Origin of the sequence: Mesorhizobium shonense, from assembly GCF_040545255.1 — a bacterium.
Taxonomy (GTDB): domain Bacteria; phylum Pseudomonadota; class Alphaproteobacteria; order Rhizobiales; family Rhizobiaceae; genus Mesorhizobium; species Mesorhizobium shonense.
Genome location: NZ_JBEPLM010000004.1, coordinates 458,400 through 515,498, shown reverse-complemented (window position 1 = coordinate 515,498; position 57,099 = coordinate 458,400). Strand labels below are relative to the sequence as shown.

The following is a 57,099-nucleotide window of genomic DNA, read 5'->3' as shown; positions in this document are numbered from 1 at the left end:
CCGCGCCAGGAAAGATCGAGCCGGAGCGACCACGCCATCAGAGCCACGGCGGCGAGGAAGATGATGATCGGCGGCGCGTAGGGCATCGCGGCTTCCACCTTGATGCTGTGCACGTCGACCGAGCTGATGATCTGCAGCGCGCCGCCGGCGAGGAAAAGGGCTGAGAAGCCGAGGCGCTGGATGGTCACCGCCTTGAATCGCATCAGCCAGATGAGCACGCCGACGGCGAAGAAAGCGCCGTGATGCACGAGCGTCAGCTGCAGCCAGCGCGTCTCCGCGAGATCGGTCCAGCCGAAGGGGAAATAGAAGCACCAAAATAGCGTACTGACGAGGCCGATGACGACGGCGACGGCCTCCATCAGATCGAAGCGTCCAAGCCTGAGCAGGATCCAGACGATGGCGTAGAAGGCGATCTCGATGCCGAGCGTCCAGTAGACGCTGTCCACCCACGGCTCGAAGGGCACGAACAGCGCGGTGCGGGCAAGCCGCACCACGGCATCCGTCGGCCAGGACAGGCCCACCAGCAACAGCACAATCGCGGAGATCGGCGCGCAGACCCAGACCGCCGGCGCCAGCCGCCTGACGCGGGCCTCGAAGAATTTCAGCGGCGTCGAATTTTCCGCGCTGAAGGCGATGACGAAGCCGCTGATGACGAAGAACACCTGCACGCCGACCCAGCCGGAGCCGACAAAACCCATCTCGGGATGGGCCGCGATGCCGCCGGTGGCGCGTGCCGAGACGCCATTGGGAAACGCCCATACCCAGAAGCCATAGTGATAGAACATCACCATGACGGCGGCCAGGAAACGCAATATGTCGACGCCGCCGAAAGTCGTCTTGTGCTGAGCCATGCCTTGCCTTGGGAATGGCCCCCCAAGACGAACTTTAGGGTCTGTTGCTGCATTGCACAACAGGCGATTGCAGTGCGGGACGAATTCGTGAAAGCGCCTGACGTCCCAATCGTAGGCGCTTGCGAAGTGGTTTAAAGCCCGATGCCTCGGTTCTCCAGCGCCGCCGTGATCTCGTCGAGGATGGCAGGATCGTCGATGGTCGCCGGCATAGTCCATTCCTCCTTGTCGGCGATCTTCTGCATCGTGCCGCGCAGGATCTTGCCGGAGCGCGTCTTCGGCAGCCGCTTGATCGTCACCACCGTCTTGAAGGCGGCGACCGGGCCGATCCGTTCGCGCACCAGGCCCACCACCTCGCTTTCGATGGCACCGGTGTCGCGCGACACACCTGCGTTGAGCACGACGAAGCCGAGCGGCACCTGGCCCTTCATCGCGTCGGCGATGCCGATCACCGCACATTCGGCGACATCGGGATGCGCGGCCAGCACCTCCTCCATCGCGCCGGTCGAAAGCCGGTGGCCGGCCACATTGATGATGTCGTCGGTGCGGGCCATGACATAGAGATAGCCGTCCTCGTCCATCATGCCGGCGTCGGCCGTCTTGTAGAAACCGGGGAACTCCTCGAGGTAAGCCTGGCGGAAGCGGGCGTCGGCATTCCAGAGCGTCGGCAGGCAGCCCGCCGGCAGCGGCAGCTTGACCACGACATTGCCGAGCGTGCCGCGCGCCACCTCATGGCCGGCATCGTCGAGAATGCGGATGTCGTAGCCGGGCATCGGCACGCCGGGCGAGCCGTATTTCACCGGCAAAAGCCCGAGCCCGGCCGGGTTGATCGTCATCGGCGAGCCGGTCTCGGTCTGCCACCAATGGTCGATCACCGGACGGTCGAGCTTCTGCTCCGCCCATTTGATGGTTTCCGGATCGGCGCGCTCGCCGGCGAGGAACAGCGTGCGGAATTTCGACAAATCGTATTTCGGCACGAACTCGCCGCTCGGATCCTGCCCCTTGATGGCGCGGAAAGCCGTCGGCGCCGTGAACAGCGCCACCACGCCATGCTCCGAGATCACCCGCCAGTAGGTTCCGGCGTCCGGCGTGCCGATCGGTTTGCCTTCGAAGAGCACGCTGGTGCAACCGTGCAGCAGCGGCCCGTAGACGATATAGGAATGGCCGACCACCCAGCCGACGTCGGAAGCCGCCCAGAACACCTCGCCCGGCTTGACGCCGAACTCATTGTCCATAGTCCACTTCAGCGCGACCATATGGCCGCCATTGTCTCGCACGATGCCCTTCGGCTGCCCGGTCGTGCCGGAGGTGTAGATGATGTAGAGCGGGTCGGTGGCCAAGACCGACACGCAGTCGACATTGGCGCCCGCCGCCCGCTCGCGAGCAACCGCGTCGGCATAGTCGAAATCGTAATTGTCCCTCATCTCGCAGCGCAGCTGCTCGCGCTGCAGGATGAGGCAGGCGTCGGGCTTGTGCCTCGACATCTCGATCGCCTTGTCGAGCAGCGGCTTGTAGGCGACAACGCGTCCAGGCTCCAGGCCGCAGGACGCGGTAATGATCAGCTTCGGCTTGGCGTCGTCGATGCGGGTGGCGAGCTCGTGCGAGGCGAAGCCGCCGAACACCACCGAATGCACGGCGCCGATGCGGGCCGAGGCGAGCATGGCAATGGCCGCCTCCGCCACCATCGGCATGTAGATGATGACGCGGTCGCCCTTGCCGATGCCGCGATGCCTCAGCACCGAGGCCAACGCGACGACCTCGCGCTTCAACTCCGCATAGGTGAATTTGCGTACCGTGCCGGTGATCGCGCTGTCATGGATCAGCGCCAGCTGGTCGGCGCGGCCGCCCGCCACATGGCGGTCGATGGCGTTGAAGCATGTGTTGCAGGTGGCGCCGGTGAACCAGCGGCCATAGACGCCGGCCGTCGGATCGAAAACGCTTTCGGCCGGCGAATACCAGTCGATTGCCTTGGCCGCCTCGGCCCAGAACCCTACGGGGTCGCGTTTCCAGCCCTCATAGACCTCGTGGTAGCGTGACGCCATCAAGCTTCCTCCCCAGGAACGATTTGCCGTGTTGCAATAGACTAATGCATGGTCGCGCAAAAGTGTGCAGCGGTTTTGCGAAAACGACATGCATAAAACAAAGACTTAAAGCGCGTCGCCTGAATCCGCCTCAGTGCGACGCGCTTTAAGCCGCTTCTCGCGGCCATGTCTTCCTGCATTTTGGTCGACGCAACTTGGCGAATTTCTCCTGGCGGCGCTTCCACTTCGAGCGCCGTTCCGCCGGTGGCGGACTGAATGGGCTTAGAGCGGCAGTGCCGCTAGCATCAGCCCGACGCCGCCGGCGATCAAAATGGCGGCCGCCAATGCCTTCCGATGGCGCTCGAAAGCCGTAGGAGCCCGGTCCCAATTGTAACGCATACTGTGCACTCCCCCAAAAAGCCCCGGCGCACTCATAGCTTACTCGAGGGAAGGATGGCAACCCTGACGGGAACCCGCCGCCTTGACAGGAACCGCTCGGCATTCTTCTGCCGTGGATTGTTCTCGGGGATTTTTTGATGAAGAGAACCTACGAAAAGCCGGTGTTGATGAAGCGCCAGAAGCTGTCGAACGTTGTTGCCACCGCGACCGGTTCGATCGGCCCGGCCGGCTGACACCTGACGGTCTGCTTGGTCTGGATGCGGGTATTCTTCGCGACGCTCGTGAGAAGGTGCGGCCGACCGCGTTGCTGATTTGTCATCCGCCGATGGACAGCGCCTTTATGCCGCGCTAATTGCACTTCGGCAAAGGGAGCGGGCGCATGGTCGAAATCGCCTCTGAAACGGTTCTCCGAATGGCGGACGACGCCTCGGTGCAGCATGTCGGCGACGGCGCCGTCGTGTTGCTGGCGCGCAGCGGCCAGCTCTACACCTGCAACGGCACCACCGAGGCCTTCCTCGACAAGGTCGACGGCACCCGTAATCTCGATCAGATCGTCGATCTGCTGTCGGACGAATTCGAGGTCGACAAGGCGACGCTCGGCGACGACATGACGGCGCTGGCCGCCGAGCTCGTGGCCGAAGGCATCCTCGCCGACCCGGACGCGTGATGGCCGACGGACCGTTCCTGCGCGCCCTGTTCCGAGCCCATTTGTGGCTCAGCGCCCGGCTGATGCCGCTGCTGATCGGCCAGCGCGACTTCGAGACGGTGCTGAAATGGGCGCCGCTCGACGCGCCTACGCCCTATCAGGGCCTGACGTCGTCCTACATCGTTACCCGCGTCAACCGCACGGTCCGGCATCCCTGGCTGATGCGCGACCGCAGATGCCTGCGGGAAGGGCTGCTCGGCTTCCGCTTCCTGCGCATGGCCGGCTTCGACCCCGAACTGCGCTTCGGCGTCGATTCGAAATCGATGCACGCGCCGCGACTGTCGGCGCATTGCTGGGTCTGCCTCGACGGCAAGCCGGTGGTCAGCGACAGCCTTCCCGGCATGGTTGAGATCTATCGCCACCATGCGGATGCGGCGAAGGCGCGCGCTGCTTGACCGGTGCAGCAACCACCTTCTGCTATGACCTCAACGGTCAGGTCATCAAGGTATCGGCATCGCGACCCGAGCTTTGGCCGAGCTTCGACCTGATGCTAGGCACCATGCGTGTCAGCGAACCCGTCCAACCTGGCTTTCGCATCAATATCCTCGAAACGCCGGCGCTGTCCGAAAAGCCCGAAGGGAAGCTCGCCTTCGATGGCGAGGTGCCGCTGGATGGCCATTGCCGGGTAATTGACGGCGCAGACATCGTCCATCTGATCTTCCCCGGCCTGCAGATGGCCTCGGTCCATGCTGACGAAGGCTGGGCCGAAATCCGCGTTCACCCCGACAGCAAGGTCAAATGGACGCTGCTGATGATGGTGCTGGATGCCGCGCTAGATGCCGGCGGACAGCACATGCTCCATACCGCTGGCCTGACGCTTCCCGGCCGCGAGGCACTCGTGCTGATCCATGCGCCGAGCGGCACCGGTAAGTCGACGACGTCCATGGCGTTGGCATCGCAAGGCTTTGGCCTTTGCTCGGATGATGTGATGATCCTCAGCACGACGCCAGGCGGCACCGCAGCCTGGGGCATGCCGCGCAAGGTGAAGATCCATCGCAACACCGCGACGATGCTGCCATTTCTCTCTCCCTGCCTTGGCGACACCTGGGACGCCGAGGGCGAGCAGGCCGTCTCGCTGGACCGTCTCGGCGAGATCATCCGCATCGAAGATGTTCGTTCCAGACCGGTCGCGGCGCTTCTGCACCTCGCGCGCTCGGCCGACGGCCAGACCCGGCTCACCCCCATGGCCAGGACCGACGCCATGGTTGCGCTTGCCACCGACAACGTGAGGACCGGCATGACCGGCTTGCTGCCGATGCAGAAGCGGCGGATGGCGACGATTGCGGCGCTGGTGAAAGCGGTTCCGACATTCACCCTGGAAGTCGGCGCGAGGCCGGCAGATGCGGCGGCGCTGATCCGCGCCGTGCTGGATCGGGCTTAGTTCCGAATACCGCGGCGATTAGCGGAAACGCCTGTCATTGCCGTGATGTGCCGAAAAATCCGAAACGCTGGCGGGACAGCACCCCCTCTGAGGGGGGTGTGACGGAACGCGGCGCCACAGTACCTTTCCTGATCACCGAAAATCATTGCAGCCACTCACGCCGGGTAGGGTCTCGCCCGCGCCAGCCGCTGCACCCAACGAAAAGCGTCGCGGCTGAGGCGCGAGCGCATCTTGTCGCGGGAATTGACCCTAAGCAGCATGTTGCCGGTGATCAGCCATTTGGCGAGCCGTATCGACAGATCGGGCTTGATGCGGTTGGCAAGCTCGACCGCGTGCGGCTCGCCGAACAAGCGCCCAGTCACGTTGAGCACCGTCGCCAGTTCAAGCTCGATGCCGGTCATGCGCGCTGCCTCGAGCAGCCGCGCTTCCGCCTCTGGCGATTGCAGCGCACGCACCCCCTGCAGCACGTCGACACAGAGCTGCAGCCGGTGGAATTTGTGGCCGCCGGCGGCGTGAACGATGGCGATGGTGAGTAGAGACGCCGGCGTATCGGTCTCGCCGCCATCGATGACCTGCAACTCACGAAAGCCGAGAGACAGCCGCCTGCGCATGCCGGTATCGTGCACCAGATTGCCGTGCAGCTCGATCAGCAGGCTGGAGTTCTCCTTCTCCAGCCATTTGAATTCCTGCAACTCATGCGATTGGGCCTCACCGCTGGCCAGCTCGAAGCCGCATGCGGCGATCACGCCGTTGGCCGCGCCGATGCTGTTTGGATCGACCAGGATGTCGATGTCGGTGAACGGCCGGTCGGCGGCATGGCGGTAGAGTTTTCGCGCGAAGACCGGACCCTTGACGATGCGGGCCGCAACGCCCTTCGCCGCCAGCGCCTTCATGATGCGGTCGCCGTGATATTGCAGCAGCATCGATTGCCCGGTCGCGATCGTCGCCTGGTCGCGCAGCTCGGAGAGCCTCTGCCGCAAGGCCGTATCTTCCGGCAGGTTGGCGTCGCCGATTTCCCGAAGCTTGCGCAGCATGATCGGCAGCACGCCGTGGAACTCGGCATTGGCGAGCAGCGCCATAAGGGGCCCGGCTGACAGCGCCCCGGTTACCTGAGCCTGGGGGTCGGCAAAGGATAGCAACAGCTTTTCATCGGCAGGCGAAAGGGGTGGCAGCATGAACCCGGTCGAAGCGTAGGCACTAACAGACAATACTGCGAATATGTCTGCGGAAAAAGCATCGTGGAAAGCGGCGTAAGCCGGCGGAACCGGCCGCGAATTGACTTTGCGAGGGGTTTTCCTTCATTCTTGACTTGGATTCGGAGGGTGATGAAATGACCAGGAAGAAGTACGAGGCGCCTATCCTGCGCAAGGCTGGAAAGCTGTCCAGCGTCGTGGCCGGTGCGCCGTCAAAGGCGGTTTAACGTTACGCGGCTTCGGTCTGGCTGGAGCCGCTACATTCCCCAGCGCAGCGCCGCCGTGTGAACCGGCGCGTCCCACAGCACCGTCATTTCGTTGTCCAGCATGGTCAGCGTGATCGAGCAGCCGGCCATGTCGAGCGACGTCACATAGGAGCCGACCAGAGAGCGGATCACCCTCACGCCGCTCCTCTCGAAGATTTTGCGTGCGCTGTTGTACATCAAATAAAGCTCCATCGACGGCGTGCCGCCGAAGCCGTTGACGAACAACAGCGCTGGTCCTTTTGCGCGCTCGCCGAGGTCGCCGACGATCGCCGCGCAAACCTCCTCGGCGATGGCGTCGGCGCTCTTCAGCGCATCGCGCCGTCGGCCGGGCTCGCCATGGATGCCGACGCCGAACTCCATCTCGTTGTCGCCGATTTCGAAAGTCGGCCTGCCCGCCGCAGGCACCGTGCAGCTGGTCAGCGCCACGCCCATCGAGCGCGTCGCGCCGTTGACGCGATCGCCAAGCGCCTTGAGCTCGGGCAGGGCCATGCCTTGCTCGGCCGCGGCGCCGACGATCTTTTCCACCACCAGCGTGCCGGCAACCCCGCGCCGGCCGGTCGTGTAGGACGAATTCTCGACCGCGACGTCGTCATTGGTCACCACCTGCAGCACGCCTTCCGACATTTCGGCCGCCATGTCGAAATTCATCACATCGCCTTCGTAGTTCTTGACGATGAACAGGCAGCCGGCGCCGGTGTCTACTGCCTGCACCGCCGCCAGCATCTGATCCGGCGTCGGCGAGGTGAAGACCTGGCCGGGGCAGGCGGCATCCAGCATGCCGTGGCCGACCAGCCCGCCATGCAGCGGCTCGTGGCCGGAGCCGCCGCCGGAGATCAACGCCACCTTGCCCGGCTTGAGTGCCTTGCGGCGGACGAACTTGTGCTCGTCGCCGAGCGCGAGGATGTCGGAATGGGCGGCGACGAAGCCGTCGAGGCTTTCGGTTAGGACCGTGTCCACTGAATTCAGAAACTTCTTCATGGCCGTCCTCCCGAATGGTCCTTGATCTATGCAATTCCCAACGGAAAACCGCTGCACAGTGTTCCTGGAATTGCTGTAGTCAGCCGCTGCCCTTGCCGGCGATGCTGGTTATCTTCTGGATGAATTCGTTGATCGCCCGGTCGAGCGCCGCGTTCTGCTTGTCGTCGCCGAAGTCGGGCACGATGAGCGAGACGTGGCGCGTCTTGCGCGGACCCGAAGCCGCCGGCAGCTTGCCGGGATGCGCCTGGTGATAGGCGGCCAGGAACTGGTCGCGCTCGGCCGGGCTGAAATGGCAGACGGAAAAGATGGACGGCAAATGCTTCGACGGGATCGGGATCGAGTAGGCCGGGCTCGAGATCTGCGTGACGAAGCTGCGATGCTTGCCGAGCGCATCGGCGAGCCGCTGGCGCATGCCCGACGGCCGCTGGTCGATGACCTGCGACAGGATCGTCTTGTAGGCGCGGATCGCGTCTTCCGAGCCGGCTTCCTGCATCTTGGCTGCCTTGGCCATGCCGCGCTTACACCGAGACGTCCGCGATGGCCGCCTTGGCCATGGCGAGCTGCGCCGGCGCGACCGAAAGATCGCGCAGGCCCGCCTCGAGCAGCGCCGGAATGGCGGCCGGATCGCCGCCCGCATCGCCGCAAAGGCTGACCGGAATCCCTTTCTCCAGTCCGAAGGCGGCGACCGAAGCGATCAGCCGCACGACGGCCGGGTGACGGACCGAATTGAGATACCCGACGGCGGCATTGTCGCGTGCCGCCGCCATCACATATTGGGTCAGGTCGTTGGAGCCGATCGAGAAGAAGGCGACGTCGGCGAAGGCTTCCGGCGCGATGGCGACAGACGGCACCTCGACCATGATGCCGAGTGGCGGCAGCTTGTGCGTAACACCGCGCGTCGCGAGAGCGGCCTGCTCTTCGGCGAACAGCGCTGCGGCTTGGCTGTACTCGTCAGACGTGGCGACCATCGGAAACATCACCTTCAGATTGCCGTGTATGGCGGCACGCAGCAATGCCCGGATTTGCACCCGGAATATCTCGCGCCGCGCCAGCGACAGCCTGATGCCGCGCAGGCCGAGAAACGGGTTGGTTTCCTCGACGGTGAAGCCGGGAACCGGCTTGTCGCCGCCGGCATCGACGGTGCGGATGGTCACCGGTTTTTCTCCGGCCCACTCCAGCACCTTGCGATAGGCTTGGTACTGCGTTTCCTCGTCCGGCAGCATCCTGCCGAACAGGAACTCCGTCCGCATCAGGCCGACACCGTCGCAGGTATCGATGTCGATGCCGTCGACATCGGAAGGATAGGCGATGTTCACCTGCACCCGCACGGGGGTGCCGGCTTTGGTCACCGCCGGCTGGGTGAGAAAAATCAGCGCCTTGCCCTGGCGCGCCGCGAAGGAGGAGGACGACTGCCGGAAAGCCTCGATCTCCGCCGGCGAGGGCGAAACCACGATGGCGCCATGCTCGGCGTCGAGCAGTGCGTTCCCCGCGGGTTTATCCGCTGAAGTGCCAAGCCCCACCACCATCGGCACACCGCGCGAACGCGCCAGCATGGCGACATGGCTGGCCGAACTGCCGGCCTTGAGCGCGATGCCGCCGCCTCTGCTCCAGTCGGTTTCGAGGAAGCGCGTCGGCGCGATGTCCGTGCCGTAGAGGATGGCGCCGGGGGGTGCCGCCATATCGCTGTCCTCGCTCAGCGCCCGCAGCACCTGGTCGCGGATGTCGCGCAGGTCGGCGGCACGCGCCCGGAAATAGTCCTGGTCGGACGCCTCGTAGCCGGCGATCTCGGCGTCCAGCGCCTGCCGCCAGGCCATATCGGCCGGCTGCCCGGAATCGATAGCCGCGAAGGCCGGACCGCTCAGCGCGTCGTCCTCCAGCATGGCGATGTGGAATTCGAGAATGCCGGCGGCGTCCGCATCGGCGGTTTCAGTAAGCAACGTCAGCCGGCTCACCGCCTTGCCGATCGCCGCCTTCAGCGCTACGTTTTCCTCGGCCGCGCTTGCCTTGCCTCTATAGAGAGCCGGGGGCTGGTCGAGGTCGAATAGCGGACCCTCGGCATAGCCGGCCGAGGCGGGAATGCCCTCAATCCGCATGGCCCGCATTCCTTGCGGGTTCGAGGCCATATTCGTCGGTCTCAAGCGGACCGGGCATGGTCCCTGTCCTCGTCGAAGTCCCGCTGCACCAGGTCGACCAGCGCGCCGACCGCTTCCTCAGCGCCGTCACCTCTCGCCCTGATATGCAGCACGGTTCCCTTCGGCGCCTTGGCCGCCATCACCTTGACGATGCTCTTGGCGTCGAACCAGGGACCGTTGGCGGCGACGGCCACTTCCACCTCGGCCGCGAACGATTTGGCGAGCTTGGTGAACTTCACCGAAGGGCGCGCGTGCAGGCCCACATCGTGGGTGATCAGAACCGTGGCTTCGGCGGATGCGGACATTCAGTCGGTTCCCGTTCATTCACGACGGCGACAATTCATGCGCCGTCGCCACCACTTCCTTGAGCGAGGCGCCGCCGGAAGATTCCGTCGCCGCCATCACCGCGCCCTCGACGATCGGCGCGTTGCAGACGATGATCTTATGCGAGCGCGGCTCGCCGATCATCTCGACCGCCATCTCGCTGTTGGTTTCGGCGCCGCCGAGATCGACCAGGATGGCGACGCCCGCTTCCGACCAGGCCTTGTCGATTGCGCCCATGATCGCCTCGACGCTGGTTCCGAGCCCGCCATGGCCGTTTCCGCCGCACCATGCAAGCGGCACTTCGTCGCCGACCATCTGGCGCACCATGTCGGCCGTGCCTTCGGCGACCAGCGGCGAATGCGATACGATGACGATGCCGACATTGCTCATCAGCGATCCTCGACGGTTTCAGCGACTGCGCGCACCAGCAGCGCGGTCGAGCGCGCTCCGGCGTCCATATGCCCGATCGAGCGCTCTCCAAGGAAGGAGGCCCGCCCGCGCAGGGCCTTCATCGGCACGGTGGCGTCCGCCGCCTTGTCGGCGACATCGGCGATCTCGCTACCCGTCTTGCCTTGCGCCAGCGCCTCATACACCGGTTGCAGCACGTCGAGCATGGTTTTTTGTCCGGGCTGCGATTTGCCGCGCGCCGAAACCGCCTCGATCGCCTTGCTGAGCGCCGTCGTCAGCGCGGCGCGGTCCGGTGCCGCGGGCAATTCCTTGCCGAGCGCCATGAACAGCGTCCCGAACAACGGACCGGAAGCACCGCCCACGGTCATCACCAGCTTGGTGCCGACTGCCTTCAGCGCGTCCGGCAGCGGTTTTGCCGCGATTGTGTCCTTTTCGGCGCGCACTGCCTCGAAGCCGCGCTTCATGTTCAGCCCATGGTCGCCGTCGCCGATCGCCTGGTCGAGCGCGGTCAGCTCGTCGGCATGCGCCGCGATCGTATTCGCCGCCGCGACGATCAAGCTGGAGAAATCGGATGCGGCCATTGCTCGTCCTTCATGCCGGGGCGAACGTGGCCGCCACGGCCGCGAACACTTCCGCCACCGCAAAGGCGCCCGGATCCGCTATGTCAAGCTGCCGGCCGATATAGGCGGAACGGCCAGCCTTTGCCTTCCGCATCGCGGCGGTCGCCTCAGCGCCATGCCGAGCCGCTCCGGTTGCGGCCTCCAGCCCGCCTGTGTCGAGCGCCTTGAGCGCCGGCTCCAGCGCATCGACCATGGTGCGGTCGCCGATCTTCGCGCCGCCGTAAAAGACCATCCGGTCGAGGCCGGCGATCAGCGCCTTGCCGAGCGGCGCGCCGCCGCCGAGCGCCTGCGCCGCAGCCGTGAAGAAGATCGACAGAAGCACGCCGCTGGAACCGCCCATCGAGGTGCCGAGTGTGTCGCCGATCGCGGCGAGCGTCGCGGCCTTGTCGGCAAGCGGCAGCGTGTCGATACGGTCGAGCACGCCGCGTGCGCCTGTCGCTACTGTCGACCCGGTGTCGCCGTCGCCGGTCTTGGCATCGAGGCCGTTCAGCGCTTCTTCGAGCGAGATCAGTTTCTCGCAAACGGCGGTGATCAGCCGCTCGGCATCGGCGTTGCGGCTCGCTGCCTTTATGTTGCGACTGCCGGGCTTGGCCATCACCACAACGACCGGCGCGCGAACCGGCTTCGCCGGCAGCCAGGCATGCGGGTCGACCGGCGCCAGCAGCGCCGCCTCGCGTTCGGTATCCAGCTTGATAAGCGACAGGGAAAAGCCGTTCATGTTGAGCGCAGTCATCAGATGCCCGGGACCCATCGTCATCGTCACTGACTTGGCCAGCGGCGAGGATAGCACCGCATTGGCGATGAGCGACATTTCGAGCGGCGGCACCGATCCGAGATTGTTGATCAGCAAGGCGTAACGGCTGCCGGCATCGAGCCGCGCGGCGAGGCGTTCGGCCATGATGGTGACCAGCTTGCCGGCGCTTTGCATCGCGATCCGCTCGACGCCGGGCTCGCCATGGATGCCGAGACCGAGCTCGCCGTCGTCGGCGCCGAAGCGGTCTTCATGCGTTTGTCCCGGGAGTGAGCAGGAAGAGAGCGAGATGCCGAGCGAAACGATATCCTTCGCCGCTGCGCGGGCCGAGGCGGCGACCGATGCCAGGTCATGGCCGGTCTCGGAGAGATGCCCGGCGATCTTGTGCACGAACAGCGTGCCGGCGACGCCGCGCGGCTGGGCGATGTCAGGGAGCGCGATGTCGTCGCCGACGATGACCATCTCGACCGCAAAACCTTCGGCGCGCGCCTTCTCCGCGGCCAGCCCGAAATTGAGCCGGTCGCCGGTATAGTTCTTGACGATCAGCAGGCAGCCGGCCGGACCGGTCGTCGCGCGGATCGCCGCCAGCACCGCCTCGACGCTGGGCGAGGCGAAGATCTCGCCGGAGACTGCCGCCGTCAGCATGCCGGCGCCGACGAAACCTGCATGCGAAGGCTCGTGCCCGGCGCCGCCGCCGGAGACGACGGCGACCTTCATCTTGTCCCAGTCGGCGCGCAGCACGACCTTGACTTCGGGATAGCCGTCGAGGCGCGCCAGCGTGCCGGAGCCTGCGGTCGCAAGAAAACCGTCCAGCGCTTCGGTGACGATTGAGTCCTTGCGGTTGAAAAAGTGCTTCATGGATTCGTCCAGTCCGTATCTGCGGTCGTCAAAAAGATGTGTATGCCGGCTACATCAGCCTTTGCCCATCCGAGCCGAAATAAAGCGGCGAACGGTAGCGGATCGTCACCCTGTCCCCCTTTTCGAGCGGCGTGTCGGGATCGGTCAGCGTCACCAGCCTCTTCGGTCCGACCGTCACATGCAGATGGTTCTGATCGCCGAGATGCTCGACCCAGTCGACGACGCCGTCGGCATGACCGTTTGCCGCCTTCTCGATCGACAGGTGCTCGGTGCGTGCGCCGATGGTCGTGGTTCCCGACGGCGCGCCGCCGTCGGGCAGCAGCCCGGCCGGCAACAGATTGATCGCCGGCTGGCCAAGCCGGGCCGCGACATGAAGGTTAGCCGGCTCCGAATAGATGGCGCGCGGCGTGCCGATCTGCACCAGCACGCCATCGGCCAGGATGCCGATGCGGTCGGCCATGGTCATCGCCTCGATCTGGTCGTGCGTGACATAGAGCATGGTGGCGCCGAGCTCCGACTGGATGCGCTTCAGCTCCAGCCTGAGATCGGCGCGCAGCTTGGCGTCGAGCGACGACAGCGGCTCGTCCATCAGGTAGATGGCGGGTTTCCGCACCAAAGCGCGGCCGATGGCGACGCGCTGCATCTCGCCGCCCGACAACCTCGTCGAGCGGTTGCCGAGCTTGTGGTCGATGCGCACCATCCGCGCCACCTCTTCGACCCTGCGACGCACCGCCTCTTCCGGGAAGCGCCGCGCCGGCGAACGCAGCGGGAAGGCGAGGTTGTCGTAGACCGAAAGATGCGGATAGAGCGAATATTGCTGGAAGACGAAAGCCGTGTCGCGCTCGGCCGGCGACAGTCCCGTCGCGTCGTGGCCGCCAATGCGGATCGTGCCGCTGTCCGGCCGCTCCAGCCCGGCGATCAGCCGCAGAGTCGTCGTCTTGCCCGCGCCGGTCGGGCCGAGCAGCACGACGAATTCGCCGTCCTTGATCTGCAAGTCGAGATCGTTGACAGCGACCGTGTCGCCAAAACTCTTAGTCACACCCTGGACGTGGACGTCAGCCATGGCGCACCTCCGCTGCCTGATCGTGCATGGCGGTTTTCACAGCGCGTCCAGTGCCTTTCTCGAACAGCGACAGCCGCGCGCTGCTCAAAGCAAGCCCCACCTGTTCGCCCGGGTTCAGATGGATGCCGGCCGGCACCCGGGCCTTGATGATGCCGTCCGCCGTCTCCACCGCGACGATCTGCGTGGTGCCGAGATATTCGGTGCCGTAGATCGCGCCGCGCAGCTTCGAGGCGTCGTCGAAGCGGATGTGCTCGGGCCGGATGCCCAGCGCCATGTCGGCGGGTGCTACGTCCTCGCGCACCTCCGGCACCGTCACCTTGGCGCCCTGCACGACGATCTCCTTCGCGCCCCTGGCGAGCCCGCCGCCGAAGCGCAAAAAGTTCATCGGCGGCGAGCCGATGAAGTCGGCGACGAACATCGTTGCCGGCCGGTCGTAGATCTCGCGCGGGCTGCCGAACTGCTCGATCACGCCGTGGTTCATCACAGCTATCTTGTCGGCCATCGACATCGCTTCCATTTGGTCATGCGTGACATAGACCGTCGTGGCGTGGATGCGGTTGTGCAGCTCGCGCAGCTCATGCACCATCAAATCGCGGAATTCGGTGTCCAGGGTCCCAAGCGGCTCGTCCATCAGGAAGCACTTTGGGCGCCGCACGATGGCGCGGCCGAGCGCGACGCGCTGGCGGTCGCCGCCGGCAAGGCCGGAGACCGACTTGTCGAGGAGATGATCGATGCGCAAGAGCCGAGCCGTTTCCTCGACGCGCGCGCGGATCTCGGCCGACGGCATGCCCTGCGCCAGCAGCGGGAAGCCGATGTTCTTGCGCACATTCATGTGCGGATAGAGCGCGAAGAGCTGGAAGACGAAGGCGATGTCGCGCTCGCGGGCGCGGCGCATGGTGACGTCCTCGCCGCCGAGCAGGATCTTGCCGCCCGTCGGCAGCTCGAGGCCGGCGATCATTCGGAGCGTCGTCGTCTTGCCGCAGCCCGAAGGCCCGAGCATGACGAAGAACTCGCCGTCCTCGACGACGAAGTTGGAATCCTGCACGGCGACGAACTCGCCGAAGGCTTTCCTCAGGTTCTGAACACGGATCTCGGCCATGGCTATACCGGAAATTTCGAGACGATGATGAACATGGCCGTGCCGGCGAGCATGGTGACGAAGGAATAGCTGTAGAGCGACAGCGCGAAGGGCTGGAACAGCATCAGGAAGCCGATGGCGATCAGCGCCGTGGCGATGTTTTCCATCAAGCCGCGCCTTGCCCAACGAGGCCAAGAAGAGCGCTTGGAGACGACAGAGCGGTTCATGCGTTCCTCCCGTCCTTATCCCCGTTTACGGGGAGAGATGGTTGCCAGGTGGTTCCCCCACTCCGTCGCTGCTTCGCAGCGCCACCTCTCCCCCCTCCGGAGGGAGAGGAAGGGAGCCTGGCTGAATGAAGTTCGCGCCCTTCCTCTCCCCCGTCGATCGGGGGACAGGTGTCGAGCGAAGCTTGACGGAGTGGGGGTCGACTTATTCCCACACTAGTCATTTGCGCACCGCGCCGAAGGTGATGCCGCGCAGCAATTGCTTGCGGAGCAGGATGGTGAAGACCAGTATCGGCACCAGGAAGATCGTCGTGCCGGCCGCCACCGCCGGCCAGTCCTGGCCGCCTTCGCCTATGATGGTCGGGATGAAGGGCGGCGCGGTCTGCGCCGTGCCTGAAGTGAGCAGGGCGGCGAAGGCATATTCGTTCCAGGCGAAGATCAGGCAGAAGATGGCGGTCGCGGCTATGCCTGTGGTCGCCTGCGGCAGCACGGTGCGCCAGAAGGCCTGCAGCCTGGTATAGCCGTCGATCATCGCCGCCTCTTCATACTCGCGCGGGATCTCGTCGATGAAGCCCTTGAGCAGCCAGACGGCTAAAGAGACGTTGACCGCGGTGTAGAGCAGGATCATGCCGAGCGCGGTGTCGGAAAGGCCGAGCTCGCGGTACATCAGGTAGATCGGGATCGCGACCGCGATCGGCGGCATGAAGCGCGTCGACAGGATGAAGAACAGAAGATCGTCTGCCAGAGGCACCTTGAAGCGCGAGAAGCCATAGGCCGAGAGCGTGCCGAGGAACACCGCGCAGAAGGTCGAGCCGAAGGCGATGATCAGCGAGTTGACGAAGCGCGGCAGGAAGTTCGACGGTCCGGCGATTACCATGTTGCGCTTGCGCACCGTCTCGTCGCAGAAACCGGTCGCCGGTCCGAGCGCGTTGATGTATTCCGGTGTCTGCCTGGTGCGGGTGGTGAACAGGTTGCAATAGCCCTCGATGCTCGGCTGAAACACGATCTTCGGCGGATAGGCGATCGAATCCGGCGGCGTCTTGAAGCTGGTGGCGAAGATCCAGAGCAGCGGCACGATCGAGATCAGCGCGTAGCCGACGACGAGCGCCCCGGCGAGCCGTTTCGAGTTCGACGACGGCGCGACGACGGAATGGGCGGTGGTCAGGCTCATCTCTGCTTCACCTTGTTGAGCGCCTTGACGTAGATGTTGGCGAGACCGAACACCGCGACGAACAGGATGATGGCGAAGGCCGAGGAATAGCCGGTGCGCCAGCTCTCGAAGGCCTGCCGCTTCAGCGTGATCGACGCGACCTCGGTGGTCGAGCCCGGCCCGCCGCCGGTGAGCAGGTTCACCATGTCGAACATCTTGAAGTTCTCGATGCCGCGGAACAGCACCGCCAGCATGATGAAGGGCAGCGCCATCGGCAGCGTGATCGACCAGAATTGCCGCCAGTTGGAGGCGCGGTCGACCTCGGCCGCTTCGTAGATGTATTCGGGGATCGAGCGCAGGCCGGCGAGGCAGATCAGCATCACGTAAGGCGTCCACATCCAGGTGTCGACGATGATGATCGCCCATGGCGCCAGCTCGACATTGGACAGCATCTGCACATTCGTCGGCGGGATGCCGGTGAGGAAGGAGACCGCATAGGCGAACAGCCCGATCTGCGGCTCGTAGAGGAAGCGCCAGAAATTGCCGACCACCGCCGGCGACAACATCATCGGTACCAGGATGATGGTCGTCCAGAAGGCGTGGCCGCGGAATTTTCTGTCGATCAGCCAGGCCAGCGTGAAGCCGATCACCGTCTGCAAAAGGATCGTCCAGAAGACGAAATGCGCCGTCGTCTGCATGGCGATCCAGATGTCCTGGTCGCCGAGGATGCGCCGGTAGTTGGCGAGCCCGAGATTCTTCACCGCCTCGTTGGGGCGATTGGCGCGGTAATTGGTGAAGGAGAGATAGATCGCCCAGAACAGCGGAAAGATGTTGATGGCCAAAAGCAACAGGATCGTCGGCGAGATGAACAGCCAGGCGAGGCCCTTGTCGCTGATGCCCCGGATCTTCCTGGCCAACGGCTCCGGCGTCGCCCGGGCAACGTTGTCCGCAGTCCGATTGAGCATGGTTAGTCCTGCATCGGTCACTGGTCAGTCTCGGCGATGGAATTTATCTGAACTGCGTCCCGTGCCAAGGGCGGCACGGGACGCTGCGGTCTGGCTCGGGAGGAGCCTCACATCTTGCCGTCGTCCTGGAAGACCTGCGTCCAGTCCTTGACGAGACCGTCGAGCGCGTCCTTGGCCGAGCCCTGGCCGGCGACGACATAATCGTGGAAGCGCTTCTGCGAGGCCTGCAGCAGCGGTGCGTAGCTCGGCTCGGCCCAGAAGTCCTTCACGACGGCCATGGAGTCGAGGAAGGCCTGAGCATAGGGCTGGCTGGACGGGAACTTCGGGTCCTTGACCACGGAATTCAGGCAGGAATAACCGCCGAGCGACCACCATTTGGCCTGCACGTCCTTGTTGGCGAACCACTTGATGTATTTCAGCGCCGATTCCTGCTTGTCGGAATAGGATACCACCGAAATGCCCTGGCCGCCGAGCTGCGCGAACTGGTCGCCGTCGGGACCTTTCGGATTGACGAAGTAGCCTATTTTGTCGCCGCCGACATTCTCGTCCTTCTGCAGGCCGGGCCAGGTGAAGGCGAAGTTCATGTGCATCGCCACCTGTCCTGATTTGAAGGCGTCGACGCCTTCGCCCATGTAGCTGTTGGAGGCGCCGGGCGGCGTGCAGCAATCATAGAGCGCCTTGTAGAATTCCAGCCCCTTCACCGACTTCTCGGAATTGACGAAGCCTTCCATCTCATAGGGCTTCTTCGGATTCTCGTACTGGAAGCCGTAGCTGTAGAGGACGTCCATGGCACCCATGGTGATGCCTTCCGAGCCGCGCTCGGTATAGATCGAGGCGCCGTAGACGGTCTTGCCGTCGATCTGCCGCTTCTGGAAGAATTCGGCGATCTGCTTCAACTGGTCGAAGGTGGTCGGCGGGGCGAGGTCCCAGCCATACTTCTCCTTGAATTCCTTCTTGAGCTCCGGCCGCGAGAACCAGTCCTTGCGATAGGTCCAGCCGACGACGTCGCCCATCGCCGGCAGCGCCCAGTAGTTCGGCGTGTTCTTCGGCCATTCGGAATAGCCGACCACGGTCGCCGGCACGAAATCGTCCATGCTGATCTTCTCCTTGTCGAAGAAGTCGTTCAGCTTGACGTAGTGGCCGTTCTCGGCGGCGCCGCCGATCCACTGGCTGTCGCCGATGATCAGGTCGCAGAGCTTGCCGTGCGAGTTGAGCTCGTTGAGGAAGCGGTCGGCATAGTTGGTCCACGGCACGAATTCGAACTTCATGCCGATGCCGGTTTCCTTGGTAAAATCCTTGGACAGTTCCACGAGCGCGTTGGCCGGATCCCAGGCCGCCCAGCAAAGCGTCAGGTCTTCCGCATGCGCGACTTTCGAGACGGCGGTCGACGCGAGTGCCGCCGAGGCCAGTCCCAACGCCAGTTTCCAGGTCGATTTCATGCCTTACCTCCCATTTGCGAAACGCGTCCGGATGACGGTTTCAAAACCCTCAACCCTCGCTCCTCCCAAGGGCCTGAACATGACGCGCGATGCGTCGCCGATGTTTAGTAATTTGTTTAGTGATGCTCTTTTTACTAAACAATGCAAGCGAATTCGTTGCTGCGCCGCAGCATGGCGAAAGGCGTGCTTGAAATCGTTGGGAAATAACTGCCGGCCGCTCCGGCCGGATAGTCGTCAGCCGGCTTAGAGCAATTCCAGGAAAAGTGTGAAACGGTTTTCCGTCCGGAATTGCGTCAAACCAAAGGGCTAGAGCGTTTCGCCGTTTCCGTGAAACGGCGAAACGCTCTAGCTGGCGCTCTTCGTGCTGACCGTCACCGGCCGGATCGGTGGCGGCGTCGGCAGCAACTCGCGTATGTCGGCGAAGGGGAAGACGGGCTCGAACCGGAAGGCCTCGGCCAGCGCGCCTGGCGCACCGTTGCACTGGCCGGCGCGGAATTCGTTCTGCGTGCGTGCGCCCGCGACGAAACGCTCCGGATCTTGCGAGCGATGCGCACGGATCGCCTGCGCCTTGATGTCCCAATGAGCAGAGATATCGACGTAGTGCGTCGGCGAAAAGCCTGTGCCGCCGAGCGTGTCGGCATGCAGCACCGGCACCGCGAAGGACGCGGCGATGCGCACGCCGTCCGACAGCGCGCGGTGGTCGCCGTGATAATCGTTCGGCGCATGCGTGATCGCGAGATCGGGCTTGACCTCGCCGATCAGCGCCTTCAGCGCGCCGATGAGCGCGGCGTCCGCCACCAGCGCACCGTCGGGGAAGTCGAGGAAACGCGGCGTGACGCCGAGCAGGCCGGCCGCTGTCGTCGCTTCCTCGCGCCGTGCCTTGGCGAGCGCCGCCGGGTCGCCCTTGCCGCCCTTGGCGCCGTCCGTGGCTATCGCAAAAGTCAGCTCTGCGCCTAGCGCGGCATAGGCGGCCATCGTACCGAACATGAAGATCTCGATGTCGTCGGGATGCGCCCCCAGCGCCAGTATCTTCACGTCTATTCTCCCGGAAACGGAACGTGCCGAACGGAATCCTGCTCGCTCTGATCGCTTATGCAAGCTATTCGTGCAGCGATGCCGTCATCAAGAGCCTGGGCGGGCAGTTCACCGTCTTCGAGATCGGCTTCTTCGTAACCTTGTTTGCCGGCTGTTTCCTGTTCTTCACCCGTCCGGCCGATGAGCGCTGGCGCGACTTCTGGCGCACCAAGCGCCCATGGGCGGTGCAGGCGCGCGCCTTGGCCGGCATCGCGTCGGGCGTGCTCAGCGTCTATGCCTTCACCACCATCCCGCTGGCGGAAGTCTACGCGCTGATCTTCCTGGCGCCGCTGCTGGTCACCATCCTCTCGACCGTTATCCTGAAGGAGAGAGTTGGACCCTGGCGATGGCTTGCCGTCGTCGCTGGCTTTGCCGGTGTCATGCTGGTGGTGCGGCCGGGCTTTCGCGAATTGCATCTCGGCCATCTCGCCGCCTTCGCCAATGCCTTCCTCGCGGCAACCAGCGTCATCCTGATGCGTTCGCTGGCCCGGCAGGAAAAGCGCACCACGATCCTCGGCGCGCTGGTCGGCTATGGCCTGCTGTTCAACGGCGTCGGCGCGGCCGCGACGTCGTTCTCGCTCCCCAATCTTGGGCAACTGGTCTGGCTGATGCTGGCCGGCATCTTCACCGCAGGCGGCCAATTGCTGCAGCTGCTTGCCGTCAAATATGCGCCGGCCAACCGGATCGCGCCGACGCATTATTCGCAGATCGTTTGGGCCGTGGTGCTGGGCGCGTTCTTTTTCAACGAATATCCGGACATGCTGACGATGGTTGGCCTGGCCGTCGTCGGCGCTTCCGGACTGCTCACCATGGTGCGCGAGGAGGTGCGGCTTGGCACGGTGCGCTGGAACCCGTTTACGAGGACAAGGCTCTGATTTGCTGAGCGGTTGCGCGCTGACCTTGGCCGCTGATATGCGGACGCGATGAACACAGGACTTCTGCCGGAGCTTCCGGTTTCCGCCGTGCTGCCGGCGCTCGGGCAGGCACTGGCCGCGGGCAACAGCGCCGTGCTGGTGGCGCCGCCCGGCGCCGGCAAGACCACGCTGGTGCCGCTGGTGCTGCTCGACGCGCCATGGCTGGGCGCGGGCCGAATCGTGCTGCTCGAGCCGCGCCGGCTCGCCGCCCGCGCCGCCGCCCGCCGCATGGCAGAGCTGCTCGGCGAGGAGCCCGGCGGCACCGTCGGCTACGCCATGCGCATGGAGAACCGCACCTCGGCGCGGACAAAAATCCTTGTCGTCACCGAAGGCGTGCTCGCGCGCATGATCCTCGACGACCCGGAACTGCCTGGCGTTTCGGCAGTGATCTTCGATGAGTTTCATGAGCGTTCGCTCGACGGCGATTTCGGCCTGGCGCTGGCGCTCGACGTGCAGGGTGCGCTGAGGCCGGAGCTGCGCCTGCTGGTCATGTCAGCGACGCTCGATGGCGCGCGCGTCGCAAAACTTCTGGCCGGAGCCCCGGTGATCGAAAGCGAAGGCCGCGCTTATCCCATCGAGATCCGCTACGACGAGCGGCCGGCGGGCGTGGCCATCGAGGACGCAATGGTCAAGGCAGTCCGTTCCACTCTCGCCATTGAGCAGGGCAGCGTGCTCGCTTTCCTCCCCGGACAGCGCGAGATCGAGCGCACGGCGGAGCGGCTTCTGGGCAATGTCGCGGCCGACACCGATATCGTCCCGCTCTACGGTCAGCTCGACAACAGGGCGCAGGACGCCGCGATCAAGCCGGCCCCAGTCGGCCGCCGCAAGGTGGTGCTGGCGAGCTCGATCGCCGAGACCTCGATCACCATCGACGGCGTGCGTGTCGTCATCGATTCCGGCCTGTCGCGCCTGCCGCGCTACGAGCCGGCAAGCGGCCTGACCCGGCTTGAGACGGTGCGCGTCAGCAAGGCCTCGGCCGACCAGCGCGCCGGCCGCGCCGGGCGAACGCAGCCGGGCGTCGCCATCCGGCTATGGCGCGCCGAGCAGACGGCAGCGCTGCCCGCCTTCACGCCGCCGGAAATCCTCGAGGCCGACCTTTCCGGCCTGCTGCTCGACTGCGCCGCTTTCGGCGTCGCCGAACCGACGAGCCTGTCGTTCCTCGATCCGCCGCCGGCGCCCGCGCTCAACGAGGCGAGGGTGCTGCTCAAGGCGCTGCACGCCCTCGACGATGCCGGCCGGCTGACCGAAGCGGGCGCGGCGATGCGCAAGCTGGCGCTGCCGGTACGGCTCGCGCACATGGTGGCCGAGGCGGCAAAGGCGGGCCAGGCGATCGAAGCGGCGACGCTTGCGGTGCTGCTGACCGAGCGCGGGCTGGGCGGCGACAGCGCCGACCTCGAACGACGGCTGATGCGCTTTGGCGCCGAGAAGTCGCCGCGCGCCAATGCCGCCCGGCAGCTTGCCGAGCGTCTGGCCAAACCCTCCCCCTCGAGGGGAGGGTCGACGATCGCGCTGGGCGACGCTCAGCGCGATCGCCGGGGTGGGGTCGGCGGTAGCGTGCCCGAACCGACCCCACCCCGATCCGCTGCGCGGCTCGACCCTCCCCTCAAGGGGGAGGGTAAAGGCGCCGGCGCTCTCCTCATCCACGCCTGGCCGGATCGTGTCGCGAAAGCCCGCGGCGAGCGCGGGCGCTTCGTGCTCGCCAACGGCTCCGGCGCCATGGTCGACGCCGCCGATCCGCTGGCCGGCGAGACCTGGCTGGTCGTCGCCGACCTGCAAGGCAAGGCGCAAAACGCCCGCATCACCGCCGCTTCGCCCGTCGATGAAGCCGACATCCGATCAGCGCTCGCCGACCGCATCGAGACGCGCCGCGAAACAAGCTTCGACCGCGAGCGGCGCGCCGTGCGCGTGCGCGAGACCGCGCGGCTTGGCGCCATCACGCTTGCGGAGCGCATGCTGCCGGCGCCTTCGGGCGCCGACGCGGATCGAGCCATTCTGGACGCCTTGCGCGAGCACGGCCTGGCGCTGCTCGACTGGGGCAAGGAGGCCGAGACGCTGCGCCAGCGGCTTGGCTGGCTCCATCGCGGCCTCGGCGCCCCCTGGCCGGACGTCTCGGATCAGGCGCTTCTCGACCGGCTGGACGACTGGCTGCTGCCCTTCCTAGCCGGCGATGCTTCTTTGGCGGCGATCAAGCCGGGGGTACTCGCGGCAGCAACGCTGTCGCTGGTTCCGCACGACCTGCAGCGCAAGGTCGACGCGCTGGCGCCGACCCATTTCGATGCGCCGTCGGGCAGCCATGTGCCGATCCGCTATGACGGCGAATGGCCGGTGCTGTCGATCCGCGTGCAGGAATTGTTCGGCCTCGACCGCCATCCGGCGATCGCCAACGGCACGGTGCCGCTGACGCTCGAGCTTATGTCGCCGGCGCATCGCCCGATCCAGACGACGCGCGACCTGCCGGGCTTCTGGCGCGGCTCCTGGGCGGATGTGCGCACCGACATGCGCGGCCGCTATCCAAAACATGTCTGGCCGGAAAACCCGCTGCTTGCCGCCGCCACCAGCCGCGCCAAGCCGCGCGGGACATAGGTTCGTGCCGCTTCGGCAGGCCATTAGCGTTAGTGGGCAATGTGCGTTGGCGATTGGCGCAAACGCCCATCGCTTCGTCATCCACGGGCGGAGCAAGGAGCGAAGCGACGCGCGTAGACCCGAGGATCCATTCCGTGACTTCAACGCGTCGCTACGTTGCAGAATTCTGTTCCGCTGCACTCCAAGGCTAAGGTAACGGAATGGATCCCAGGGTCTGCGCGACGGAGCTTCGCTCCTGCTCCGCCCTGGGATGACGAAGTTGGGACGCACCAATCTCGAATGTTGACGATAGTCGAAATGGACGTTGAATCCTTGCTGCCAAACAGACCTCCAATCCGTCGGCCCCCGGAGCGATACCTAGCGCTCTCCGTCCTGCGGCTGTAATCCTTTGTCATGATCAACATTCTGCGCGCGCCCGATACCCAGCAGAGCCAGCGGCTGCGGCTCAACACGCTGATCCGCCTGCGCTGGCTGGCCATCGTCGGCCAGAGCATCGCGGTGCTCGTCGTCGCCTATGGGCTGAAATTCCCGCTGCCGGTCTCGATGTGCTTCGCGCTCATCGCCTGCTCGGCCTGGATGAACCTCTGGCTCACCTTCCGCTATCCCGCCGCGCACCGGCTGACCCCGCTCTCGGCCTTCGTCATCCTTACCTTCGACAGCCTGCAGCTCGCCGGCCTGCTCTATATGACCGGCGGGCTGACCAATCCGTTCTCGGTGCTGCTCTCCGTCCCGGTCGTCATCTCCGCCGCGTCGCTGCCGCTGCGCCTCACCGCGGTGCTCGGTGCGCTGGTCATCGCGGCGGCAACGCTGCTTGTGTTCTTCCATCTGCCGCTGCCCTGGTACGAGGGCGCGCCGCTGCCGATGCCGTTCATCTATGTCGCCGGCATGTGGATGGCGGTGTTTGCCTCGATCGCCTTTACCGCCATCTATGCCTTCCGCGTCGCGGCCGAGGCGCGCCTGCTCGCCAACGCGCTCGCCGCCACCGAGCTGGTGCTGCAGCGCGAGCAGCATCTTTCTGCGCTGGACGGGCTCGCGGCGGCCGCCGCGCATGAGCTCGGCACGCCTTTGGCCACCATCACCGTCGTCGCCAAGGAGATGGAAAAGGCGCTCGGCGAAGATGCGAAATTCGGCGAGGACGTAAAACTGCTGCGCTCGCAGAGTGAGCGTTGCCGCGAGATCTTGAAGCGGCTGACCAGCCTGTCCACCGAAGGCGAGGCGCATCTTTCACGGCTGCCTCTGACCTCGCTGGTCGAGGAGGTGACGGCGCCGCACCGCGATTTCGGCATCTCGATCCGGCTGCGTCCCGGCGAGCGCATCGGCCCGGAGCCGGTCGGGCAGCGCAGTCCCGGCGTCATCTACGGGCTCGGCAATCTGGTCGAGAACGCCGTCGACTTTGCCAGGAAGACCGTCACCGTCAGTTGGAACTGGAATAGCGAGGAGGTCTCCTTCTCCATCATCGACGACGGACCGGGCTTTCCGCCGGAGATCATCGACCGCATCGGCGAGCCGTATATGTCGACACGCCAGGGGACCGAGGCCGGCGGCGGCCTCGGTCTCGGGCTTTTCATCGCCAAGACCTTGCTGGAGCGCTCCGGCGCGACGCTCGATTTCCGCAATTCGAGCGGGATCGGCGAGGGCGCGGTGGTGCAGATCACTTGGCCGCGCGGCGTCTTCCTCAACCCCGAGCAGCTGTCCGGAACCATGTTCGACAATGCCTGAGCCTTGCGTTTGCTGCATGGCAGCTCTGTTGCCGGCTGTAAAAATTGGACATTGCTGTTGCACAATTGTATCTGCGTAAAAGTAAGGCATGTCGCCCAAAACCGTGCAGCGGTTCTGGGATAACGACATGCCGGGAAACAAGAACTTGAAGCGCGTTCGCTACAATCTGTTTCGGCGCGGCGCGCTTTAAGTCGGTAGGATGCTGACGAAATGAGCGCGGACGAAACCACTGGCGCAATGGTTGAAGGCGAGGACACCTCGCTGCTGATCGTCGATGACGACAAGCCGTTCCTCACCCGGCTGGCGCGGGCCATGGAAACCAGGGGCTTCGCGGTCGAGACGGCGGAGAGCGTGGAAGAGGCAGTCGCCAAGGCGCGCGCCCATCCGCCGGCCTATGCGGTTGTCGACATGCGGCTGGGCGACGGTAACGGCCTCGACGTTGTCGCCGCCATCCGCGAGAAGCGCGACGATGCCCGCACCATCATCCTGACCGGCTACGGCAACATCGCCACCGCGGTGACGGCGGTGAAGCTCGGCGCCGTCGACTACCTGTCGAAGCCGGCCGATGCCGACGACGTCTTCGCCGCGCTCACCCGCACCGCGGGCGAGCGCGCGGCGCCGCCTGAAAATCCGATGTCGGCCGACCGCGTGCGCTGGGAGCACATCCAGCGCGTCTACGAAATGTGCGACCGCAACGTTTCCGAGACCGCGCGCCGCCTCAACATGCATCGCCGCACCTTGCAGCGGATACTCGCAAAGCGTGCGCCTCGGTGAGATCGCTGGACGCAGGGCAAAAAGCACTTCAACGGCCGGTTCCGATCTATGGTGAGATCGCCAATCGCCAAGGTCGGCGCCGCCCCTCATCGCCCTGCCGGGCACTTCTCCCCGTATAGTGACGGGGAGAAGGGGGCTGGCCGCAACCTCGGCACCCCTTCCTACGACGCCGGCGATTGGCGAAGCCGGCGATGAGAGCGTCCCTCTCCCCGTCACTATACGGGGAGAGGATGCCGGCAGGCAGGTGAGGGGCGGCGCCGGCGCTTGTAAAGGAAGACGCGGCGAAATTCGACCTGCACGCGATTACCGTCCGATGCTTGCCCGACTTTCCAAGTTTGAGCATCATCGCGCCGGCGGACTGGCGCCATGAGGGAGTCGACATGAAGGACCAGATGCAGCGGCCGAAATCGATTCTTCGCGAATTCCTCGATGGCGAGGCGGCCGGCGGCATCATCCTGATGGCGGCGGCGGCGCTGGCCTTGATCGTCGCCAACTCGCCGCTCGCCGGAACCTATTTCGCGATCCTCCACGCCTATCTCGGACCGCTCAGCGTCTCGCACTGGATCAATGACGGGCTGATGGCGGTGTTCTTCCTGCTGGTCGGCCTGGAGATCAAGCGCGAGATGCTGGACGGCCAGCTTTCAACCTGGCCGCGCCGAGTGCTGCCGGGCATAGCCGCCGCCGGCGGCATGGTGGTTCCGGCGCTGGTCTATGTCTTGATCAACCGCGACAATCAGCCAGCCCTTTCCGGCTGGGCGATCCCGACCGCCACCGACATCGCCTTTGCGCTCGGTGTGCTCTCGCTTCTCGGCAGCCGCGTGCCGGCCTCGCTGAAAGTGTTCCTCACCGCTTTGGCCATCATCGACGATCTCGGCGCCGTCATCATCATCGCGTTGTTCTATACCAGCGGCCTGTCGCTCGCCTTTCTGGCGGCGGCCTTCGCGGCCATCGCCACGTTGATCGTGCTCAACCGCATGCGGGTGATGACCCTGTTGCCCTATCTCGTGATTGGCGCGGTGCTGTGGGTGCTGGTGCTGAAATCGGGCGTGCACGCCACGCTCGCCGGCGTGGCTCTGGCGCTCACCATTCCGCTCGAGCGCTCGCCCGGCATCGGCCACGATCAGGAGCATTCGCCGCTGCACCGGCTGGAGCACGGCCTGCACAAGCTCGTGCCTTTCATCGTCATCCCGATCTTCGGCTTCGCCAATGCCGGGGTTTCGCTCGGCGGCCTGAGCCTCGCCGCGCTGGTCGAGCCGCTGACATTGGGTGTTGCGGCGGGCCTCGTGCTCGGCAAGCTGGTCGGCGTGTTCGGCTCCTCGGCCATCGCCATCCGGCTCGGCCTCGCCGACTTGCCGGTCAATGCCGGCTGGCCGCATATGCTCGGCATCTCGCTTCTGTGCGGCATCGGCTTCACGATGAGCCTGTTCATCGGCCTGCTCGCCTTCGCCAATGACGCAGCACTTCAGGACGCGGTGAAGGTCGGCATCCTCGCCGGCTCGCTGGTTGCCGCGCTGGTTGGCACGGCTGTGCTGCTGGTCGCGCCGGCGGCGGGCGGGACGGAAGAGGACGTGGAGTAGGCTTGTTTCGCCCCTCATCCGGCCGCTTCGCGGCCACCTTCTCCCCGAGGGGAGAAGAGATTGGCGCCGGCGCTAACCGTCTCCTCTCCCCTCGGGGAGAGGTCGCCCGAGCGAAGCGGAGGGCGGGTGAGGGGGCGCTACTCGCTCTCGCCGTCCAGCGCCGGCACCGCGACACCGGCAAGCTCCGCCGCCAAGAGCCGCGCCGCGCCCGCCCGCGCGATCCTCAGCATCAGCGCCTTGCGCGTCGCAGCCTGCATGCGGTGCTCCGGCGCCTCGCGCAGGATCTCGGCGCCATAGCCGTCGGAGAGGATGAAGCCGCACTCCTGCGGAAAAATCTCCTGCGGCACGCCGGGATGCGTGGCGAAAAAGAATCGGTCGGAATGCAGCCGGTAGTCCGGCCATTTGCGGTCGACGCGAAAATCCTCGATCGAGGATTTGATCTCGATGATCCAGATGTCGCCCTGCCGGGTCAGCGCGACGAGATCGGCGCGGCGGCCTGTGGCGAGCGACAGCTCAGGCAGCACATGCGCGCCCATTTCAGTGAGCAGCCGCTGTACGCCGCGCCGCACCAGCATGGCGCGCTCGGACTGGCGGCCGTCGATCAGAGGGTTGATGGGAATCGGGGAAATGAGTGGCATGGCAGCCACCATGCCAGATTTTGTTCACGGTTTGAACCGCTATTAAAGAACGGCGATTATCTGGTGACAAACCACGAGAGCGATAATCCTCGACAGATCGGCGCAAACAAATTAGGATAATAATCCTATTACTTGGATCACGCGAACGGGACCAATGGCGCCGCTAACGACCCGTTTTTGTTGCCGCTTTCCGGCGGTGCACCAGTTCCTTCATTTGCTCGTTGGTGAGCTTGGGCGCATGGGCGATCCTGTTGATGGCTCTTTCGAAAGCGTCGTCGGACCCATCCGCCCCTAGTTCTCTGGCGGCCCCTGCATCTAGGGCCGTTCCGCTTTTTCATCGGGAACCATCTGCTATCGCGCCCGTTGCTGCGGTGGTTCGGTTCGAGGACGTTTGATGAGAGCGCGTATCGATGTAATCACCTTGGCAGTAGCCGACTTCGAGCGCGCACTCGCCTTCTACCGGGCGCTTGGCCTGCAGTCTGCTGGTGTGACCGCAACTGAGTTCACCGGCGATGATACGCATCCCGCAGGCGCAATCGTCATGTTCCACCTCGACGGCGGTCAGATCCTTGCGCTTTACCCGCGTAGTGAGCTCGCTAAAGACGCGGGCACCGCACCCGGGCCAGCGCGAAGCGGGGAGTTCAGCCTCGGCCATATCGTTGAGACCCGGCAGGAAGTGGACGAGCTGCTCGCCAAAGCCGAAGCGGCTGGAGCACTCGTCACTGAACTGCACGACAGACCCTGGGGCATCTACTCCGGTTACTTTCGTGACCCGGACGGACATCTGTGGGAAATCATCCATAACCCAAACACGTAGCAGGCGAACAGCGCCGCTCTGGCACGAGTTTGCTTGAGGGCTAGTCGCCGGTCTACGCCTGCAACGCCTTCTCATCCTCCACCACCCCCGCCATGTCATCCAAAATCGGACAGTCCGGCCTGTCATCTCCATGGCAGGCGTGGATCAGTTTCTGCAGCGTCGCGCGCATCGATTGCAGCTCGCGCACTTTTTCTTCGATTGCCCTGACATGGGCGCTGGCGATTTCGCGCACGTCGTGGCTGGCGCGGTCGCGGTCCTGATAGAGCGCCATCAGCTGCCTGCAATCGTCGATTGAAAAGCCGAGGTTGCGGGCGCGGCGCAGAAAGGCCAGCCGGTGGACGTCGTCGCGCGAGTAATCGCGGTAGCCGTTGTCGGCCCGCGCCGGTCGGATCAAGCCGATCTCCTCATAGTAGCGGATGGTCTTGGCCGGCAGGCCGGAACGTTCGGCGGCATCACCGACATTCATGGCGCTCTCCTTGGTCTCCGGCAGCTCTTCCAGCCGCCCCATTGATTTTGCTTCACAATCCTGTGAGTCCTGTTGCCGAAATGCCGCAGTTCGGCACTTACCGGCAGGGAAGGTCTTGCATATAGGCAGTGCGCGCTTGGCAAGCAAAAGAAATGCCAGCATGAATGATGGCGACAAAGCGGCCGACTCGTGCCGCTGATATTTAGGCGGGGCGTCGGACCTATTCATGCGCTTGAAGTCTTTTGCAATCGTCGCTGCTCTTGCGCTCTCGACCGCGGTCAGCGGCTGCAGCACCATCGGCGGGCAATTGTTCACCAACAACTATGGCGCGATGACCGATGCCGGCTATCAGCTGCCGCGCATCCCGATCGAAAAGGTCCCCGCCAGGTACCACCGGCAGGAAGTGCGGTACGATACTTCGGAGAAGCCGGGCACCATCATCGTCGATACTCAGAACAAGTTCCTCTACTTCGTCGAGGGCGACGGCATGGCGATGCGCTACGGCATCGGCGTCGGCCGCGAGGGTTTCGAATGGCACGGCTCCGCCCATATCGCGCTGAAGCGCGAATGGCCGACCTGGACGCCGCCGGCGCCGATGATCAAGCGCCAGCCTGAGCTTGCCAAATTCGCCGGCGGCATGGAGCCGGGCCTGAAGAACCCGCTCGGCGCGCGCGCCATGTATCTGTTCAACAAGGGCGGCGACATGGGCTACCGCCTGCATGGCAGCCCGGAATGGTTCTCGATCGGCAAGGCGATGTCGTCGGGCTGCATCCGGCTGATGAACCAGGACATCATCGATCTCTACGACCGCACATCGGTCGGCGCCAAGGTCATCGTGATGTGATCACGATGACCGCGGACAAAAGCATTCGTGCGCGGACCGTCTAGGCAACAACAAGACGTCCACAGACAGAAAACCGGGCTGTTGGGGCCCGGTTTTTTGTTTTTGGCGATTGGTATCGCAGCAGACGCTGCGAAAATGATCAGGCGACCTGTTCGACCTGCTGCACCTCGGGGACGAAGTGCCTCAAGAGGTTCTGGATGCCGTGCTTCAGCGTCGCCGTCGACGACGGGCAACCGGCGCAGGCGCCCTTCATGTGCAGGAAGACGGTGCCGTTCTCGAAGCCGCGGAAGGTGATGTCGCCGCCATCCTGCGCGACCGCCGGGCGCACCCTGGTGTCGAGCAGCTCCTTGATGGTCAGCACCAGCTCCTCGTCGGCCTTGTCGTAGAACTCGCCGGTCTGGCCGGCCTCGCTCGAAGGAGCCGCCGACGCCATGACAGGGGCGCCCGACATGAAATGCTCCATGATGGCGCCGAGGATCGCCGGCTTCAAATGCTGCCAGTCGGGACCGTCCTTGGTCACGGTGATGAAGTCGTAGCCGAAGAAGACGCCTGTGACGCCGGGGATCTCGAACAGTCGGCCGGCCAGCGGCGAAGCCTCAGCTGCCGTTTCGGCGTCGCGGAAATCGGCGGTGCCTTGCACGAGCACTTCTTTGCCGGGCAGGAACTTCAACGTCGCCGGGTTCGGCGTCGATTCGGTCTGGATGAACATGGGGTATCTCCAGGCCCTTCCCGGGCCGATAGTTTGGAATAATTCTAAATAGGCTCTATCGGCTGGACATTCAAGCGAAACGCGTCGCCCGAACCGCTGGCTGGCGGAATGTTTTTGCCCCGGCGAAGCGCTCCAGCCATGGCGGGCCTATCCTCCGACTTCCACGCTGAGTTGTCCACTCGTCTTCTGAATGTTCACCTCGGCCCCGTCGGCCGTCCGCCTGAATTCGAGATCGGCACTTGCCTCGCCGACCCGCAGCCCGCGAAGCGCGATGCGGTTGACGAAATCGGGCAGCCGCGGCCGCACGATCCGAAGCTTGCCTGCGAGGGCGTCAGGTTCCAGCCCGAGGCAGGTGGTCACCATGAATGGCACCGCGCCCGCCGCCCACGCTTGCGGGTGGCAGGCCACGGGATAGTGCACCGGCACCTGAAAATCCTTGCGCTGAAAGCCCGCCATCGCCTCGGGCAGCCTATGATGCCGGAAGTGCATGGCCGCCTCGGCGATAGCGGTGAAGATCTGCAGCGCCGCGTCGTCCTCGCCATAGCGTCGGCAGCCGGCCGCCAGCAGCGCGTTGTCGTGCGGCCAGACGGTTCCGAGGTGGTATCCCACGGGATTGTAGCGACGCTCCGCGCTCGAGAGCGTGCGCACGCCCCAGCCGTTGAACATGTCGTCCTGCATCAGCCGCAGCACCGTTCGGCGGCCCTTGCCATGGTCCGCGATGCCGGTCCACAACGCATGGCCCGGATTCGAGGAAACGACCGCGACCTGGCGGCCTCGCGCTTCGAGCGCCAGCGCAAAGGCGCCCAGGTCCTCGCACCAGAAGTCGTGGTTGAACCGTGTTCGAAGCCGTTCGGCCTCGCCGCGAAGCTTTTTGGCGCGATCACGGTCGCCAGTGCGTTCGTAAAGGTCGGCGACGGCATGTTTGGCGGCAAAGACATAGCCCTGCGCCTCGACAAGCGCGATCGGCGGCCTGGCGATGCTGCCGTCGGTCCTGACGATCGCGTCGGCCGAATCCTTCCATCCCTGGTTGACGAGGCCGCTCTCCGATATGGTCCGATATTTGAGATAGCCTTCGCCGTGATTGTCTCCGGCCTTGGCGATCCAGCCCAAAGCCCGTTCCACCGGCTCCTGCAGTTCGCGGAACAGTCCCAGATCGCCTGTCCACGCAACATAGCGGCCGAGAAGCAGCAGGAAGAGCGGGGTCGCGTCCACCGTGCAGTAGAACCTGGCATGCGGGACATTGCCTGCGCGAGCGAGCTCGCCGACGCGCAGCTCATGCAGGATCTTGCCCGGCTGCTCCTCACGCCATCGATCCGTTCGACGTCCCTGATAGCTGGCAAGAAGGCGCAGCGTCTGGGCTGCGATCTCCGGCTGAAAGGCGAGCATCTCGTGCGCGACGACCAGGCTGTCTCGCCCGAAAAGGGCGACGAACCACGGCACGCCGGCCGCGAAATACTCCCTGTTGCCAAAATCCGATCTGAGCACCGCGAGGTCGCGCAGCGAGCGGTCCATGATGCTGTTGAGCAGCAGGCTGTCGCTGTCGAATTTCGTATGTTGCTCCAGCCATTCTTCGGTGTCCGCCTGAACCTTTCCGGCAAAACCGTCGAGAGCAAACGTCGGGTGTTGGTTCAACTGCTCGGCTTCTGGCCGTTCTGGCAGTTCCTTCAGTTCTATGGTGATTGCGATGGTGCGCTTTTCGCCCGACGGCACATCGAACCGGAACTCGGCCGTCGTCTTGTGCATGGCGTCGGGTGCCGGCGAGAAGACGATTGTTGCCGTTCTGCGAACGCGATCGGCGCCATGATAGACAAAATGCAGCCTGCCGTCGCGCCAGACGGGCCGCTCGGACCTGCCGAGATATTTCGGCACCAGCCCGCGCACATTGAAAATGTCCTCGAAACCGGCGCCGAAGTGCAGGGCTAGCGGAAAGCCATGCGATTCGTTGCCGAAATTCTGGATGGTCAGAACCTCCCGCACGCATGTTCGCCCCGCATCGAGAATGCGTTCCCAGCGGATGCCGAGCTCGTCCTTGGGGATCAGTCGACCTCCATCGCAATGGAGGTCGGGATTGGCCAATTCGAAAAGCGCGGCGTAACCCTTTTGCGCTGTCGAGGCCAGCACGATCGGGGGCAAGCCGCCCAATGTCATCTCGTAGCCGCCGAGGAAGCGGCAGTCGTGGAAATAGAGCCCGAAGCCGTGCCCGCCTTTCAAGGGGATCTGCGCGTCGGAAGCGACGACATAGTAGAGATCGAGATTCTTCACGGTAACCGCGCCGGCAATGCTGTCCACCATCGCCGGATGGCCCTTGGCGAGCACGCGGCGCTTGCGCTCCTGCTGCGCATGAGGCGTCTGCCGGGCTCTTTCCTGGGATCGCGCTGCCTGCGAGCGGGGCTGCACCGATGGTCCGGCCGCCTCGCTTTGATGTGTCGACTTTTTGCTTCGGCTTGCCCCGCGCTTCGGTTTGGCCATCGGCCCTCCATTGGAATATCGCCTGCTTGACGATTCCAAAATGGCGCGCTGCAAAGCCAGGCCAAGGGGCCGCGATATGGATGCGGCCGCACCAATATGTGTTATGGAAGTGAGTGCTTGCCTCGGAACCGCCGCCGGTCAGGCCAGGCTCTCGATTTCCTCGTCGGAAAGGTTCTGCGGCACCACGGTGACCGGGATGGGGAAGGCCGCGCCCCGGCCGGCCACGGCGCTCACCAGAGGTCCCGGACCTTCCTTGCCGGCGCCGGCCGCCAGCACCAGGATGGCGATGTCCTGGTCTTCCTCGATCAGCTTGTGGATCTCTTCGGTCGGCTTGCCTTCGCGCACCACCAGCTCGGGCTCGATGCCGACTTTCTGGCGCACCTTGTTGGCGTAGCTATCGAGCGCCGCGCGCGCGGTTGCATTCGCTTCCTCGCGCATGATCTTCTCGACCCCCAGCCAATGCTGGAAATCGTCCGGCTCGATCACATAGAGCAGCACCAGCACGCCGCTGGTGCTCTGCGCCCGCTTCGAGGCGTAGGCGACGGCGCGCTCGCATTCGGGCGTGTCGTCGATGATCGCCAGGAACTTGCGGCGATGGCCGGCTTCGCGGCTGAGGCGTTTGGAGACCATGTCTATCTGCTCTGTATCAATTCGGCCGCAATCTGCCACCGCCACGGACCGGCGGCAAGCCGCCGGCCGGCACGGTGATGCCCCGGACCGGCGCAAGCCGGCCGGCGCGGTGATGAAAGTCAGCGAGGCAGGAGCGATCAGTCCTGCAGCAGGCCGATGATGTCGCGCACCGTCTTCATCGTGCCCTCGGCGATCGCGCGGGCGCGGTCGCCGCCATCCTTGAGCACGGCATCGACATAGGCCCGGTCGCCCTCGATGCGGCGCATCTCGGAAGCGATGGGCGCGAGCTTTTCCACCGCAAGGTCGGCGAGCGCCGGCTTGAACACGGAAAACTGCTGGCCGCCATATTCCTTCAGCACATCGGCCTTCGAGATTTCGGCCAGCCCTGCATAGATGCCGACCAGGTTTTCCGCTTCCGGCCGGCTTTCCAGCCCGTCGAGCTCGCTCGGCAAGGCTTCCGGGTCGGTCTTGGCCTTGCGGATCTTCTTCGAGATGGTGTCGGCATCGTCCGTCAGGTTGATGCGCGACAGATCCGACGGGTCCGACTTCGACATCTTCTTCGAGCCGTCGCGCAAGCTCATGATGCGCGCCGCCGGGCCGCCGATCACCGGCTCGGTGATCGGGAAATAGCCGTTCACCGTCTCCTCGCCTATCTTCATCTCGACGCCGACGCCGAGCGCCGCGATGCGCTCGGAGAAGTCGTTGTTGAATTTTTGCGCGATGTCGCGGGTCAGTTCCAGATGCTGCTTCTGGTCCTCGCCCACCGGCACATGGGTGGCGCGGTAGAGCAGGATGTCGGCCGCCATCAGGCTCGGATAGGCGAGCAGGCCGAGCGAGGCGTTCTCGCGGTCCTTGCCGGCTTTGTCCTTGAACTGCGTCATGCGGTACATCCAGCCGATGCGCGCCACGCAGTTGAAGATCCAGGCAAGCTCCGCATGCTGGATAACCCGCGACTGGTTGAAGACGATATGCTTCTTGGGATCGATGCCGGAGGCGAGGAACGCCGCGGTGATCGAGCGCGTCTGGTCGCCGAGATCCTGATAGACGAGCTGCGCCGTCAGCGAATGTAGGTCGACGACGCAGTAGATGCAGTCGGACTGTTCCTGGAGGGCGACGAATTTCTTGATGGCGCCGAGATAGTTGCCGAGATGCAGATTGCCGGTCGGCTGGACGCCGGAAAAGACGAGTGGCTTGAAGGCGGACATGAGTTCCCCAGGGCTTGTGGAGGGCCGTATAAGCATGATTCCAAAAAGTTGCAGACTTTTTGGAGCCAATCATGCGGCTGGAAACCGCGCGCGGCGAAAGTCTTGCGACGGCGCGCTTATGGACGAAGGTGCATGCGGGATCAAGAGGCGGTTGCAATCGAGACGGAGCAACTGCTTCAGGTGCGGCCCGATGCTGTTTGGGTAGCGCGCTTTAGTCTGCAACGTCGGCGCTGCCCCTCATTGTCCTGCCGGACATTTCTCCCCGTATAGTGACGGGGAGAAAGACGCCATCATCACCGGTTTCGCCAATCGCCAGCGTTGCAGGAATGGCGCCAGCATTGCGGCCGTCTTCCTTCTCCCCGTCACTGTACGGGGAGAAGGTGCCGGCAGGCGGATGAGGGGCGGCGCCGACATCGAGAAGTATGATATGATGCAACACATTCTGCATACGAGCTCATGGGAAATGGATGCCCGTCACCGGCAACATCAATGTCGAGAATACTCCGGAGCGTCGACCGGACCGCGAGACGCCGCTTGAGACAGCGGCGCGGCTTCGGGCCGAATTCGGGATCGAACTTGGCAAAAGGGCACGTGAGCCGTTGCCGGGTCCGATCTACGATGAATTGTCTGGCGAGGACTGATATTTCAGGATCAAGAGGCCAGCCGCGCGAGTGCCGATTGGCCCCTAGCCAGCCTGGATCTGTCTGGCCTAGCATGGCAGTCTCGTTTCTGGGATACTCATCATGCTTTCACATCTGCTCGCCGTCGCGTCCGTCTGGCTGGTCGCGGCGGTTTCGCCCGGGCCGAACTTCCTGATGACGGCGCGGATCGCGGTGGCGCGCTCGCGCGGTGCCGGCCTCGCCGCCGTCTGCGGCATCGGTATCGCCACCGTCATCTGGGGCGTCTGCGGGCTTGCCGGCATCAAGGCCCTGTTTCTTGCGGCGCCCTGGGCTTATGCAACGTTGAAGCTCGCCGGCGCCGGCTACCTGATCTATTCGGGCATAAGGCTGATCGGCCTTGCCGAGAAGCGCAGCGCGGCCGACGGCGAATTGGCTATCGATAGCAAGGGATTCTCGACCGGGCGCGCCTTCTGGATCGGTCTTGCGACCAGCCTTGCCAATCCGCGTTCGGCGCTTTCAGTGGCCAGCATCTTCGCCGTCGCCCTGCCGGCGCAGCCCTCGCTGGCGCTGGGTGTCGCGTCTGTCGTGCTCATGGTGGCGATCTCGGTCGGCTGGTATGCCTGCGTGGTCTGGCTGTTCGCGGCCGAAGCCGTCTCGAACGGCTACCGGCGGCTGCGCCGCACCATCGACCGCATAGCCGGCGGCCTGCTCATTCTGTTCGGCGCAAGGCTGGCGCTGGAGCGCGGGTGAGGGCCGGCCGCCCGTCATTCCGACGGCGGCGCCACCTTTGCCGAGCCCCGCCTGACATTTCTCCGGATCATGCCGAAATCGGCGCCGCCAGTGCCGAAGGCGGCGATGAAGTAGAGCGCAGCACCCCCGCCGACCAACGCAAGCACCGTCGTTGCCTTGACCACCAGCGGCGAGCCGGGTCCGAGTTTTGCGGCGAAATAGTGCTGGGCGAAGTAGAGCGCCACTGCCATCACCACCGCCGACAGCACCAGTCGTGGAATGCGCTTCAGCAACGGCACGTCGCGGCCCCAGTGGCCGCGCCTTATCAGCATGCCGAGCAGCATCAGCGCGTTGACCCAGCCGGCGACGGCCGAAGCGACCGCGATGCCCGGCGCGCCCATCGACGGGAATAAGGTGAGCGCTGTGGCGACGTTCACGCCGACAGAGATGGCGGCGAAGATCATCGGCGTGCGCGTGTCCTCGCGCGCGAAATAGCCGGGGGTGAAGGCCTTGATCAGCACGAAGGCCGGCAGGCCGAGGCCGAAGATCGCCAGGATCGAGGCGACGATCGGCGTCGAGTGGTTGGCGGCGAAGGCGCCGCGCTCATAGACCAGCCGCACGATCGGTTCCGACATCACCCAGAGCGCGGCCGCCGCCGGCAAGGTCATGAACAGCGTGAACTCGACCGAGCGGTTCTGCAGATTGGCCGCCTCGATCAAATTGCCCGATTTCAGCGCCCGCGACAGTTCCGGCAACAGCACGATCGCCACCGCAACGCCGACGACGCCGAGCGGCAGCTGGTAGATGCGGTCGGCATAGGCAAGCGACGACACGGCGCTGTTCTGCCCCGATGCGATCGCGGTGCCGATCAGCTGGTTGATCTGGGTGATGCCGCCGGTGATCGCGGCCGGCAGCGCCAGGATCAAGAGCCGCTTGACGTTCGGCGTCATTTTCGGCCGGCGGAAGCCGATCGAGATACCGGCATGGCGCACCGCCACCCAGACGATGGCGAGCTGCACGATGCCCGCAACCAGCACGCCCCAGGAAAGCCCGAAGCCGACGTCATGCGCGTCCAACCCATGATACCAGGCATAGGCGAGCACGCTGATCAGGATGATGTTGAGGAAGGCGGGCGCGATCGCCGCCGCGAAATAGCGGCGCAGCGAGTTCAGCATGCCCGCCATCATGGCGCCGAGCGACATGCAGATCAGATACGGGAACATGATCGTCGCCAGCCGGACCGTCGTCTCGAACTTGCCCGGAATGTCGGCGAAGCCCGGCGCCACCAGGTAGCGGACGATCAAAGGCATCGCCAGCTCCATGGCGATGGTCAGCGCCAGGAGCGCCGAGAACAGCACGCCGAACACTTCCTCGGAAAAGCGCTTGGCGCCGTCGGTGCCGTGCGTCTCGATCTCCTTGGCGAACAGCGGCACGAAGGCGGCGTTGAAGGCGCCTTCGGCGAACAGGCGGCGGAAGGTGTTGGGAAACTGGAAGGCGGCGTTGAAGGCGTCGGCGACCGGGCCGGTGCCGAGGGCCGCCGCCATCAGCATCTCGCGGCCGAAACCCAGCGCGCGGCTCATCAGCGTGCCGGAAGCGACGGTGGCGAATTTCTTGACAAGGCTCATGCGGTGGATGACTGCCTGCGCAATTGCGTCAAATGGATGGTGATGGTCACTCGGCGGCCGCCGCCTTGGCCTTGCCGTTGCGTTCGGGGGCGTTGCCTTCCAGTGTGTCGACCAGCCGTTTGTGGATGGTGGCCGTCCGCGTCGGGCTATCGATCTTCTGTCCGGTGAGGTCGGTGACATAGAAGGTGTCGATGACCTTCTCGCCGAAAGTGGTGATGTGCGCCGAGGCGATGTCGAGCGACAGGTCGGACAGCGCACCGGTGATCTCGGAAAGCAGGCCCGGCCGGTCCAGCCCCTCGATCTCGATCACGGAAAAGCGGTTCGACAGCGTGTTGCGGATCTCGGCGCGCGGCTGAATGCGGAAGGCCTTGGCGCCGCGCTTCGGCTTGGTCCGCTTCTCGATCATCTCGGGCAGCCAGCTCTTGCCCGACAGCACATCCTCGATCAGCCGGCCGACGCGCTCGGCACGCCGCCGTTCGTCCTCGTCGCGGTCGAATTCCCTGGAGATCAGGATGGAGTCCAGCGCGCGCCCGTCCGAGGTGGTGAAGATCTGCGCGTCGACGATGTTGCCGCCGGCCGCCGCGCACGCGCCGGCAATCACCGACAGCAGGCGCGGATGGTCCTGCGCCAGCACGGTGATTTCGGTCACCGCCTCGAATTCGTGCGTCTTGACCATCGTGGCGAGCTTCTTGCCGGCGGCATCCGCCTCGCGGATGAATTCGGCGTGGCGCAGCTGGTCGGGCAGGTCGACGGCGAGCAGATAGTTTTCGTAGTGCTGCGCGACGTAGCGCTTGCGCTCTTTCGCCGGCCAGGCGGAGAGCGCCTCGGCCAGCTGCACGCGCGCCGCCGCTGTGCGCTCGGCGCGCGAAACCTCGGAGAAGCCGCCGGTCAAAAGCAGCTCGGTCTCGAAATAGAGCGTGCGCAGCAGCTGCCCCTTCCAGCCGTTCCACACGCCCGGCCCGACGCCCCTGATGTCGCAGACGGTGAGGATCAAGAGCAGCTTCAGCCGCTCGACCGACTGCACGATCGAGGCAAAGTCCTCGATCGTCTTGCGGTCGTTGAGGTCGCGCGTCTGCGCCGTCATCGACATCGCGAGATGGTTCTCGACCAGCCAGGCGACGGTCTCGGTGTCGGCCGCCGACAGTCCCATATGCGGGCAGATGCGCCGCGCGATCCTGGCGCCGGCTTCCGAATGGTCCTCCGGCCGGCCCTTGGCGATGTCGTGCAGCAGCACCGCGACATAGAGCGCCTCGCGACTTTTCTTCAGCCCCGGCATCAACGAGTGCGACAGCGGATGCACTTTCGCGCCGTCGCCGCGCTCGATCTCGGCCAGCACGCCGATGCAGCGGATGAGATGCTCGTCGACCGTATAATGGTGGTACATCGAGAACTGCATCATGGCGACGATCTTGCCGAAGTCGGGGATCAGCTTGCCGAGCAGTCCCGCCTCGTTCATGCGCCTGAGGTTCAGCTCGGCATTGCGGTCCGAGGTCAGGATGTCGAGGAACAGCCGGTTGGCCTCTTCGTCGCGCCTCAGCGACTTGTTGACCAGGCCGAGCGAGCGGGTGAGCAGCTTCAGCGCATCAGGGTGGAACTCCAGCCCATGCTTGTCGGCGAACCAGAACAGCCTCAGCAGATTGACCGGATCGCGCTCGAACACCATGTCGTCGGCGATGTTGATGCGGTGGTTGTCGACGATGAAGTCGGATGTGCCGGCAAGCTTGCGCTTGCGCCGCGAGAAGGTGAGGAAGATGCGGTTGAAGCCGGGCACATGCTTGGCCTGCTCCTCCTCGAGCGCGGCGCAGAAGATGCGGGTGAGGTCGCCGACGTCCTTGGCGACCAGGAAGTAGTGCTTCATGAAGCGCTCGACGGCCGACAGGCCGGGATGCGTGGTGTAGCCCAGCCGCTCCGCGATCTCGCGCTGGATGTCGAAATGCAGCCGCTCTTCCGCCTTGCCGGTGAGGAAATGCATGTGGCAGCGCACCGCCCAGAGAAAATCCTCGGCCTTCTGGAACTCGCGGTATTCGCCCTCGGTGAAGACGCCCTTCTCGACCAGCTCCTCGCCGGTGCGGACGCGATAGAAGTATTTGGCGATCCAGAACAGCGTCTGCAGGTCGCGCAGGCCGCCCTTGCCGTCCTTGACGTTGGGCTCGACCAGATAGCGGCTCTCGCCTGCCTTGGCATGGCGCTCGTCTCGCTCGGCGAGCTTGGCCTGCACATATTCCGGCCCCGTCGTGCGGACCACTTCGTGGTCGAAGCGGGTGAGCAACTCGTCATAGAGCTTGCGTTCGCCCCAAAGGAAGCGGGCCTCCAGGATCGAGGTGCGGATGGTGATGTCGGTGCGCGACAACCTCAGGCATTCCTCGATGTTGCGGGTGGCGTGGCCGACCTTTAGCCCCATGTCCCACAGCATGTAGAGCATGTATTCGACGATCTGCTCGCCCCACGGCGTCTGCTTGTAGGGAAGCAGGAACAACAGGTCGATGTCGGAGCCCGGCGCCAGCGTGCCGCGGCCATAGCCGCCGACCGCGACGACCGCCATGCGCTCGGCCGCCGAGCGGTTCTTGACCCGGTAGACATGGGTCGCCGCGAAATCGTAGAGCAATCGGATCAGCTCATCCATCAGATGCGACAGCCGCTCGGCGCAGGCATTGCCGCCGCCATCCTCCTTCAGCATCGCCTCCGCGATCTTTCGTCCTTCGCCAAGCCTGCCCTTGAGCAGCTGGAGGACGGCCGTGCGCGTGGCCTTGCCGGAGCCGTCGCCCGCGCTTGCCGCCGTCAGCGCCGTCATGTCGCGGCGCAAGGCGTCGGCGTCGATGATTTCGTCGAGTTTCAGGGAGATCTTTGCCATTCGGCGGCGTCTATAGCGTGTTTTCGCGGCGCTGTGTATGGGGCGGACGAACGCGCCTGAGAGGAGGACGATCTGCTGCCGCCCGGCCAATTTTCCAAAAATCGAAAGCGGCCCTTGACCTTCCAGTTGCTGGAAGGACTACCTCCGCCTCAATTCGAGAATTCCGAGGCATTTGATCATGAGCCATTCCGACCATAACCATCATCATGCGCATGGCGCAGCCTGCTGTTCCGCAAAGAGTGCGGCGCCCGCAGCCGAAGCGGTGGTCCGCGATCCGGTCTGCGGCATGACGGTCGATCCGGCCACCGGCAAGCCGACCGCCGAGCATGGCGGCCGGACCTTTCATTTCTGCAGCGAGCGCTGCCGCACGAAGTTCCAGGCCGAGCCGGAGAAGTATCTGACGGCCACCGACCCCGTCTGCGGCATGAATGTCGATCGCGCCAGCGCAAAGCATTTCATCCGCCACGAGGGTCATGGCTTCTATTTCTGCTCGAGCGGCTGCAAGGGCAAGTTCGAAGCCGAGCCGGCAAAATACCTTGCCGGCCGGCCCGCACCGCAGCCGATGCCGAAGGGCACGCAATACACCTGTCCGATGCATCCCGAGATCATCCGCGACAAGCCCGGCGCTTGCCCGATCTGCGGCATGGCGCTGGAGCCGATGGGCGTGCCGACCGGCGACGAGGGCCCGAACCCCGAACTGGTCGACTTCACCCGGCGATTCTGGGTGAGCGCGGTGCTCTCGCTGCCCCTCCTTGTCATCGCCATGGCGCCGGTGCTGGGCGTGAGCTTCGAAAGCTTCATCGACGGCCGGACGAAAACATGGGCGGAACTGGCGCTGGCGAGCCCGGTGGTGCTGTGGGCGGCGTTTCCGTTCTTCCATCGCGGCTGGGAATCGGTGCTCAACCGAAGCCCAAACATGTGGACGCTGATCTCGCTCGGCGTCGGCGCGGCCTATCTGTTCAGCCTTGTCGCGACGCTGTTCCCGGATGTCTTCCCGCATCAGTTTCGCGGCCATGACGGCGCCGTGCCGGTCTATTTCGAGGCTGCCGCGGTCATCGTCGCGCTGGTGTTCCTCGGCCAGGTGCTGGAACTCAGAGCCCGCGAACGCACAGGCTCAGCCATCCGCGCCTTGCTCGACCTTGCGCCGAAGACGGCGCGCCTGATCGGCGCCGACGGTTCCGAGAACGACGTTCCGCTCGACACAATCAAGACCGGAGACAAGCTCCGCATCCGCCCCGGCGACGCCGTCCCGGTCGACGGCATCGTGCTCGAAGGGCGCTCGTCGATCGACGAATCGATGATCACCGGTGAGCCGCTTCCGGTGGAAAAGGCGGAAGGCGATCCTCTTACCGGCGGCACGCTGAACAAGAACGGCTCGCTGATCATGCGCGCCGAGAAGGTCGGCGCCGAGACCACGCTCTCGCGCATCGTCGAAATGGTCGCCAAGGCGCAGCGCTCGCGCGCCCCCATTCAAGGATTGGCCGACCGCGTGTCCTTCTATTTCGTCCCGGCGGTCGTGCTGGTGGCCGTCGTTGCCTTCATCGCCTGGGCGATCTATGGGCCCGCGCCCAGCCTGATCTTCGCCATCGTCTCGGCGGTGTCGGTGCTGATCATCGCCTGCCCCTGCGCGCTGGGCCTCGCCACGCCGATGTCGATCATGACCGCGACCGGGCGCGGCGCGCATGCCGGCGTGCTGATCAAGGAAGCCGCGGCTTTGGAGCGCTTCGCTTCCGTCGATACGCTGATCGTGGACAAGACCGGCACCTTGACCGAGGGCAGGCCCAAGCTGACCGACGTCGTCGCGGCCGAGGGCATCGATGAGGGTGATCTGCTGTCGCTTGCCGCCACCCTCGAAAAAGGCTCGGAGCATCCGCTCGCCGAGGCGATCGTCGAGGGTGCCGCAGAACGCGGCGTCAAGCTTGCCGATGCCGCAGACTTCGAGGCGATCACCGGCAAGGGCGTTGCCGGCACGGTGTCCGGCAGGAAAGTCGCGCTCGGCAATGCGGCGATGATGGCCGACCTTGGCATCGACACCGCACACGTATCCACCAAGGCGGAGACGCTGCAGGCCGAAGGCAAGACGGCGATGTTTGTCGCCGTCGGCGGCAAGCTCGCCGGCTTCGTTGCCGTCGCCGACCCCGTCAAGGCAACCACGGCTGAAGCGATCAAGGCGCTGCACGACAAGGGCTTGAGGATCATCATGGCGACCGGCGACAACGAGCGCACGGCAACAGCAATCGCCGGCAGGCTCGGCATCGACGAGGTTCGTGCCGGCCTGCTGCCGAACGAGAAGGGCGCGCTGGTCGAGGAGCTGCGCGCTCACGGCGCCGGCGTCGCGATGGCCGGCGACGGCGTCAACGACGCACCGGCGCTGGCTGGCGCCGATGTCGGCATCGCCATGGGCACCGGCGCCGACGTCGCGGTCGAAAGCGCCGGCATCACGCTGGTCAAGGGCGACCTCAACGGCATCGTCAGAGCCCGCACATTGGCCCAGGCGACGATCCGCAACATCCGCCAGAACCTGTTCTTCGCCTTCCTCTACAACGTGCTCGGCGTGCCGGTCGCTGCCGGCGTGCTCTATCCGCTCACCGGCACGCTGCTGTCGCCGATGATCGCGGCGGCGGCGATGAGCCTGTCGTCGGTTTCAGTCATCAGCAATGCGCTTCGGCTGAGAACGTTGAAACTCTGAGCGAAGTCCCCAGATACGAAAATCCAATCATAAGGAGACATGTGAATGACCTTGGCAAAAAAGATCGTGCTGCTGTTGATGGCGGCCGGAATGCTGCTCGCGGTGTTCCTCGAAAGCGTTCCGGCGCAGGCCGAAGAGATGAAGCACGACATGTCGGGCATGGCGATGGGCGCGCAGGGCCCGTCGACGGATGGTTACAAGGCGGCGATGGACAAGATGCACGCAGACATGATGATCGAGTACACCGGCAACGCCGATGCCGACTTCGTCCGCGGCATGATCCCGCACCATCAGGGTGCCATCGACATGGCCAAGGTGGTGATCGCCAACGGCAAAGACCCGGAAATCCGCAAGCTCGCGGAAGGCGTCGTCAAGGCGCAGGAAGCCGAGATCAAGCAGATGCAGGACTGGCTTGCCAAGCATCCGGTGAAATAATTTCCCGCGTCGGGAATCCGGTCGAAGGCGAGTCCTTCGGTCTGGATTTCTGGCGATGGCTGTGCTGCGATCCGGCTTCACGCGGAGCAAGCCCATGTCTTCCAGGCCCAAGTCTTCCAAGCCCATGTCTTCTGAAATCAGAACCACCACTCTGCCGTCCGGCGAGGCCGTCCCGGTGCTCGGTCAAGGCACGTGGAAGATGGGCGAGGATCGCCGGCGCCGCGCTGACGAGGTCGCGGCATTGAGGCTTGGCCTGGACCTCGGCGTCACGCTGATCGACACGGCGGAGATGTATGCCGGCGGCGGTGCCGAGGAAGTGGTGGCGGAAGCCATCGCCGGGCGCCGCGAAGAGGTCTTTCTGGTCTCCAAGGTGCTGCCGACCAACGCCTCGCGCGCCGGCGTGAAGCGGGCCTGCGAAAACAGCCTGAAGAGGCTCGGCACCGACCGAATCGATCTCTACCTGCTGCATTGGCCGGGCAGCGTGCCTTTGGCCGAAACCGTCGAGGCCTTCGAGGCCTTGAAGACGGCCGGTAAGATCCGCCACTGGGGCGTCAGCAATTTCGACACCGACGAGATGCAGGAACTGGTCGGCCTGCCCTCCGGGCGCAACGTCCAGACCAACCAGGTCCTCTACAATCTCTCGCGGCGCGGCCCGGAATTCGACCTAGCGCCCTGGAGCCTGGAGCGCGGCATCCCGCTGATGGCCTATTCGCCGGTCGAGCAGGGCGTGCTGGCGCGCAACGCCAGGCTTGATGCCGTGGCCGCCCGCCATAACGCGACGGCCGCGCAGATCGCCCTTGCCTGGGTGATGGCGCAGAAAGGCGTCATCGCCATCCCGAAGGCCAGCCGGCAGGAGCATGTCCGCCAGAACGCCGCCGCGCTCGACATCAAGCTGACGGCGGAGGACTTCGCCGAGCTCGACCGCACCTTCCCGCCGCCGACGCGAAAGCGCGGCCTGGAGATGATTTAGTTCCCCAGCACAGGGATTTTGGCCGGCCGGCTCTGTTTGCCTTGGCAGGTGGCATGCCTTGGAGATTGGCCGAAACGCCCACCCCGTCGTCATTCTAGGGCGGAGCGGGAAGCGAAGTTTACCGCGTAGACCCTAGAATCCATGCCGTGGCCTTGATCAAAGGCGCTGCGGAGCAGAATTCTGCACCGCAGCAACGCTTTGAAGTCACGGAATGGATTCTATGGTCTGCGCGCGTCGCTTCGCTCCTTGCTCCGCCATAGAATGACGACATTGGGCAGCTTCAACCAATCCCCGGCGTTTGCGCTGATTTCACGCAAATGAACGGAAAATCTTGCACCAAGACAAACGGCAACCCTTCAAAATCCTGTCGGGGAACTAGCCGAAAACCCCGATCCGGATTTTGCGACTGAACCGAGAGCAGGCATTGGAACGAATTTCAGCCGGACCTCATCACACGGCCTATAAAATCGGCGGCTTGACCGTCACGTCGCTGCGCGACGGCTATGTCGACATGCCTGTCCGGCGACTGCGCCAGCCGGGGGACAAGCCCTTCGGCGATGATCTCCCGCCGCAGGTACCGCTCTTCGACGGCGCGCTCAGATTGTCGGTCAATGCCTTTGCCATCGACGACGGTCATGAAATCACGCTGATCGACACAGGGTCCTCGAACGCCTGGCTTCCGACGATGGGCCTTCTTCCGCAGGCGCTGAGCGAGGCGAAGATCGCCATCGATCGGATACGCAGCGTTGCCTTCACCCACACCCATCTCGACCATATCCAAGGGCTCATCCTTCCGGATGGTCGGGACGGTTTCCCGCAGCTCGTCCGCTTGCTTGTCCCTCGAGCCGAGCTCGACATGTTCCGGTCGGAAGCGAGATTGAGCCGCTTCCATGATCGAGCGCAGCCTTTGGACCCGGGACAGCGCCTGAGCGCGAGTATCGAGGCCATAGCCACCCCGGGCCATGAAATCGGCCATACCTGCTTTCGTGTCATGAGCCGCGGCGAAACATTGTTGGTCTGGGGCGACCTCGTGCATGTGCCGTCGCTTCAGTTCGATCGGCCGGAGGTCGCATGGGAATTCGACGCCGACCAGGAGCAGGCGCGGGCAACCCGGTTGCGAATATTGGCCCTTGCCGCCGACAACGCCTATTTCGTTGCGGGAGCACATCTCGATTCACCGGGCGTAGGGCGGATTTCCCGAACCGAAACAGGTTTCCGCTTCGAACCCTTATAGGAACCGGGGCTATACCTTGGCCGGTAGCCCAAGCCGCATCCGCAGTCGCCGCAATGCCCTTGAAAATACATCGAGGTCATTGGCGGCCCGGGCAAGCGTGAGTGCACCCTGGATGGCGGCGACGGTTTCCTCGGCGAGCTCGCTGGCCTCGCCCGGTCGGTGCCCGGATCGCGCGAGCGCTTCGGCGAGACGCGCGACCCAGCGGCCGAAATAGTCCCTTATTTGGCCGGCGAAGAGGTCGCGCGATTCATCCAACGCGAAGGCGCCGATGAGGCAAACCCGGCGCCCCGAGCGGAAGTAGCTGTCCGTCGCCTCGAACATGTGCTCGATCCCGGCCTGCGGATCGGTGCTGTCGCGCAGAGGCACAAAGACATTGTCCTCGAACCAGCCATCGATATGGGCAATGACGGCTCTCGCCATCTCTTCCTTGCCGCCGGGGAAGAAGTGGTAGAGGCTTCCCTTGCCGAGCCCCGCCGCCTCGCTGATCAAGGCCAGGCTGGCGCCCTCATAGCCATGCTCGCGAAAAACCTCGGCGACGAGCACCAGCAGCTGGTCGCGATCCGGAGCGATGCGCCGCATGCGGGCTTAATCTTCTTGTTTGAGCATGACCTTTTCCGAAAACCGCTTCACACTTTTCGGGATCATGCTCTAAAGCCCGAGGTCCGAAAGGCCGGGATGGTCGTCCGGCCGGCGGCCGAGCGGCCAATGATATTTCCGTTCGCTCTCGGTGATCGGCAGGTCGTTGATGCTGGCGACGCGGCGGCGCATCAGCCCGGCGTCGTCGAATTCCCAATTCTCGTTGCCGTAGGAACGGAACCAGTGGCCGCTGTCGTCGCGCCACTCATAGGCGAAGCGCACCGCGATGCGGTTTTCGTTCCAGGTCCACACCTCCTTGATCAGGCGATAGTCCAGCTCTCTCGCCCATTTGCGCTTGAGGAAATCGACGATCTCGCCGCGACCCGAGATGAATTCGGCCCGGTTCCGCCAGATGCTGTCCTCGGTATAGGCGAGCGAAACCCGTTCCGGATCGCGGCTGTTCCAGGCATCCTCGGCAAGGCGCGCTTTTTGCGCTGCCGTTTCAGCCGTGAAGGGCGGCAATGGCGGACGGCTCATGAGATCTCCTGTCGGTTTCGGTTATCGACAAGCGATATTGTACCGAACGGTACAATGAGTCAACAGCGAGACTGGCGGTCAAAGATTGAGGCTATTGCCTCGTCGCCAATCCCTTCAGCCGATAGAGTGCCTCCAGCGCCTCGCGCGGTGTCATCTCGTCGGGATTGATGCCGCCGAGCGCTTCGCCCAGCGCATCGTTCCTTGCCGGCTTCGGCGCCTCGCGCTTCACCGCCACCGAAAACAGCGGCAAGTCGTCGACCAGCCGATTGGCCTTGCCCGAGACCTCGCCTTCCTCGAGCTGGTGCAGCACTTGCCTAGCGCGGGCGACCACCGCTTCCGGCAGGCCGGCGAGCCGCGCCACCTGCACGCCGTAGGAGCGGTCGGCCGCGCCCTTGCCGACCTCGTGCAGGAAGACGACGTCGCCTTCCCATTCCTTGACCCGCATGGTGACGTTGGAGAGCCGGGTAAGCTTGCCGGCCAGCGCCGTCATTTCGTGGAAATGGGTGGCGAAGATCGCCCGGCAGCGGTTATTCTCATGCAGGTATTCGACCGCGGCCCAGGCGATCGACAGGCCGTCGAAGGTCGCGGTGCCGCGGCCGATCTCATCGAGAATGACCAGCGCCCGCTCGCCGGCCTGGTTGAGGATCGCCGCCGTCTCGACCATCTCGACCATGAAGGTCGAGCGGCCGCGCGCCAGATCGTCCGAGGCGCCGACGCGCGAGAACAGCCGGTCGACGACGCCGATATGGGCGCTTTGCGCCGGCACAAACGAGCCGGTCTGGGCGAGGATCGCGATCAGCGCGTTCTGCCTCAGGAACGTCGACTTGCCACCCATGTTGGGGCCGGTGAGCAGCCAGATGGCGCCGGCCTTCGCTCCGCCTTCGGGCGAAAGATCGCAGTCGTTGGCGACGAACGGGCCTTCGCCGGAACGCCTGAGCGCCTGCTCGACGACCGGATGCCGCCCGCCGGAAATCTCGAAGGCGAGGCTGGAATCGACCGTTGGCCGGCACCAGTTCTCGCTTTCGGAAAGCAGCGCCAATGCTGACGACACGTCCAACACGGCGAGCGCTTCGGCGCCGGCGCGGATGCTGTCGGCCGCGCCGACCACCTCCGCCGTCAGCCGATCGAACGCGGCAAGCTCGATGCTGAGCGCCCGGTCGGCGGCATTGGCGATCTTCGATTCCAGCTCCGCCAGCTCCGTCGTGGTGAAGCGCATCGCGTTGGCCATGGTCTGGCGATGGATGAAGCGCGCCTTGGCGGCATCGCTGCCGGTCATGATCGAGTGGTGGTTGGCGGTGACCTCGATATAATAGCCGAGCACATTGTTGTGCCGGATCTTCAGCGAGCGGATGCCGGTCTCCTCGATCAGCGAGCGCTCCAGCCCGGCAATCACTTTTCGCGACTCGTCGCGCAGCGCCCGCATCTCGTCGAGCTCGGCATGATAGCCGCTGCGCACGAAGCCGCCGTCGCGCTTGATGAGCGGCAGTTCATCGTCGAGCGCTTCGCTGAGATGGCGGGCAAGCGCCTCGGGCAAGGCCTTGATCGCGGCAAACGCCGCGGCGAGCTCGGCGGGCAGGGCCGTCGTCGCGAACAGCGCGGCGATCGCGCCCGTCGCCTCGAAGCCGGCGCGCAGCGCGCCGAGGTCGCGCGGGCCGCCGCGGTTGAGCGCCAGTCGCGACAGCGCCCGCGGCATGTCGGCGACGCTCTTGAGACTTGCCCGCAATCCTTGGCAAAGCCGCGTCTCGGCGCGGAAGAACGATACCGAATCCAGTCGTGCCGAAATCGCCGCCGGATCGGTCAGCGGCGCCATCAGCCGGTCGGCAAGCAGCCTTGCGCCGCCGCCGGTCACCGTGCGGTCGATCGCCTTGAACAGCGAGCCGTCGCGGCTGCCGGACAGCGTGCGCAGCAGTTCCAGATTGGCGCGCGTCGCCGGATCGATGAACAACGTCGAGCCGCTCTCCTCGCGCTCGGGCCGCGACAGCGGCGGCCGCTCGGCCTTCTGCGTCTTCTCGACATAGGCAATGGCGCCCGAGATCGCCGACAGTTCGGCGCGCGAGAAGGCGCCGAAACTATCGGGCGTCGCCACCTCGAAGAAGCGGGCGATGCGGCCGGTGGCCGACGCCGAATCGAACAGCGACGGCGGCTGCGGACTGGCGACCCGGCCAAGCACATCGAAGACCGGCCGCAATTCCGGGTCGTGGAACACCGGCTCGGCGACGATCAGCTCGCGCGGATCGACGCGGAAGATGTCGGCAAGCAGCCGTTCGGCCGTGGTTTCAGCGACGCGGAACGCGCCGGTCGAGATGTCGATCCAGGCCAGCGCGAAACTGCCCTGGCTTGCCGCATTGCCGCCCTTCACCCTGCCCAGCGCCATCAGGAAGCTCGATTCCGAGGGCGCGAGCAGCTTGTCCTCGGTGATGGTGCCGGGCGTGACCAGCCGCACCACGTCGCGCCGCACCACCGATTTCGAGCCGCGTTTCTTGGCTTCCGCCGGATCCTCGATCTGCTCGCACACGGCAACGCGAAAACCTTGCGCGATCAGCTTCTGCAGATAGTCGTCCGCCGCGTGCACCGGCACGCCGCACATCGGAATGTCGTGGCCCTGGTGCTTGCCGCGCCGGGTGAGCACGATGCCGAGCGCCTGGCTCGCCGTTTCGGCGTCGTCGAAGAACAGCTCGTAGAAATCGCCCATGCGGTAGAACAGAAGCGAATCCGGGTTAGCCGCCTTGATCTCGATATACTGCTCCATCATCGGCGTGACGCCGCCCATGGCTGGCGCCGGCGTCGTCGTTTCCTGGGCGTCGGGATCGGTCGGCATGTGCATGTTCATGCCGGAACGCTAGCAGATGTGACAGGAGGGTTTAATGCCGGGCGCTCGAAAAGCAGGGGAAAGCGCGAGCCATGCTGCCAGTTCGCTGCCATTTGTGCCGCCGCATTGCCTGGCGCCAGGATGGCGCGGGATCGCCCTGACCGGCTCTATCCGCGTTGAAGCAGCTTTGCCCGGCTTGTCGGTTTACAGCAGCCGCGTGTAGCCTTAATCCGGAAACTCCATAAAAAGCACCCGTCGCAAGCGGTGCCTCAGGCGAGGAAATCGAAAGCATCATGGCCAGGAAAACCGAAAGCAGCGGGCCCTCCGTCAGCGCGCAGGAGGCGCTGGAATTCCACGCCATGGGGCGTCCGGGCAAGCTGGAGATCGTCGCCACCAAGCCGATGGCCACCCAGCGCGATTTGAGCCTCGCCTATTCGCCGGGTGTCGCCGTTCCCGTGCGCGCCATCGCCGAGGATCCGAGCCGTGCCTTCGACTACACCGCGCGCGGCAACATGGTTGCGGTCATCTCCAACGGCACCGCCATCCTCGGCCTCGGCAATCTCGGCGCGCTGGCCTCCAAGCCGGTCATGGAAGGCAAGGCGGTGCTGTTCAAGCGCTTCGCCGACGTCGATTCCATCGATCTCGAAGTGGCGACCGAGAATGCCGACGAGTTCATCAACTGCGTGCGCTTCCTCGGGCCTTCCTTCGGCGGCATCAACCTCGAGGACATCAAGGCGCCGGAATGCTTCATCATCGAGCAGCGCCTGCGCGAGCTGATGGACATTCCCGTTTTCCACGACGACCAGCACGGCACCGCCATCATCTCTTCCGCCGGGCTGATCAACGCGCTGGAGATCACCGGCCGCGACATGAAGACCACGAAGATGGTCTGCAACGGCGCGGGCGCGGCCGGCATCGCCTGTATCGAACTGATGAAGGCGATGGGTTTTTCGCCGGAAAACATCATCCTGTGCGACACCAAGGGCGTGGTCTTCCAGGGCCGCACCGAAGGCATGAACCAGTGGAAGTCGGCGCATGCGGTCAAGACCGAGGCGCGCAGCCTCGCCGAGGCGCTGGACGGCGCCGACGTCTTCCTCGGCCTTTCCGCCAAGGGCACGCTGACCCCCGCCATGGTGCAGTCGATGGCCAAGAACCCGATCATCTTCGCCATGGCCAATCCCGACCCGGAAATCACGCCCGAGGAAGTGGGCGAGATCCGCACCGACGCCATCATGGCAACCGGCCGCTCGGATTACCCGAACCAGGTCAACAACGTGCTCGGCTTCCCCTATATCTTCCGCGGCGCGCTGGATGTCCGGGCCACCACCATCAACGACGAGATGAAGATCGCCGCGGCGCGCGCCCTGGCCGAGCTGGCGCGTCAGGACGTGCCCGACGACGTCGCTGCCGCCTATCAGGGCAACCGGCCGAAATTCGGCCCCAACTACATCATTCCCGTGCCGTTCGATCCGCGCCTGATCTCGGCCATCCCGCTCGCAGTGGCAAAGGCGGCGATGGATTCAGGCGTCGCCCGCAAGCCGATCCTCGACCTCGACCGCTACGCGCAGGAGCTATCGGCGCGCCGCGATCCGATCGCGTCCACGCTGCAGCGCATCTATGACCGCGTCCGCCGCCAGCCCAAGCGCATCGTCTTCGCCGAGGGCGAGGAAGAGCAGGTGATGCGCGCCGCCGTCTCCTATGTGAACCAGAAGCTCGGCACCGCGATCCTGCTCGGGCGCGACGACGTCATCAAGGACAACGCCAGGAATGCCGGCGTCGACCTCAACAAGCAGGGGCTCGAGATCATCAATGCCAGGCTGTCGCGCCGCAACTCGATCTACACCGACTATCTCTACGAGCGCATGCAGCGCAAAGGCTATCTGTTCCGCGACTGCCAGCGCCTGATCAACAACGACCGCAACCATTTCGCCGCCTGCATGGTGGCGCTGGGCGACGCCGACGGCATCGTCACCGGCGTGACGCGCAATTATTCCACCGCGCTCGACGACGTGCGCCGCGTCATCGACGCCAAGCCCGGCCATCGCGTCATCGGCGCCTCGATCGTGCTCGCGCGCGGTCGCACCGTGATGATCGCCGACACCGCCGTGCACGACATGCCGAACGCCGAGCAGATCGCCGACATCGCCGAAGAGGCCGCCGGCTTTGCCCGCCGCATGGGCTACGAGCCGAGGCTCGCCATGCTCGCCTACTCCACCTTCGGCCATCCGCAAGGCGAGCGCTCGGAGCGGATACAGGAGGCGGTGCGCATCCTCGACAAGCGCCGCGTCGATTTCGAATATGACGGCGAGATGGCGGCCGACGTGGCGCTGAACCCCCGCGCCATGGCGCAGTATCCGTTCATCAGGCTGACCGGCCCGGCCAATGTGCTGGTGATGCCGGCATTCCACTCGGCCTCGATCTCGACCAAGATGCTGCAGGAGCTCGGCGGCTCGACCGTGATCGGCCCGCTGCTGGTCGGCCTGAACAAGCCGGTGCAGATCGTCTCGCTCAACGCCAAGGATTCCGACATCGTCAACATGGCGGCGATCGCCGCCTATACGGCGGGGAATTGAAAGGGCGCGTCAAGCTTTTGCTAGGGAAGAACAAAAAGGCCCGCAGCGACGCCGCGGGCCTTTTTCATTAGGTTGTGGACTTCGATCAGAACGAGCGCTGGAAGCGGACAATGCCGCCGATGGCGTCCGAATCATCTTTGTCGAAATTGTCGAAGTAGTCGACTTCGGCCGTGATCGTGTAGCCCGGGACGATGGTGTAGGCCACGTTCGCTGCAACCGCGAAGTCCTCGGCATCGGTGTAGGAGATCTGGGCGTTGAAGGCGGTCTTGTCGTTGAACTTGTAGGTGCCGCCGCCCCAGATAGCGAAGTTGCCGGTCCACGGCTTGTAGAACCCGACGCCGCCGGCCGGAATTGCCCAGGTCGGATCCGAGAGGTTGTCGTCGGTGCCGTAGCCGGCCATGACGAACAGGCTCAGTTCCTTGGTCGCGTTGACATCGAGGCGAACCTTGCCGGCAACCTCTTCATAGTTGCTGTCATAGGCGACAACGCCGGTGATCGCACCCCAGCCGCCCTTGTACTTCAAGCCGCCGACGACATGTGGGACATAGCTGTCGATCGTGCCCGTAACGCCGGAGCCTTCTTCGAGCGAGACCACGCCCGAGAAGCCGTTGCCGGCATCGAAATAGTAGCTGACGAGGTTGGTGTCCTTGATGCCATAGGGAATGATGGTGTCCTGCACCACATTACCGGCATAGCCGATGAAGGAGTCGTAGACCGATTCGTCCTTACCAACGCGCAGCCCGCCGAGCTGGATCCAGGCGAAGTTCAGCGTCGTGGCCTTGTTGCCCGCGTCGCTGGCAGCGCCGGTGTTGCCGAAGTTGAAGCGGGTCTCGGTATAGGTCTTCAAGGTGCCGAGCTCGGTCTCCTGGGCAGTCCATGTCTTCAGATTGAAGCGTGCGTTCTTGTTCCAAGTATCGTTACGGCTGCCATCTTCGCGGTCGGTGCGCTTGGTGCCGTCCATCACGCGGCCACCATCGCCGAAGGAGGCATCATAGCGGATGTAGCCGCCGATGCGCAGGCAGGTCTCGGTGCCGGGGATGTAGAAGTAACCCGCGCCATAGACGTCGCAGATCTTGACGTATTCGGCCGGTTCCGGCTCGGCGACGGTGACCGCGTCGGCGGCGCGGGCGCCCGAAACTGCGATCAGCGCCGCAGCGGAGCCGAGTAGAAGGCTCTTGATGTTCATTTTCTTGAATCTCCAGTCAAAGGTTCAAGACAGGTCTGCGCATGCCTTGCCGGCTCTGCCGCCCCGTCCCCATCGTTGAAAAAGCCGCGCGCACCGGCGCCGCTTCTTCGTCCCCGACATGGCCTAATCGGCATTCGTTCACAACAGAGATTGCGTCTGAAAAGCGGCTTTTGGAATCTTGCCGAAGTCTTGTTGCGCAAATATCACGTCACATATTTGAAAGAATGGCACATATTGCACAATATATACGTTATGGACAAGAATTTTAACTTACAGATGTGCCAAGTGTGCCGTTATTACAGATTCATGACGAAAGCATAGCCAGCTAATATTTTAGGAAAATGGTGCGCCAGGGCGCGAACTCGAGCAGGGAAATCAGGACAAGCTGCGCGCGACGCGAACGACGTCCTCGATCATATCTTCGCGCAGCATTTCGATGGGGATGCGGCCATCCAGTTCGATGGAGGGTCGGGTCAGCCAGAACCAGGCCAGCCTCGGTTTGGTGATCGCCGCCAATACATCGCTTATGCCCGGAGCAGGCCTGCCGTCGACGAACTGGGCGAGTGGGAAGACATGTTTGCGGCCGCCCTTGCGAAGCGCGACGACCTCGCCACGTCTTTGCCAGCGATGCAGCGTCGAGCGGGGTATGCGGAATTTCTCTTCCAGATAGGTCGACCCGGCAACCTCGCCGGCCCAGTCTTCGATGAGCATCGACTGGAGCTCAAACGCTCGCTCGGCCAGCGGCCGGGAAGCAGGCTTGGCAGGCCCGATCGTCGGGCTTTCGCCCGGACCGTCGACACCCGATAGGTCGGCACGCACGATCCTTTCCGCCATCGAGCGGAAAAACTCCGCCGTCAGCTCGGTCCAGCCGCCTTTGACGGAGCTGATTGCAAGCCGCTGCGCCTGCGGCAGGAAGGGAAGGGCGGCAGCAACCGCGCCAGCCATCGTGCTGGCGGAAACCAGGGCCTCCGCATCCAGCAGGGCGCCATGCTGCATCAATGCCCGCTGCACGGCCTCGGCCACCAGGCCTGCCAAGGCCTCTTGCGAAATTCCCTCAGGCGGATTCTGAAATCTGGTCATGCATCTGTCTTGCGCGCCGCGCGCTCCTCCCTTAGCCGCGGCTTTTTTTGAACGGCTACAACGGAAAGCGGCAATCGCAACGGCAACAGACGCAGCGACCGTAAAGGTTGCTGTCTTGCATGTGGCACCCCAACTGCTGCGGACTTCCCGAAATGTCAGTCGCGGAAGGCCCCACACTGCCTGTAGGAGCGCTCTGTGACAGGCGTGAGACAGATGGCGTTCCCTTCTCCCCTTGTGGGAGAAGGTGGATCGGCGCGACAGCGCCGAGACGGATGAGGGGTGTTCCAGCTTGGCGCCAGCTTACCCCTCACCCGGATTGCCAGCCGAATTGCGAAGAGCAGTTCGGGGCAATCCGACCTCTCCCACAGGGAGAGAGGTAAGAGGCGCTACAGCAGCCCCGCCTGCTCGGCCTCGCGGCGAAGGTTTTGCCGGGGCCGCGGACCGATCTGCTGGATCACCAGCCCGGCCGCCAGCGAGCCGAGGTCGCCGCAATCCTGGAGGCTGCGGCCGGCCGTGTAGCCATAAAGAAAGCCGGCGGCATAAAGGTCGCCGGCGCCGGTGGTGTCGACCAGTTCCCTGATCTCCGTCGCCTTGATGGTGACGGTATCGTTGCCGCGCACGATCACCGAGCCCCTTTCCGAGCGGGTGACGGCGGCGATCTTGCAGTCCTTGCGGATCGCAGCCAGCGCGTCCTCGAACGAAGCGGTCTGGTAGAGCGATTTGATCTCGTGGCTGTTGGCAAAAACGATATCGACCGTGCCCGAGCGCATAAGATCCAGGAACTCGTCGCGGTAGCGGTCGACGCAGAAGGAATCCGACAGTGTCATCGACACTTCCCTGCCGGCGGCATGCGCGAGCCGCGCGGTCTGCCGGATCGCTTCCTTGGCGCGCGGCGGATCCCACAGATAGCCTTCGAAATAGGTGACCTTGGCGCCGGCGGCCTTGTCGGCCTCGACGTCCTCCGGCCCGAGTTCGATGCAGGCGCCGAGATAGGTGTTCATCGAACGCTCGCCATCCGGCGTGACGAAGATCATCGAGCGCGCCGTCGGCGGCTCGCCCTGGAGCGGCCTGGTATCGAAGGCCACGCCCTGGGCATGGATATCGTGGGTGTAGATTTCACCGAGCGCGTCGTTGGACACCTTGCCGAAGAAGGCGGCGCTGCCGCCGAAGCTCGCCACGCCCGCCGCCGTGTTGCCGGCGCTGCCGCCTGAAGCTTCGATCGCCGGCCCCATGCGGCTGTAGAGCAGCTCGGCGCGCCGGGTGTCGATGAGGTTCATCGCGCCCTTGATGATGCCGTTGGTTTCGAGAAAGGCCTCGTCGCACTGCGCGATGATGTCGACAATGGCATTGCCGATGCAAAGCACGTCATATTCCGGCATCAATGTCTCCGCCAACGAGTACCGGCTTTCTGCCATGCCGGCCGGGCGCGGGTCTAGCCGCTTGCAACCGCTTTGCCTACCCCGAAAATCGGCGCCTTTTACTGGTGCGCCGGCCTCGACCGGGTTTGTTCGCCGGCTGCGGCAGTGTTCGCATTGAACTGGCCCATATCAGTCACGCCCTTGACGGCTATGGTTTCACCGACATTGAAACATCTCCGCTTCGGTGTGAGCTAGAAGCGGATCGTTCCGGCAACAGGCTGAAGGCACGAACCACAAGATGTCCGAGAAGACCGAAATGACCACCGAACTGGCGCTGCTCGGTGTGCTGGCGGTGTTGTGGGGGGCCTCCTACACTTTCATCAAGATTGGCGTCGAGACGATTCCGCCGGTAACCTTCATCGCGGGCCGCACTTTGATCGCCGGCGGCATTCTGCTTGGCCTCATCCGCTGGCGTGGCCTCGCCATGCCGCGGGACGTGGTCATCTGGCGCCGCTTCATGTTTCAAGCCTGCCTGAACAGCGTCATCCCGTTCACGCTGATCGCCGCCGCCGAACGCTCGATCGACGCCGGCCTTGCCACGATA

At 64.6% G+C, this 57,099-nt stretch carries 51 protein-coding genes (2 of these 51 running past the window's edge); 19 read left to right on the top strand and 32 right to left on the bottom strand.

The genetic code is table 11. The annotated features are described in order from the left end of the window. Positions 1-851: the 5' portion of an acyltransferase family protein gene (locus tag ABID26_RS14720; RefSeq protein WP_126096514.1), read on the bottom strand. 229 nt of this gene lie to the left of the window's left edge; 851 of the gene's 1,080 nt are visible here — the first part of the coding sequence; its start codon is at positions 849-851; the stop codon falls past the left edge of the window. Positions 852-982: 131 nt separating this feature from the next. Then, positions 983-2,890, bottom strand: coding sequence for a propionyl-CoA synthetase (locus tag ABID26_RS14715; protein WP_126096513.1), 1,908 nt, complete (start codon positions 2,888-2,890; stop codon positions 983-985). Between the two features lie 515 nt (positions 2,891-3,405). Between ABID26_RS14715 and ABID26_RS14710 the strand changes: the two genes are divergently transcribed. The 4 genes from ABID26_RS14710 (at position 3,406) to ABID26_RS14695 (ending at position 5,355) form a co-directional block, all read left to right on the top strand. Further along, the gene (locus ABID26_RS14710) at positions 3,406-3,501 is read left to right on the top strand and encodes a putative RiPP precursor (protein ID WP_126096512.1); all 96 of its coding nucleotides are present in this window, start codon (positions 3,406-3,408) and stop codon (positions 3,499-3,501) included. A 146-nt stretch (positions 3,502-3,647) separates the two neighbouring features. Next, positions 3,648-3,935, top strand: coding sequence for a PqqD family protein (locus ABID26_RS14705; RefSeq protein WP_126096511.1), 288 nt, complete (start codon positions 3,648-3,650; stop codon positions 3,933-3,935). Next, on the top strand, positions 3,935-4,369 hold the full coding sequence (locus ABID26_RS14700) for a lasso peptide biosynthesis B2 protein (protein ID WP_126096510.1): 435 nt from the start codon (positions 3,935-3,937) through the stop codon (positions 4,367-4,369). Before ABID26_RS14705 ends, ABID26_RS14700 begins: the two co-directional genes overlap by 1 nt. Next, positions 4,366-5,355, top strand: a complete 990-nt coding sequence (locus tag ABID26_RS14695; RefSeq protein WP_126096509.1) for a serine kinase — start codon at positions 4,366-4,368, stop codon at positions 5,353-5,355. The genes ABID26_RS14700 and ABID26_RS14695 overlap by 4 nt, the downstream gene beginning before the upstream one ends. A gap of 155 nt (positions 5,356-5,510) precedes the next feature. Here the strand turns inward: ABID26_RS14695 and ABID26_RS14690 are convergent, their stop codons facing one another. The 15 genes from ABID26_RS14690 to ABID26_RS14620 form a co-directional block, all read right to left on the bottom strand. Continuing rightward, complete coding sequence (locus tag ABID26_RS14690; RefSeq protein WP_126096508.1) at positions 5,511-6,530, bottom strand: nucleotidyltransferase family protein; 1,020 nt, start codon at positions 6,528-6,530, stop codon at positions 5,511-5,513. Between the two features lie 275 nt (positions 6,531-6,805). Beyond that, positions 6,806-7,792, bottom strand: a complete 987-nt coding sequence (gene dhaK / locus ABID26_RS14685; protein WP_126096507.1) for a dihydroxyacetone kinase subunit DhaK — start codon at positions 7,790-7,792, stop codon at positions 6,806-6,808. 79 nt (positions 7,793-7,871) lie between these two features. Next, a complete protein-coding gene (locus ABID26_RS14680) occupies positions 7,872-8,303 on the bottom strand; it encodes a hypothetical protein (protein ID WP_245460149.1) in 432 nt (143 codons plus the stop codon). Between the two features lie 7 nt (positions 8,304-8,310). After that, the gene (gene ptsP, locus ABID26_RS14675; protein WP_189521397.1) at positions 8,311-9,885 is read right to left on the bottom strand and encodes a phosphoenolpyruvate--protein phosphotransferase; all 1,575 of its coding nucleotides are present in this window, start codon (positions 9,883-9,885) and stop codon (positions 8,311-8,313) included. A 41-nt stretch (positions 9,886-9,926) separates the two neighbouring features. Beyond that, entirely contained in the window at positions 9,927-10,229 is a 303-nt protein-coding gene (locus tag ABID26_RS14670; RefSeq protein ID WP_126096505.1) for an HPr family phosphocarrier protein, read from the bottom strand. Between the two features lie 19 nt (positions 10,230-10,248). After that, positions 10,249-10,638, bottom strand: coding sequence for a dihydroxyacetone kinase phosphoryl donor subunit DhaM (dhaM, locus tag ABID26_RS14665; protein ID WP_095817697.1), 390 nt, complete (start codon positions 10,636-10,638; stop codon positions 10,249-10,251). Then, on the bottom strand, positions 10,638-11,237 hold the full coding sequence (gene dhaL, locus ABID26_RS14660; protein WP_126096504.1) for a dihydroxyacetone kinase subunit DhaL: 600 nt from the start codon (positions 11,235-11,237) through the stop codon (positions 10,638-10,640). The genes dhaM and dhaL overlap by 1 nt, the downstream gene beginning before the upstream one ends. Positions 11,238-11,247: 10 nt before the next feature. Continuing rightward, entirely contained in the window at positions 11,248-12,885 is a 1,638-nt protein-coding gene (locus ABID26_RS14655) for a dihydroxyacetone kinase subunit DhaK (protein ID WP_126096503.1), read from the bottom strand. A gap of 49 nt (positions 12,886-12,934) precedes the next feature. Then, complete coding sequence (locus tag ABID26_RS14650) at positions 12,935-13,948, bottom strand: ABC transporter ATP-binding protein (protein ID WP_126096502.1); 1,014 nt, start codon at positions 13,946-13,948, stop codon at positions 12,935-12,937. Further along, positions 13,941-15,047, bottom strand: coding sequence for an ABC transporter ATP-binding protein (locus ABID26_RS14645; protein WP_126096501.1), 1,107 nt, complete (start codon positions 15,045-15,047; stop codon positions 13,941-13,943). The genes ABID26_RS14650 and ABID26_RS14645 overlap by 8 nt, the downstream gene beginning before the upstream one ends. 2 nt (positions 15,048-15,049) lie before the next feature. Next, positions 15,050-15,253, bottom strand: a complete 204-nt coding sequence (locus ABID26_RS14640; RefSeq protein ID WP_126096500.1) for a hypothetical protein — start codon at positions 15,251-15,253, stop codon at positions 15,050-15,052. Positions 15,254-15,470: 217 nt separating this feature from the next. Continuing rightward, complete coding sequence (locus tag ABID26_RS14635; protein WP_126096499.1) at positions 15,471-16,421, bottom strand: carbohydrate ABC transporter permease; 951 nt, start codon at positions 16,419-16,421, stop codon at positions 15,471-15,473. After that, a complete protein-coding gene (locus tag ABID26_RS14630) occupies positions 16,418-17,365 on the bottom strand; it encodes a carbohydrate ABC transporter permease (RefSeq protein ID WP_126096498.1) in 948 nt (315 codons plus the stop codon). The genes ABID26_RS14635 and ABID26_RS14630 overlap by 4 nt, the downstream gene beginning before the upstream one ends. 107 nt (positions 17,366-17,472) lie before the next feature. Beyond that, a complete protein-coding gene (locus ABID26_RS14625; RefSeq protein ID WP_126096497.1) occupies positions 17,473-18,804 on the bottom strand; it encodes an ABC transporter substrate-binding protein in 1,332 nt (443 codons plus the stop codon). Positions 18,805-19,149: 345 nt separating this feature from the next. Beyond that, positions 19,150-19,839 (bottom strand): PIG-L deacetylase family protein, encoded by a 690-nt coding sequence (locus tag ABID26_RS14620; protein WP_126096496.1) that lies wholly within the window; start codon positions 19,837-19,839, stop codon positions 19,150-19,152. Between the two features lie 23 nt (positions 19,840-19,862). Here ABID26_RS14620 and ABID26_RS14615 point away from each other — a divergent pair, with 23 nt between their 5' ends. The 5 genes from ABID26_RS14615 (at position 19,863) to nhaA (ending at position 27,445) form a co-directional block, all read left to right on the top strand. Beyond that, positions 19,863-20,753: a DMT family transporter gene (locus ABID26_RS14615; RefSeq protein WP_126096495.1), complete on the top strand. Its 891-nt coding sequence runs from the start codon at positions 19,863-19,865 to the stop codon at positions 20,751-20,753. A 48-nt stretch (positions 20,754-20,801) separates the two neighbouring features. Continuing rightward, positions 20,802-23,375 carry an ATP-dependent helicase HrpB gene (gene hrpB / locus ABID26_RS14610; RefSeq protein ID WP_126096494.1) on the top strand — a complete coding sequence of 858 codons (2,574 nt, stop codon included), beginning with the start codon at positions 20,802-20,804 and terminating at the stop codon, positions 23,373-23,375. Positions 23,376-23,768: 393 nt separating this feature from the next. Beyond that, positions 23,769-25,094: an ActS/PrrB/RegB family redox-sensitive histidine kinase gene (locus tag ABID26_RS14605; RefSeq protein WP_126096493.1), complete on the top strand. Its 1,326-nt coding sequence runs from the start codon at positions 23,769-23,771 to the stop codon at positions 25,092-25,094. 210 nt (positions 25,095-25,304) lie between these two features. Then, positions 25,305-25,868: an ActR/PrrA/RegA family redox response regulator transcription factor gene (locus tag ABID26_RS14600; protein ID WP_126096492.1), complete on the top strand. Its 564-nt coding sequence runs from the start codon at positions 25,305-25,307 to the stop codon at positions 25,866-25,868. A gap of 380 nt (positions 25,869-26,248) precedes the next feature. Next, entirely contained in the window at positions 26,249-27,445 is a 1,197-nt protein-coding gene (nhaA, locus tag ABID26_RS14595; protein WP_126096491.1) for a Na+/H+ antiporter NhaA, read from the top strand. A 137-nt stretch (positions 27,446-27,582) separates the two neighbouring features. Here the strand turns inward: nhaA and ABID26_RS14590 are convergent, their stop codons facing one another. Further along, complete coding sequence (locus ABID26_RS14590) at positions 27,583-28,083, bottom strand: MmcB family DNA repair protein (RefSeq protein WP_189521396.1); 501 nt, start codon at positions 28,081-28,083, stop codon at positions 27,583-27,585. 394 nt (positions 28,084-28,477) lie between these two features. Between ABID26_RS14590 and ABID26_RS14585 the strand changes: the two genes are divergently transcribed. Then, positions 28,478-28,900 (top strand): VOC family protein, encoded by a 423-nt coding sequence (locus ABID26_RS14585; RefSeq protein ID WP_126096489.1) that lies wholly within the window; start codon positions 28,478-28,480, stop codon positions 28,898-28,900. Positions 28,901-28,952: 52 nt separating this feature from the next. On the opposite strand, the gene cueR is transcribed toward ABID26_RS14585, so the two are convergent. After that, positions 28,953-29,366, bottom strand: coding sequence for a Cu(I)-responsive transcriptional regulator (cueR, locus tag ABID26_RS14580; protein ID WP_126102442.1), 414 nt, complete (start codon positions 29,364-29,366; stop codon positions 28,953-28,955). Between the two features lie 226 nt (positions 29,367-29,592). Here cueR and ABID26_RS14575 point away from each other — a divergent pair, with 226 nt between their 5' ends. Then, complete coding sequence (locus ABID26_RS14575) at positions 29,593-30,210, top strand: L,D-transpeptidase (RefSeq protein ID WP_126096488.1); 618 nt, start codon at positions 29,593-29,595, stop codon at positions 30,208-30,210. Between the two features lie 139 nt (positions 30,211-30,349). On the opposite strand, the gene ABID26_RS14570 is transcribed toward ABID26_RS14575, so the two are convergent. The 5 genes from ABID26_RS14570 to ABID26_RS14550 form a co-directional block, all read right to left on the bottom strand. Continuing rightward, entirely contained in the window at positions 30,350-30,919 is a 570-nt protein-coding gene (locus ABID26_RS14570) for a NifU family protein (RefSeq protein WP_059189708.1), read from the bottom strand. Between the two features lie 147 nt (positions 30,920-31,066). After that, entirely contained in the window at positions 31,067-33,388 is a 2,322-nt protein-coding gene (locus ABID26_RS14565; protein WP_126096487.1) for an amylo-alpha-1,6-glucosidase, read from the bottom strand. A gap of 138 nt (positions 33,389-33,526) precedes the next feature. Then, positions 33,527-34,018 (bottom strand): universal stress protein, encoded by a 492-nt coding sequence (locus tag ABID26_RS14560; RefSeq protein WP_126096486.1) that lies wholly within the window; start codon positions 34,016-34,018, stop codon positions 33,527-33,529. Between the two features lie 137 nt (positions 34,019-34,155). Beyond that, positions 34,156-35,223, bottom strand: coding sequence for a tryptophan--tRNA ligase (gene trpS / locus ABID26_RS14555; RefSeq protein WP_126096485.1), 1,068 nt, complete (start codon positions 35,221-35,223; stop codon positions 34,156-34,158). Between the two features lie 211 nt (positions 35,224-35,434). Beyond that, positions 35,435-35,671: a hypothetical protein gene (locus tag ABID26_RS14550; RefSeq protein WP_292341675.1), complete on the bottom strand. Its 237-nt coding sequence runs from the start codon at positions 35,669-35,671 to the stop codon at positions 35,435-35,437. A 19-nt stretch (positions 35,672-35,690) separates the two neighbouring features. Here ABID26_RS14550 and ABID26_RS14545 point away from each other — a divergent pair, with 19 nt between their 5' ends. Further along, positions 35,691-35,864 (top strand): hypothetical protein, encoded by a 174-nt coding sequence (locus tag ABID26_RS14545; protein WP_292304464.1) that lies wholly within the window; start codon positions 35,691-35,693, stop codon positions 35,862-35,864. Positions 35,865-35,966: 102 nt separating this feature from the next. Next, a complete protein-coding gene (locus ABID26_RS14540; RefSeq protein WP_292304466.1) occupies positions 35,967-36,593 on the top strand; it encodes a LysE family translocator in 627 nt (208 codons plus the stop codon). Between the two features lie 14 nt (positions 36,594-36,607). Here ABID26_RS14540 and murJ read toward each other — a convergent pair whose 3' ends face one another. Continuing rightward, entirely contained in the window at positions 36,608-38,197 is a 1,590-nt protein-coding gene (murJ, locus tag ABID26_RS14535; protein ID WP_292304468.1) for a murein biosynthesis integral membrane protein MurJ, read from the bottom strand. 46 nt (positions 38,198-38,243) lie between these two features. Continuing rightward, entirely contained in the window at positions 38,244-41,048 is a 2,805-nt protein-coding gene (locus ABID26_RS14530; RefSeq protein WP_292304469.1) for a [protein-PII] uridylyltransferase, read from the bottom strand. A gap of 178 nt (positions 41,049-41,226) precedes the next feature. On the opposite strand from ABID26_RS14530, the gene ABID26_RS14525 reads away from it, so the two are divergent. The 4 genes from ABID26_RS14525 to ABID26_RS14510 all read left to right on the top strand — a co-directional run bounded on the left by ABID26_RS14525 (position 41,227) and on the right by ABID26_RS14510 (position 46,376). Further along, complete coding sequence (locus ABID26_RS14525; RefSeq protein ID WP_292304471.1) at positions 41,227-43,737, top strand: heavy metal translocating P-type ATPase; 2,511 nt, start codon at positions 41,227-41,229, stop codon at positions 43,735-43,737. Positions 43,738-43,782: 45 nt separating this feature from the next. Beyond that, on the top strand, positions 43,783-44,172 hold the full coding sequence (copM, locus tag ABID26_RS14520; protein WP_126096480.1) for a CopM family metallochaperone: 390 nt from the start codon (positions 43,783-43,785) through the stop codon (positions 44,170-44,172). 124 nt (positions 44,173-44,296) lie between these two features. Beyond that, entirely contained in the window at positions 44,297-45,142 is an 846-nt protein-coding gene (locus tag ABID26_RS14515) for an aldo/keto reductase (RefSeq protein WP_292304483.1), read from the top strand. A gap of 475 nt (positions 45,143-45,617) precedes the next feature. Next, the gene (locus ABID26_RS14510) at positions 45,618-46,376 is read left to right on the top strand and encodes an MBL fold metallo-hydrolase (RefSeq protein WP_292343118.1); all 759 of its coding nucleotides are present in this window, start codon (positions 45,618-45,620) and stop codon (positions 46,374-46,376) included. A 9-nt stretch (positions 46,377-46,385) separates the two neighbouring features. Here the strand turns inward: ABID26_RS14510 and ABID26_RS14505 are convergent, their stop codons facing one another. From ABID26_RS14505 to mutS, 3 genes are all read right to left on the bottom strand, one after another. Further along, a complete protein-coding gene (locus ABID26_RS14505) occupies positions 46,386-46,955 on the bottom strand; it encodes a TetR/AcrR family transcriptional regulator (RefSeq protein WP_292343120.1) in 570 nt (189 codons plus the stop codon). A gap of 69 nt (positions 46,956-47,024) precedes the next feature. Further along, on the bottom strand, positions 47,025-47,489 hold the full coding sequence (locus tag ABID26_RS14500; RefSeq protein WP_292304478.1) for a nuclear transport factor 2 family protein: 465 nt from the start codon (positions 47,487-47,489) through the stop codon (positions 47,025-47,027). A 91-nt stretch (positions 47,490-47,580) separates the two neighbouring features. After that, complete coding sequence (gene mutS, locus ABID26_RS14495; RefSeq protein ID WP_245460297.1) at positions 47,581-50,307, bottom strand: DNA mismatch repair protein MutS; 2,727 nt, start codon at positions 50,305-50,307, stop codon at positions 47,581-47,583. 284 nt (positions 50,308-50,591) lie between these two features. Between mutS and ABID26_RS14490 the strand changes: the two genes are divergently transcribed. Beyond that, positions 50,592-52,871 (top strand): NADP-dependent malic enzyme, encoded by a 2,280-nt coding sequence (locus ABID26_RS14490; protein ID WP_126096475.1) that lies wholly within the window; start codon positions 50,592-50,594, stop codon positions 52,869-52,871. 85 nt (positions 52,872-52,956) lie between these two features. On the opposite strand, the gene ABID26_RS14485 is transcribed toward ABID26_RS14490, so the two are convergent. The 3 genes from ABID26_RS14485 to ABID26_RS14475 form a co-directional block, all read right to left on the bottom strand. After that, the gene (locus ABID26_RS14485; protein ID WP_292303495.1) at positions 52,957-54,057 is read right to left on the bottom strand and encodes a porin; all 1,101 of its coding nucleotides are present in this window, start codon (positions 54,055-54,057) and stop codon (positions 52,957-52,959) included. A gap of 375 nt (positions 54,058-54,432) precedes the next feature. Further along, positions 54,433-55,137, bottom strand: a complete 705-nt coding sequence (locus tag ABID26_RS14480) for an antitoxin Xre/MbcA/ParS-like domain-containing protein (protein ID WP_292303493.1) — start codon at positions 55,135-55,137, stop codon at positions 54,433-54,435. A 386-nt stretch (positions 55,138-55,523) separates the two neighbouring features. Then, a complete protein-coding gene (locus ABID26_RS14475) occupies positions 55,524-56,516 on the bottom strand; it encodes an adenosine kinase (RefSeq protein ID WP_354415900.1) in 993 nt (330 codons plus the stop codon). Between the two features lie 277 nt (positions 56,517-56,793). On the opposite strand from ABID26_RS14475, the gene ABID26_RS14470 reads away from it, so the two are divergent. Next, positions 56,794-57,099, top strand: the beginning of a protein-coding gene (locus ABID26_RS14470) for a DMT family transporter (protein ID WP_354415899.1). It continues 597 nt past the right edge of the window; only the first 306 of its 903 coding nucleotides appear in the window; its start codon is at positions 56,794-56,796; the stop codon falls past the right edge of the window.

Excerpts from the sequence above, each read along its gene's own strand:
- ABID26_RS14640 (WP_126096500.1), bottom strand. The coding sequence starts at position 15,253 with ATGAACCGCTCTGTCGTCTCCAAGCGCTCTTCTTGGCCTCGTTGGGCA.
- ABID26_RS14650 (WP_126096502.1), bottom strand. The coding sequence starts at position 13,948 with ATGGCTGACGTCCACGTCCAGGGTGTGACTAAGAGTTTTGGCGACACG.
- ABID26_RS14625 (WP_126096497.1), bottom strand. The coding sequence starts at position 18,804 with ATGAAATCGACCTGGAAACTGGCGTTGGGACTGGCCTCGGCGGCACTC.
- ABID26_RS14565 (WP_126096487.1), bottom strand. The coding sequence starts at position 33,388 with ATGGCCAAACCGAAGCGCGGGGCAAGCCGAAGCAAAAAGTCGACACAT.
- ABID26_RS14570 (WP_059189708.1), bottom strand. The coding sequence starts at position 30,919 with ATGTTCATCCAGACCGAATCGACGCCGAACCCGGCGACGTTGAAGTTC.
- ABID26_RS14540 (WP_292304466.1), top strand. The coding sequence starts at position 35,967 with ATGCTTTCACATCTGCTCGCCGTCGCGTCCGTCTGGCTGGTCGCGGCG.
- cueR (WP_126102442.1), bottom strand. The coding sequence starts at position 29,366 with ATGAATGTCGGTGATGCCGCCGAACGTTCCGGCCTGCCGGCCAAGACC.
- ptsP (WP_189521397.1), bottom strand. The coding sequence starts at position 9,885 with ATGCGGATTGAGGGCATTCCCGCCTCGGCCGGCTATGCCGAGGGTCCG.
- ABID26_RS14485 (WP_292303495.1), bottom strand. The coding sequence starts at position 54,057 with ATGAACATCAAGAGCCTTCTACTCGGCTCCGCTGCGGCGCTGATCGCA.
- nhaA (WP_126096491.1), top strand. The coding sequence starts at position 26,249 with ATGAAGGACCAGATGCAGCGGCCGAAATCGATTCTTCGCGAATTCCTC.
- ABID26_RS14515 (WP_292304483.1), top strand. The coding sequence starts at position 44,297 with ATGTCTTCTGAAATCAGAACCACCACTCTGCCGTCCGGCGAGGCCGTC.
- mutS (WP_245460297.1), bottom strand. The coding sequence starts at position 50,307 with ATGCCGACCGATCCCGACGCCCAGGAAACGACGACGCCGGCGCCAGCC.
- ABID26_RS14710 (WP_126096512.1), top strand. The coding sequence starts at position 3,406 with ATGAAGAGAACCTACGAAAAGCCGGTGTTGATGAAGCGCCAGAAGCTG.
- ABID26_RS14525 (WP_292304471.1), top strand. The coding sequence starts at position 41,227 with ATGAGCCATTCCGACCATAACCATCATCATGCGCATGGCGCAGCCTGC.
- dhaL (WP_126096504.1), bottom strand. The coding sequence starts at position 11,237 with ATGGCCGCATCCGATTTCTCCAGCTTGATCGTCGCGGCGGCGAATACG.
- ABID26_RS14700 (WP_126096510.1), top strand. The coding sequence starts at position 3,935 with ATGGCCGACGGACCGTTCCTGCGCGCCCTGTTCCGAGCCCATTTGTGG.
- trpS (WP_126096485.1), bottom strand. The coding sequence starts at position 35,223 with ATGTCCGCCTTCAAGCCACTCGTCTTTTCCGGCGTCCAGCCGACCGGC.
- ABID26_RS14715 (WP_126096513.1), bottom strand. The coding sequence starts at position 2,890 with ATGGCGTCACGCTACCACGAGGTCTATGAGGGCTGGAAACGCGACCCC.
- ABID26_RS14560 (WP_126096486.1), bottom strand. The coding sequence starts at position 34,018 with ATGGTCTCCAAACGCCTCAGCCGCGAAGCCGGCCATCGCCGCAAGTTC.
- ABID26_RS14590 (WP_189521396.1), bottom strand. The coding sequence starts at position 28,083 with ATGCCACTCATTTCCCCGATTCCCATCAACCCTCTGATCGACGGCCGC.
- ABID26_RS14645 (WP_126096501.1), bottom strand. The coding sequence starts at position 15,047 with ATGGCCGAGATCCGTGTTCAGAACCTGAGGAAAGCCTTCGGCGAGTTC.
- ABID26_RS14690 (WP_126096508.1), bottom strand. The coding sequence starts at position 6,530 with ATGCTGCCACCCCTTTCGCCTGCCGATGAAAAGCTGTTGCTATCCTTT.
- ABID26_RS14505 (WP_292343120.1), bottom strand. The coding sequence starts at position 46,955 with ATGCGGCGCATCGCTCCGGATCGCGACCAGCTGCTGGTGCTCGTCGCC.
- dhaM (WP_095817697.1), bottom strand. The coding sequence starts at position 10,638 with ATGAGCAATGTCGGCATCGTCATCGTATCGCATTCGCCGCTGGTCGCC.
- ABID26_RS14545 (WP_292304464.1), top strand. The coding sequence starts at position 35,691 with ATGCCCGTCACCGGCAACATCAATGTCGAGAATACTCCGGAGCGTCGA.
- murJ (WP_292304468.1), bottom strand. The coding sequence starts at position 38,197 with ATGAGCCTTGTCAAGAAATTCGCCACCGTCGCTTCCGGCACGCTGATG.
- ABID26_RS14670 (WP_126096505.1), bottom strand. The coding sequence starts at position 10,229 with ATGTCCGCATCCGCCGAAGCCACGGTTCTGATCACCCACGATGTGGGC.
- ABID26_RS14635 (WP_126096499.1), bottom strand. The coding sequence starts at position 16,421 with ATGAGCCTGACCACCGCCCATTCCGTCGTCGCGCCGTCGTCGAACTCG.
- ABID26_RS14605 (WP_126096493.1), top strand. The coding sequence starts at position 23,769 with ATGATCAACATTCTGCGCGCGCCCGATACCCAGCAGAGCCAGCGGCTG.
- ABID26_RS14530 (WP_292304469.1), bottom strand. The coding sequence starts at position 41,048 with ATGGCAAAGATCTCCCTGAAACTCGACGAAATCATCGACGCCGACGCC.
- ABID26_RS14630 (WP_126096498.1), bottom strand. The coding sequence starts at position 17,365 with ATGCTCAATCGGACTGCGGACAACGTTGCCCGGGCGACGCCGGAGCCG.
- ABID26_RS14550 (WP_292341675.1), bottom strand. The coding sequence starts at position 35,671 with ATGCAGAATGTGTTGCATCATATCATACTTCTCGATGTCGGCGCCGCC.
- ABID26_RS14705 (WP_126096511.1), top strand. The coding sequence starts at position 3,648 with ATGGTCGAAATCGCCTCTGAAACGGTTCTCCGAATGGCGGACGACGCC.
- ABID26_RS14600 (WP_126096492.1), top strand. The coding sequence starts at position 25,305 with ATGAGCGCGGACGAAACCACTGGCGCAATGGTTGAAGGCGAGGACACC.
- copM (WP_126096480.1), top strand. The coding sequence starts at position 43,783 with ATGACCTTGGCAAAAAAGATCGTGCTGCTGTTGATGGCGGCCGGAATG.
- ABID26_RS14490 (WP_126096475.1), top strand. The coding sequence starts at position 50,592 with ATGGCCAGGAAAACCGAAAGCAGCGGGCCCTCCGTCAGCGCGCAGGAG.
- ABID26_RS14680 (WP_245460149.1), bottom strand. The coding sequence starts at position 8,303 with ATGGCCAAGGCAGCCAAGATGCAGGAAGCCGGCTCGGAAGACGCGATC.
- hrpB (WP_126096494.1), top strand. The coding sequence starts at position 20,802 with ATGAACACAGGACTTCTGCCGGAGCTTCCGGTTTCCGCCGTGCTGCCG.
- ABID26_RS14480 (WP_292303493.1), bottom strand. The coding sequence starts at position 55,137 with ATGACCAGATTTCAGAATCCGCCTGAGGGAATTTCGCAAGAGGCCTTG.
- ABID26_RS14475 (WP_354415900.1), bottom strand. The coding sequence starts at position 56,516 with ATGCCGGAATATGACGTGCTTTGCATCGGCAATGCCATTGTCGACATC.
- dhaK (WP_126096507.1), bottom strand. The coding sequence starts at position 7,792 with ATGAAGAAGTTTCTGAATTCAGTGGACACGGTCCTAACCGAAAGCCTC.
- ABID26_RS14500 (WP_292304478.1), bottom strand. The coding sequence starts at position 47,489 with ATGAGCCGTCCGCCATTGCCGCCCTTCACGGCTGAAACGGCAGCGCAA.
- ABID26_RS14575 (WP_126096488.1), top strand. The coding sequence starts at position 29,593 with ATGCGCTTGAAGTCTTTTGCAATCGTCGCTGCTCTTGCGCTCTCGACC.
- ABID26_RS14585 (WP_126096489.1), top strand. The coding sequence starts at position 28,478 with ATGAGAGCGCGTATCGATGTAATCACCTTGGCAGTAGCCGACTTCGAG.
- ABID26_RS14655 (WP_126096503.1), bottom strand. The coding sequence starts at position 12,885 with ATGAAGCACTTTTTCAACCGCAAGGACTCAATCGTCACCGAAGCGCTG.